Below are 55,613 nucleotides of genomic sequence, written 5' to 3'. Positions count from 1 at the left end.
CGATGGTCACGAGAACGGAAAGAGGCGTGATCGGCCTCTGCATCCGATAGCCATCGAAATTCAGAAGCTTCCGAAGCCGATCCCCAATAAGACGATCGCCGCACAGGCAACCAGCGGCACCAGGACTGCGACGACGAAGATGTCGCCGTAAGCCTGACGGTGGGTCATGCCACAGATCCCGAGCAGGGTGATGACGGCGCCGTTGTGCGGCAAGGTATCGAGCCCTCCCGTCGCAACAGCGATCACCCTGTGCAAGAGAGCGGGATCCACGTTCTGGCTTGCCGCCTGCGCAACGAGCGTCGGACCCAGCACATCCAGCGCAATCGACATTCCGCCAGAGGCCGAGCCCGTAATCCCGGAGAGAAGCCCCGAGGAGAGGGCTGCCGATATCACGACATTGCCGCCCGACAGGCCATCGATCGCCGACCGCAAGACTTCGAAGCCCGGGAGGATGGCAATCACGGCGCCGAAGCCGACGAGGCTTGCCGTATTGAACAGTGGAAGGAGCGAGCTTTCTGCGCCCGCCCCAGTCGTTTCGAGGATCTTCGGTGGTGGGCTGACGACAAGGGCGAGGACCAGGCCGAAGGTCAGGGCCGCGATGACGGACCAGAGCCCCTTGACCCTTGCCAGCTCCGTTGCGCCGTAAACCGGGTCTGCCAGATAGCTGGTATCGAGACCCGGCAGAATGAACTGATCCATCAGCAGCGTCATCGGCGCCACCGATGCAATCGGGAGGGCCGCCCGCCATAGGGGCAGCGCAACTGTCTCCGACGGGGCACCGTTTCGAACAGGTGGCGGCTCTCCGGCCAGACGTGCGGTTCTTGTCCGAAGCCAGAGTAGTCCAAGACCAAGCATGATGCCGCCCGCAATCAGGCCGAGACCCGGGGCAGCAAAAGGCGTCGTGGCGAAGGTCGTCATCGGAATGGCGTTCTGGATCGACGGCGTTCCGGGAAGTGCCGTCATGGTGAAGGTGAAGGCACCGAGCGCAATGGTCGCCGGGATCAGTCGGGCTGGAAGAGCGGTCTGAATGAAGAGGGCACGCGCCAGCGGCCAGGCAGTGAAGGCCACGACGAACAACGAGACGCCACCATAGGTCAAAACGGCGCAAGCAAGCACCACGGCAGGTATCGCGTTCTTGCGGCCCACCAGGTCGGCAATCGCCCTTGCCAGGGTGTCTGCGGCCCCGGACATCTCCATAACTCGCCCGAACATGGCTCCCAGCAGAAAGAGCGGGAAGAAGGAGATGACGAACCCTCCCGCTCCCTTCATGAAGACTTGGGTATAGCTGGCCAGCGCCGGATCTCCGGACAGTAAGGCGGCGACCACTGCAAGCAGCGGCGCAAGTGCCAGGACGGATGCGCCAGCCCAGGCCCCGGCAATGAGCAGCGTCAGGGCAAGCAGGATAATCAGGACAGACATGGGGGCCCCTCTTTATTGCGCCGCAACATATAGAGGAATCCGACCCGGTGAGCTACCGGCAACTGGCTCGCATTATCGACCATTCTTGCGAGGCAAGGATATGAGCATGAAGCAAATTTGCAACGTCGAGATCAGACCAGGAACAGACTTGCATGCATTGGTTCTTTATCAACTGCACCTAATCATTTTCATCGTAACTGATTGATCATCCGGTGTGACTCGCCCGACAGACGAAGTAAGTGAGGCAATCTCCGGTAAAGGAAATTCTGGCAGTTGATGATTCCAGAACCACATCTTGTCCATGGTCACCCAGATGCTGGAAAGCGCTGGTAATGAGACGCTGCAGGCGGAAGATGGCATCGAGGGCCTGGAAGTGCTGGAAGGCAGCGCGCCTGACCTTGTTATCACCGACATCAACATGCCAAGGCTTGACCGGTTCGGGCTCATCGAGCGCATTCGCAACAGCGATTGCTACAGAGCCATCCCCATCCTTGTGCTAACGACCGAAAACGATCCTCAGAAGCGCGAACGCGCCTGCAAAGCCGGCGCCGCGGCTGGATCGTCAAGCCATTCGAAGCGGCCAAACTTGTCGACGCTGTGGGACGGTTGAGCGACTGAGCTTCCGATGCCCCCTTGCAAACCTCATTTTGACGCAACCCTCATCACGGGACGGAAGCCGGCGCGCAGGGTGATATCACGCTGTCCTCGCCGGCCTGTCCGCCCAATGTCAGGCATCCACCCTCGTGGCAGAGCTCCCAACCACCCGGTGTTTCTCCAGAGGCGGCAAGGCGTATCTCTGAAAGTGGCGCCAGCGTCGGCGCCCAGCGCCACCAGCCGTCTTCAAGCACCGCCCCCTCGCCCGGCTCCATGCCGGCGCCGGATCCCTTGACGTTTGCCTGTGTCAGCTGAAGCCCGGAAGACGTCACCGCCCACTCTTCACGCCATTCCACCTTTTCGACCGAATGCTCCCAGGAGAGTGAAAAACTCGTGGTCGGGATGGTCAGAACGGTTGCGGCAAGCGCGACGCAAAGGCTCATGGCGCCCCTGTCTTGGGCGGTGCCGTGGCGATTGGCCCAGAGGCCTTGCCAGGGAACTTCCAGGCCATGAGGGCAAAGATCAGGACGAGCGCGCCACCGATCTCATCGGTGATCGGCAGGGCCGCGACGAGGAAGAAGGCGGCGGCGGCAGCGATCAGGCGGTGCAGGATCGGCAGCGGCCGGTTGAGATAGCCGATCACGGCAACACCCCAGAGGCCGACCGACAGGCCGGCCTTGATGACGATGTAGAGGACAGCAAGCGGATAGCCGATCGCCTCGGCGAGCGGGCCGCCATCCTGCAGCATCAGGGCCGGCGTGTAGACGGCCATGAAGGGAATGACAAAGCCGGCGGCCGCCACTTTCACCGCCTCGAAGGAGATGCGCAGGCCCGATTCCCGGGCGATAGGAGCTGCCGCGAAACAGGCAAGTGCGACGGGCGGGGTCAGGTCGGCGAGAATGCCGAAGTAGAAGACGAACATGTGGCTAACGATCAGCGGCACGCCGAGTTCGAGCAATGCGGGGCCGGCGATCGAGGAAGTGATGATGTAATTCGGGATGGTCGGAATGCCCATGCCGAGCAGGATGCAGGTGAGCATGGTGAGGATCAGGGACAGGAAGAGGCTGTGCTGGCCGACCGCAACGACGAACTGGCCGAAGGTGTTGGCGGCACCGGTGAGCGTCATGGTGCCGACGATGATGCCGACCACGGCACAGGCGACGCCAACGGGCAGCGCGGTCTTCGCACCATCCGCCAGGCTGTCGACGCTGAGCTTCAAAGCCGCACGACCGCCCTTCACCATGAAGTTCCAGGCGATCAGCACCAGGATGGCGATCAGGACCGCGCGGAAGCCATACTGGAAGAAGGAAGCACCGGCGAGGCCGATGCCGATCCAGAAGATGGTGCGGATCACCGTGTTGGACATGCCGATGGCGATCGAGCTGCCGAGGATGAGCAGCATGGTGAGCGCGAGGCCAGCGGTGCCGGCGAAGAGTGGCGTGTAGCCGGAGAAGAGGAGCCAGACGAGGGCTGCGAGCGGCAGCAGCAAATACCAGTGCTGGCGGATGGCGGCGGTCGCAGACGGCAGATCCTTGGGGTCGAGGCCGCTCAGTCCGCGCTTGCCGGCTTCGAGATGCACCATCCAGAAGACCGAGCAGAAATAGAGGATAGCCGGGATCAGGGCTGCCTTGACGATCTCGGCATATTCCACACCCAGCGTTTCGGCCATGATGAAGGCGACGGCGCCCATGACCGGCGGCATGATCTGGCCGCCCATCGACGAGGTCGCCTCGACGCCCCCGGCAAAGGCCGGGCGATAGCCGAAGCGCTTCATCAGGGGAATGGTGAACTGGCCTGTCGTCACGACATTGGCGACGCCGGAGCCTGAGATCGTGCCCATCAGGCCCGACGAGATGACCGAGACCTTGGCCGGGCCTCCGCGCTTGTGGCCGACCAGACCGAGGGACACATCGGTGAAGAGCTTGATCATGCCTGCCCGCTCCAGGAAGGAGCCGAACAGGATGAAGAGGAAGATATAGGACGACGACACATAGGTCGGCACGCCATAGATGCCCTCGGTGCCATAAGCCATATGGTCGATCACCTGGGAAAAATCGTAGCCGCGGTGATTGAGCGGCGATGGAAGATACTCACCGAAGAAACAATAGCCGAGGAAGAGGCCCGAGATAATCGGCAGGGCCGGCCCCATGATCACCCAGGCGCCGACGAAGACGGTGGCGATGGCGAGGACCCCGAAATAGAGATCCATGGTGACGAGATCACCGGCGCGCAGGATCAGCGGCTCGTATTCGACATACTGGTAGACGGCAACGGCGACGCCTGCAGTGGCTAGCGCCCAGGCGCCTGCGGTGTAGATCGCGCCTTTGCGCAGATTGGCGGCCACCAGCGGGAAGCCGAGCAGCAGAAGGAAGGCGACATGGGTGGAGCGGACGAGCTGGCTCGGCAGGTCGATCAGATGGGCCGCAGTCGCGATCTGAAAGAGCGAGAAGGCAACGGCGATGCCGTAGAGCAGCTTGCCCTCGGCCGTCGCCGGAAAAAGCTGCTCATGGGTGTTCGGTTCATGCGACAGGGTCTGGTCCGCAGTCGTGGCGCTCATGGGTATCCGTCCGAAGGGTAAGCCAAGGGGCAAAGGACCGGACGGCATGGTTGCCGCCCGGCCCTTCCGAGATTTTCAGAAGCCCGCAGGGCTCACAGCATTCCCTTTTCCTTGTAGTAGCGCTCAGCACCCGGATGCAGCGGGATCGGCATGCCCTTGGTTGCATCTTCCAGCTTGATGTCCTTGGCGGCGTTATGCGCGGCTTGGATCTCCGGCAGGTTCTCAAAGAGTTGCTTGGTCATCTCGTAGGCGAGATCGTCGGACACCTCGGAATGGGTCACGAGGAAGTTCACGACCGCGACCGTCGGCACGTCCTCCGTCTGGCCCTCATAGGTGCCAGCGGGAATGGTCGCCGCGATGTAGGGATCGCCGAGTGCGGTTGCCACTTCGGCCGGAACGGCAACCAAAGAGACCGGCAGCGAGGTGGACAAGTCTTTCAGCGAGGCAACCCCGAGGCCGGCGGACTGGAGGGTCGCGTCGAGCTGGCGGTTCTTGATCAGTTCGACGGACTCCGCAAAGGGCAGATATTCGGTCTTGCCGAGATCTTCATAGCTCATGCTCGCGGCTTCGAGGATGGCACGGGCATTGAGTTCCGTGCCCGACTTCGGGGCGCCAACGGACAGGCTCTTGCCCTTGAGATCGGCAAGCGAGGTCACGCCGGAATCCTTCGTCGCGACGATCTGGATGAAGTTGGGGTAGATGGCGGCGATGCCGCGCAGCTTGTCGAGCGGTGCCTTGAAGCCGGCATCGGCATCGCCTTCCGCCGCGAGCTTGACGCTATCGCCGAGCGAGAAGCCGATTTCGCCCTTGCCCTGCTGCAAGAGATTGAGGTTTTCGACCGAGGCCTTGGTCGCCTGCACCTGGGTGCGGACATCCGGGATCTTGTCCCCGTAGATCTTCGACAGGGCAACACCCAGCGGATAGTAGACGCCCGAGGTGCCACCAGTCAGCACGTTGACGAACTGCTCGGCGCGCACGCCGGATGCACCAAATGCGACAGATGCGGCCAGAGCGGCAGCAGCCAAAGTGCTAAGTCTCGAAAAATGCATGATTGTCCTCCCAAACAATGTAAGCAATTGCGACATCATGGGGAGGCGAGAGAGGGGCGTCAACCTCGTATTTGACGAAGTTCAGGGATATGCCGGCGCAGACTGAAATCTGCGCTCATTCCCCGACTGGAATATGCAGGCCGACCTTGACGTCGCGCAGCACGACATTGGTGTGCATGCGGCGAATCTGCGGGTTTTCCGCCATCAATTGCGCGCTGATATCATCGTAATGCTCGACGTCACGGGCGGTGATGATGGCGACGAGATCGACCTGGCCGGTGACGTAATAGACCTGCTGGACGTGCTCCTGCTTGTCGGCCCAGGCGCGGAAGCGGGCAAGCGCATCGTAATTGTCGCGTTCGATTTCCATGCCGGTGATAAAGGTCATCGGGAAGCTCGTCGCCTTGCGGTTCACCACGGCGATCTCGGCGGTGATGATGCCTTCGTCGCGGAGACGGCGAAGCCTGCGCTGCACGGCCGATGGCGACAGACCCACCTTGTCGGCGATGGCTTCCGCCTTCAGCTGGCAATCCCACTGCACCACTTCGAGAATGCTGCGGTCGAATTGATCGAGCTTGTCCGGCATGGTTCCCCCTCCTTGCGCGACCTCGTTTTCGCCCCCTTAGCCGATTTCAAGGGATTGCGCCATCTTTCCGCACCATCTGATGCTCTCACGCAGGATTTCCCCACATTGCCGCTGAAATGCGCTCGAAATCCGCAGCTTCGGCCTCCTATGGTCTCGCAATTGTCAAACTACCTGGGATCAAGATGACAGGAACCGCCCCGGCCGCGCTCGACGTGCACGACATCCACAAGAGTTTCGCCGGCATCGAGGTTCTGAAGGGCATCTCTGCCAAGGCCCAGCGCGGAGACGTGATCTCGATCATCGGCTCGTCCGGCTCCGGCAAGAGCACCTTCCTGCGCTGTATCAACCTGCTCGAAGCGCCCGACCGCGGCCGCATCGTCGTGGGCGGTGAAGAGCTCAAGTTACGCCCGTCCCGCAGGGGCAGCCTCGAAGCCGCCGACCGCAAGCAGCTGGAACGGCTGCGCACCGGGCTTGGTATGGTGTTCCAGAGCTTCAATCTCTGGGCCCATCGTACCGTGCTCGAAAACGTCATCGAGGCACCTGTTCACGTTCTCAAAATGCCGCGCCGCGAGGCGGTCGAGAAGGCCGAAGCGCTGCTTGCCAAGGTCGGCCTCTACGACAAGCGCGATGCCTATCCGGCCTTTCTCTCCGGCGGCCAGCAGCAGCGCGCGGCAATTGCCCGCGCGCTTTGCGTTGATCCGGCCGTCATGCTGTTCGACGAGCCGACCTCCGCGCTCGATCCGGAGCTTGTCGGGGAAGTGCTGAAGGTCATCCGCGATCTCGCCGAAGAGGGCCGCACCATGCTGCTCGTCACGCATGAGATGAGCTTTGCCCGCGAGGTCTCCAGCCATGTGATGTTCCTCGACAAGGGGCGCGTCGAGGAAGAGGGACCGCCGGAGCAGGTTTTCGGCGATCCGAAAAGCGCCCGTTGCCGTGAATTCACCCGCAGCCTTGGTGGGCGCGGGACTGCTTGAACACAGATCCAGAACCATCCAACCAACAGGGGAAAACGACGATGAAAATGATCTCCCTTCTGCTCGCCGGTGCAGCCTTTGCCGCAACCGCGGTCACCGCCCAGGCCGAAGTCCGCTTCGGCATCATGAACGAGGCCTATCCGCCCTTCTTCGCCAAGGATGCCTCCGGCACCTGGAAGGGTTGGGAAATCGATCTGATGAACGCCGTCTGCGCGGAAATGAAGGAGACCTGCTCGGTCGTCGACGTCTCCTGGGACGGCCTGATCCCGGCGCTGCAGACGAAGAAGTTCGACGTCATCTGGTCGTCGATGTCCATCACCGAGGAGCGCCTCAAGACCATCGACTTCACCGACAAATACTACAACACGCCGAGCAAGCTGATCGGACCGAAGGACGCGACCCCGGGTGCGACGCCTGAGGCGGTCGACGGCAAGACGATCGGCATCCAGGTCTCGACCGTGCAGTCGGCCTATTATGCGAAGCACTTCGCCGACAAGGCCGAGGAGCAGACCTACGCTACCCTCGACGAGGCTTTCCAGGATCTCTCGGCCGGCCGTATCGACTATGTGTTCGGCGACGCCATTCCGCTCGCCGACTTCCTCAAGACCGATTTCGGCAAGGATTGCTGCGCCGACATGGGCGACGTGGCGGCTGATCCGTCCGTTCTCGGCACCGGCATCGGCGGCGGGCTGCGCAAGGAAGACACCGAACTCAAGGCCAAGCTGAATGCGGCGATCGCCGCCGTCCGCGCCTCCGGCAAGTATGACGAGATCACGAAGGCCTATTTTACCTTCGACGTCTACGGCCAGTAATCGGCAGGGATCGCAGACGAGATGGCGACGGGATCGATGACGGCATGGCAATTGCTGGCGCTTCAGCCTCCGGGCTGGGGCGGCGCGCTGTTGACCGGTGCTGCCACCACTGTCGCCATCTCGGCTTGCGCCTATTCGATCGGCCTCGTCATCGGGCTGTTCGGGGCGCTCGGCAAGCTTTCCAACAACCGCCCGGTGGGACTGATCCTCAAGGGCTATACCGCTGTCATCAGGGCAGTGCCGGAACTGATCCTGATCGTCGGGCTCTATTATGCCGGGACTGATGGCCTCAACCGGCTGCTGATGGCCTTTGGCCTGCCGACCGTAGAGGTCAACGGTTTCATTGCCGCCGTCGCCGTGCTCGGCTTCGTGCAGGGCGCTTACATGACCGAGGTGCTGCGCGGCGCGATCCTCGCGATCCCCACCGGTCAGCTCGAGGCGGCGCGGGCCTTCGGCATGTCGCCGCTCCTGCGCTTTCGTCGGGTGACCCTGCCGGCACTGCTTCCTAACGCCCTGCCCGGCATGGCCAATCTCTGGATGTCGGTCACCAAGGACAGTGCTCTCGTCGCCGTCGTCGGCTATCAGGAACTGGCGCTGACGACGCGCCTCGCGGGTGCCAATACCAAGGAATATTTCCTATTCTTCCTGGCGGCGGCAGTTCTCTATCTGATCATTACGCTTCTCTCCAACCTCGTCTTCCATGGCATCGAGCGCCGCGTGCGCCGGGGCCAGAAGCCGGCGCATTGAGGGGGACGTGAGATGAACTTTGAATGGATCGCGAAATATTGGCCGCTTCTGATCGACGGCGCCGTGCAGACCGTGGCCCTGCTGGTGATTTCGGTGAGCATCGGCTTCGTGCTGGCCGTCGGGCTCGCTTTCGCGCGAGTCAGCGGCGGGCCTGTCATCCGCAATCTGGCGCTCGGCTATTCCACCGTGTTTCGCGGGACGCCACTGCTGATCCAGCTCTGGCTTCTCTACTACGGCGTGGGCTCGCTGCTGCCGATGGTGCCGGGCCTGAGGCAGAGCTTTCTCTGGCCGATCCTGCGTGAAGGCTTTTTCTTTGCCGCGGTCTCCTTCACGCTCAACTTCGCCGCCTATCAGTCGGAAGTGCTGCGTGGTGCGCTCCTGTCCGTGCCGAAGGGCGAACTCGAAGCCGGCCGCTCGCTCGGTATGAGCCCGTGGCAGCTCACACGACGCATCTGGTTACCCCGCGCGATCCGCACGGCGCTGCCGACGATTGCCGGCGAGATCGTGCTGCAGCTGAAGGCGACACCGCTCGCCTTCACCGTGACCGTGATGGATCTCTATGCGGTCGCCTTCAAGGTCCGGCAGGACACGCTCCTCGTCTACGAGCCACTGCTCGTCGTCACCCTCTTCTATGTCGCGCTCACTGCGCTCATCACCCGTGCCTTCGGCATTGTCGAGGCGCAGGTGCCGATCCGCCGCTGAGGCGGCCCGAAAGTAAAATGCCATGACGAAAGTCTTCGTGACCCATCCCCTGCCCGCGTCTGCCGGTCCTGAAACCCGGGCGCTCGATGCTGGGCTGTTCATCGATCCGGCGACCGGGGCGATTGCGCCGAATGTCTCGATGTCGGTCAACAACGCGCTGATGCCGGGCGACGGCGCCTTCTCCGCCGATGGCGTCGCGGATCTCGCCGATCTGCCCTATCTCTATGCCCGCTGGACGAACCCCACCGTGCGGCAGCTGGAACAGCGGCTGGCAGCCCTCGAAGGTGCCGAGGAGGCGCTGGCAACAGCCACCGGCATGGCGGCGATTGCCGGAACGCTCTTCACCTTTCTCCAGGCCGGCGACCATCTCGTCGTCTCGGATGTCTGCTACGCGGGCGCTGTCGAACTCACGCAGCGGGTGTTGCCGGATTTCGGCATTGAGGTGACACCGGTGAATATGGCGCGGCCAGACCTCGTCGAGGCAGCGATGCGGCCGAATACTCGGCTCGTGCATTGCGAGAGCCCCGTCAATCCGATCCTGCGCATCGTCGATCTCGAGGCGCTGGCGGCCATCGCCCATAAACATGGCGCGCTGATCTCGGTCGATTCCACCTTTGCCACACCGGTTGCCACACGGCCGCTGTCGCTCGGCGTCGATCTCGTCATCCATTCGCTGACCAAGTTCATCAACGGCCATGGCGACGTGCTGGGTGGGGCGGTGATCGGGCGGAAGGACCTGATTGCCCGTATCAGGGGCCGCGCCGGCGTCTATCTCGGAGCGTCGCTATCAGCCCAATCTGCTTGGTTGATCATGCGTGGCATCGACACGCTTTATCCGCGCCTGCGCATGGCATCCGAGAGCGCGCTTGCCGTCGCCACCTTCCTGGAGGGGCATCCAGAGGTCGAGCGTGTGATTTATCCGGGTCTGAGCTCCCACCCGCAGCATGATCTCGCCAAGCGCCAGATGGATGTCTTCGGCGGCATGATTGCGTTTCGCACGCGCGAGCCGAAGGCCGCCGCAGAGCGGCTGGCGACACGTCTGCGTGTCGCCCACTATGCCTTTTCCCTCGGCCACCAGCGCAGCTTGGTGGTGCTGCTCGATACCGAGGAAATGATGACCTCCACCTTCCGCCTCACCGGCGAAGCCCTTTCCGATTATCGCGCCTATGCCAGCGACGGGCTCTTCCGTCTGTCGATCGGCCTCGAGACCACAGGCGATATCATTGCCGATCTCGATCAAGCGCTTACCCCTTGACCGTATCTGACGGAGACCTTTCCATGGCTGACACACTGATCCTCGACGGCGGCATGAGCCGCGAACTCCTGCGTCTCGGCGCGGAGCTGAAGCAGCCGGAATGGTCGGCGCTGGCACTGATGAACAGCCCCGATATCGTCCGCCAGGTGCATGAGGAGTTCATTGCCGCCGGCGCCGATGTCGTCACCACCAATTCCTATGCGCTGGTGCCCTTCCATATCGGGGAGGAGCGGTTTCGTGCGGACGGCCCTGCCCTGATCGCGCTCTCCGGCCAGTTGGCGCGGGAGGCTGCCGATGCGGCAGGTCGCAAGGTTGTGGTCGCAGGGTCGCTTCCGCCGATCTTCGGCTCCTATGAGCCGGAGAATTTCGACCCGTCAACGGTGCAGGATTATCTGAAGGTGCTGGTCGAGAACCTTAGCCCCCATGTCGATGTCTGGCTCGGCGAAACGCTGAGCCTGATTGCCGAGGGCGAGGCCGTGCGCAAGGCGATCCAGGCGCAGCCGAAGCCCTTCTGGATCTCCTTTACGCTCGCCGACGATGCGGCCCAGGTGGCCGGTGGCGAGCCGAAGCTGCGCTCGGGCGAGACCGTGCGCGCGGCGGCCGAATGGGCGGCGGGCTCTGGGGCTCAGGCACTGCTCTTCAACTGCGCCAAGCCCGAAGTGATGAAAAAGGCGGTTGAGACGGCGGCAGCGGTGTTTGCCGAAAAGGGTGTCAGCCTGAAGATCGGCGTCTATGCCAACGCCTTCGAGACGGACACCGACGACAAGGCCGCGAATGAAGGGCTGCACGACACGCGCCAGGACCTCACCGGCGACACCTATTCCCGCTTCGCCTGCGACTGGGCAGAGGCAGGCGCCACGATGATCGGCGGCTGCTGCGGGATCGGGGCGGAGCATATCCATCGGGTTGCGGGGGCGCTCAGAGCGCGGGCATAAGCCACTGGTTTGACTGCTATGGCATCCAGTGCCATAGTTGGCCATGAAGGCAGATCTGGTCATCCGAGAACGCATCGTCTTCAATGACGGTGCAATTCTGGAGGTTCGGATCTGGTCAGTGCCCGATCCGGTGCCGCCTTCATCGCACCGGTATAAATACGCATTGTTCTACGGATATCCGGGCGAACGACTGATTTGCTACGACAATGAGCGTGGCAAGGGTGACCATCGGCATCATGGTGCGATCGAGACATCTTATGCGTTCGCCGGCATTGAGCAGCTTCTAAGAGATTTCCGTGCTGATGTCGAATGGCTGCGAGGAGAAACGATATGACGAGGGAACTGGACGTTCATGTCGGTGGCGGCTTCGATGCCTTGCAGGCACGGGTCGGTGACGCCTTGCGTAGGCACCGGGATGGAGAGGATGTCCACGAGGATCACCTGACCTTCGTGGGCTGGGACGCCTTTGCGCGCACCATGACGGCAAAGCGGCTGGAGTTGCTGCGCTATCTCCACCGCCATCCTCAGGACAGCGTCGCGGCGCTTGCCCGTAGCCTCAATCGTCACTACCGGCGTGTTCACGAGGATGTAGAGCTTTTGACGGCAGCCGGGTTGATCGCACGAGACGGTCTGGCACTGAGTACCGGCTATGACGAAATTCGGACTGTGATAGCCCTCTAGACCGACAACCGGGGCAAATGTCGAATTATGGCATTCCTGTGTTTTTATCTCGTCACGGGGCTTGAACTCCCCGTGTCAGGCCCCCATTTGCGCCTCTGCGGACCGGGCCCCTCTGACGACGGATTTTCCTCGTGATGTCGGACCGCATCGAGCACGCTCGATGCCATGCCCGGACCGGACCTCTCTTCAGCGAGACCGTGCGCGCGTTGCATCGAGCCGGGTCAATGCAACAGAGGTCATACAATTGGAACTCCTGCTCATTCTGTTTCTCGGCAAGCCACTGTGGATGTGGTTGCTGTTCATCCTGCTGGTCGCGGCACTTCTCGCCTTCGACCTTGGCGTCCTCAACAAGGACGACCATGAAATCGGCATCGCCGAAAGTTTGAAGCTTTCGGCCATGTACGTCACGCTTGGTCTCGCCTTTTCCGGCTTCATCTACTGGCAGATGGACACGACCGCGACGGCTCAGTATCTGACGGCTTTCGTGGTCGAAAAGACGCTGGCGATGGACAATATCTTCGTCATCGCACTGATCTTCGGCTTCTTCGCCATCCCGCGCGAATATCAGCATCGCGTGCTGTTCTGGGGTATTCTCGGGGTCATCGTGCTGCGCGGCATCATGATCGGCCTGGGTGCCACGATCGTCGATCAGTATCACTGGGTTCTCTACTTCTTCGCCGGCTTCCTGATCCTGACGGGCGTCAAGATGCTCTTCGTCGCCGACAAGGAGCACAAGATCGAGGATAATGCCCTGATCCGCTTCCTGAAACATCGGATGAACGTGACGGAAGAGATCCATGGCCACGCCTTCGTGGTCAAGAAGCCGGATCCGGTGACGGGCAAGATCCGCCGTTTCGCGACCCCGCTCCTGCTGGCGCTGGTGACGATCGAGATCGCCGACCTCGTCTTTGCGGTCGACTCGGTGCCAGCGGTGTTCACGATCACGACCGATCCGTACATCGTCTACACCTCGAACATCTTCGCGATCCTGGGTCTGCGCGCCCTCTATTTCGCGCTGGATGCCATCCTGCACCGCTTCGCTTATCTCAAGTACGCTCTGTCGGTGCTGCTGATGTTCATCGGCTCGAAGATCTTCATCGCCTGGGGCATGGGCTGGGAGAAGTTCCCGCCGGAGTGGTCGCTCGGCATCACCTTCCTGATCCTCGGCGTCGGCGTCGGTTATTCGCTGTGGAAGACCGGAAGCGGTGCGCAGCAGGCAGAGATCAAGGCTGTCGAAGCGCGGAACCCGGCCGAGTAAGCTCAACACTATCGAAGACGCAAACAACGAATGGCCCCGCGAGGGGCCATTCTACATTTTAATTCTAAGCATTGAAGACGGCGCGGCTATGCCGCTGGCGTGCTCAAGCGCCGTCTAGCGGCTCCGTGCCCGTCGGCTTGCCGGCGCGGTCGAGGCGGATCTTTTCGATGCGGTTTTCTGCGGCTGACAGGAGCTGCTCGCAATGCTTCTTCAGAAGCTCGCCGCGCTCGTAGATGGCGATGGATTCGTCGAGCGCCACGTCACCGCGTTCGAGGCGGGCAACGATACTTTCGAGCTCGGCCACGGCCTTTTCGAAGGAATAGCCGGAGAGATCGGCGGTTACGGCGTCGGACATACTCAACCCTTCATCAGTCTCAAGATGTGCAGGCCCGCCGATTCGGCGAGGCCTTCGAGATCATAGCCGCCTTCGAGCAGGCTGACGACCCGGTTCTGGGCGAAACGGTCGGCGACTTCCAGGAGGCGACCTGTCGCCCAGTCGAAATCCTCGCCGACCAGATTGATCTGCGCCAAGGGATCGCGGTGATGCGCGTCGAAACCGGCGGATATCAGGATGAAGTCGGGCGCAAAATCATGGAGTGCCGGCAGCACGCGGCTCTTGAAGGCCTCGCGGAAATGATCGGAGCCGACATTGGGGGAGAGCGGCGCATTGACGATGTTGCGGTGCTTGCCAGTCTCGTCCTTGGCGCCCGTCCCGGGATAAAGCGGCATCTGGTGGGTCGAGCAGAAGAGCACGGAAGGGTCGTCCCAGAAGATGTCCTGGGTGCCGTTGCCGTGGTGCACGTCCCAGTCGACGATCGCGACGCGCTCGACGCCATAAGTCTTCTGCACATGGCGGGCGGCGATCGCGACCGTGTTGAACAGGCAGAAGCCCATGGCCTTTGACTTTTCGGCATGGTGGCCCGGCGGGCGACCCGCGACGAAAGCATTGTCGGCCTTGCCGGTCATGACGTCGTCGACGGCCGCGATGGCGCCACCGATGGCGGTCAGCGCCACCTGCAGGCTCTTCTGCGAGGCGTAGGTGTCGGCCTCCAGCTGGTTGATGCGATCGTCCTCTTCCGGGATCTCGCGCATCACGGCGAAGAGATGCTCCTCGGGATGGGCAAGCGTGACGAGGTCCTCGTTGGCCTGGGTCGCCTCGATCCGCTCCAGCCGGGCGAAGTTCGGATGCTCCAGCGCAATGTTGAGCGAGCGCAGCCGGTCTGCCCTTTCGGGATGTCCTTCCGGCGTGTTGTGTTCGAGGAAGATCGGGTTTTCGTAGAGACGGGTGGCCATGGGCATCCTTCCGGGGTTGTGCAGAAGATAATGCGACCGCCCGTCATCTTCCACCACAGATCCGGGTTTTACCCAGCCCTTGCGGCGCGGCGCGGCGATGTCTGCCGCGCACGGCGCTTGTGAAGCCCGTCCCTATGCCGTTAGATGCCGCTAACACAGGAACGCATCGGGGGATCTGCATGGACGAGACGGAACGGGTGGAGGTGAGCGCACTGGCTGTCGCCTATCGCGACATCGGTCCGACCGGTGAAATGCGCGCGGCCGCCTATGTCATCCATGCCGAAGAGGCGGTGCGCCACTTCTGGCGCTATCGGCCACCACTCGAAGACGAGCCGCATTACAGCCCAACGAAGTTCGAGGTCCGCCTTCATCAGCCGCTCAGAGCGGAGGATCAGGTGCGCATGACCGTGCAGGTCGACAAGATCGGCGGCAAATCCGTCGGCTTCGAAGTTGCGATGGAAAAGGACGGCCAGACGGTGGCCGAGGTCGATATCACCTGGACGGCCAGGCAGCCGGAGACCGGCGAACCCGTCGCACTTCCCGAAGACATCCGCGACTGGCTGTATCGCTACGTGCCCTGAGCGCGGACCTTAGCACCTGAAACGACAAACGCCCCTGCCGGTTATTCCGGCAGGGGCGTCCGCATTTCAGACGAAGCGTGGTGCGATCAGAACTCGCTCCACTCTTCCTTGACGGCGAGATTGCCCTGGACCGCGGGTGCCCGGCGTACCGGTGCCTGCACGGCTGCGGGACGACGCTCCACCTGCGCCGGAGCCGTGGCCCTACCCGACAGATTGAACTGGCCGACGAGGGAGCGCAGGCGGGTGGATTCCTGGGCGAGTGCGGCAGAGGCTGCCGTCGACTGCTCGACCATCGCTGCGTTCTGCTGCGTGGTCTGGTCCATCTGGTTGACGGCAGTATTGACCTCAGCGAGGCCGGTCGACTGCTCGCGGGCAGACGTGGCAATCGCATCCATCAACTGGTTGATCTGCGAGACATAGTCGCCAATCGCCTTCAATGCCACGCCGGTGTCACGCACCAGCTTCACGCCATTGTCGACCTCGCTCGAGGAGTTCTGGATCAGCCCCTTGATTTCCTTGGCCGCACTGGCCGAGCGCTGGGCGAGCTCGCGCACTTCCTGGGCGACAACCGCAAAGCCCTTGCCGGCTTCACCGGCACGCGCTGCCTCGACGCCGGCATTCAGCGCCAAGAGGTTGGTCTGGAAGGCGATCTCGTCGATGACGCCGATGATGTTGGAGATCTGCTGCGAGCTCTCCTCGATACGGCGCATGGCTTCGACGGCGTTGGACACGACCTCAGCCGACTTTGCCGCATCCTGGTTTGCGAGAATCGCTACGGTGCGGGCTTCGTCCGTACGCTTGGATGAGGTCGAGACGTTGACCGTGATCTGGTCGAGAGCGGCGGCGGTCTCTTCGAGGGCGGCAGCTTGCTGCTCCGTGCGCTTGGAGAGATCGTTGGCGCCGGAGGAAATCTCGCGTGTGCCATTGTCGATGTTTTCGACAGAGGACATGACCGAGGACAGGGTCGTTCCGAGCTGCTTCAGAGAAGCATTGAAATCCTGGCGCAGTGACTCGTATTCTTGCGAGAAGGGTTCGTTGAGCTGGAAGGAAACGTCGCCGCCGGCCAGGCGCTTGAGGCCGTCGCCCAAAGTGGTGGTGGCAAAGCGCAGCTTTTCGGCTTCCTGCTCCATGCGCTTCTGGTTGGCAAGGCGGGTCGCCTCCGTCTCGCCACGGCTGACTTCCGCCTCCTGCTCGAGCTTCCGCGCCGTGATTGCGTTCTGGCGGAAGATTTCGACAGCTTCGGCCATCTGGCCCACTTCGTCATGGCGGCCGATACCGGGCACTGTGATCGAGGTATCACCACTGGCAAGCTTGCGCATGGCGCCTGCCATGCCGAGAAGTGGGGTGACAAGCGTCTTCTGCAAGAGGATCAGGATTGCAATGACAGCAACGACTGTCGCCGCGGCGCCCTCGATCAGGGTCAAACGTGCCTGATCGGCGGCTTCTGCGGCCTCGATCGCCCGCGTCTCGAGAAGACCGGCTTCATCAGCCGAAATTTCCGCTGCCTTGGCGCGGATGCCGTCCATCCACTTCTTGCCTGCACCGTCAATCTCCATGGCGCGGGCTTGCTCGACCGTCGCCGGGTCCTTCATCAGCGCGATTTCTTTCTCGGCAACCTCCGCGCCCCAACCCTTCACGAGAGCGTCGAGTTCGGCAAAACGCTTCTGTTGCGTCGCGTTGTCCGATGTCAGCTGGACCGCCTTGTCGAAGGCTTCCTTGTAGTTCTTCGAGCCTGCCTCATACGGTGCCAGAAATGCTTCATCGCCAGAGAGCAGATAACCGCGCACGCCAGTCTCGCGATCGACCATGGCGGCGACGATCGCATCGACCCGGTCCAATACCTCGTAGGTGTGAACGGTCCAGCCGTTGGCGGTCTGCTGGTAGGCCAGTGACGACCAGCTCATGATGTTGACGATGATGCTGATCGCAATGACCAGGGCGAACGCCGCGATCATCTTGGTCAAGGTCCCGAGGTTGTTCAGTAGTTTCATGGAAAATTCCACACGATGTTGTGCTTCAAGCCTGCACAGGTGCAGGCTGTCTGATCAATTGGCGAAGAGCTTGCGCTGGGTTTCGGAGAGTTTCGGCGACCTTCCGATCAGTAACTGTGCGCAGGTGGCCGACATCGCCACCCGACGGAGAAACCGCCGGAGCGCCTGCCACTTGCGCGTGCCATGATCTTCGTGTGCCTCAGCCCGGTTCAATCACGCGAACGTGTGATTAAAGTAGCCCGTGCACATTAACGAATGCCTAAATTATGCGAGTTTTTGCCATTGGCCGTGAACGATTGCTCAACACTTTTGACAATCGTCAATTTTGTTCGCGGGATCGCCCCCCCGTCGAAAGCCCCAAAACAAATGAAGCCCCCCGGGCCCGAAACCGGGGGGCTTCCATTCCTGCTGGCCAGAAGGAGGAGGAGGGCCTGCAGTCTCTTGTCGGAGCATGCTGCTTGGGAGGGAGGATCGCATCGCGCCGGCCACTGAACATTAGAATCAATTGCTTAAAGTATCGCTAATGAAACCTTGAATGGATCAGCATCCGAAATTCGCAACCCCTCTAGCCTTGTCGCTGGCGAGGCCGCAGCGAGTGCTGCGAAAAAGACTTGCGCGAAGGCGCATCTCCCCGCATTGACGGGGCATGAAGAAGCTCCCAGAACCCCAGCGCCTCGACCAGCTTCTGGTCGCCCTTGGCCTTTTTGCAAGCCGCTCCCGCTCCCGTGACGCCATCCAGCGTGGCACGGTGAAGGTGGACGGCAAGGTGGTATCCAAACCCAGCCTTGTCTTTGCCGCCACGCACCAGTTCGATATCGACGATCCGGCACAGGATTACGTCTCGCGTGCGGCGCTCAAACTCGAGGCCGCGCTCGACCATTTCAACCTCTCGCCCGAGGGCTGCCACTGTCTTGACGTCGGCGCATCCACCGGTGGGTTTACGGAAGTGCTGTTGAAGCGCGGTGCTGCCCATGTGACCGCAATCGATGTCGGGCATGACCAGTTGCATCCGCGGCTCGCCAGCGACCCGCGTGTCACCAATCTTGAGGGGTTGAATGCGCGCTATCTGGAGCCTGAAGACTACAATGACGAGCCCTTCGATTTTCTGGTCTCCGACGTCTCGTTCATTTCGCTAAAGCTGGCGCTGGCGCCAGCTCTCGAACAGGCAGAGCCGGGCGCGCATTGCCTGCTTCTGGTCAAGCCGCAATTCGAGGCGGGCCGCGAAGCCATCAGCAAGGCAGGGCTTTTGAAAGAACCGGAAACGGCACCACTGGTGGCCGCCGAACTGGAACGCTGGCTGGCGGAGGACATGGGCTGGACGAGCCTCGGCCTGATCCCCTCGCCGATATCAGGTGGCGATGGCAACGAGGAATTCCTGCTTGCCGGTGTTAAGCCGCTCGGCGCCGATCACGATGAGGATGGCGGCGACAGCGAGGACATGGACCTCGGGGACGACATCGAAGGAGACGAGGCATGAGCGCGCAAACCGTCACGATCTCGAGCCTCGGCGCCAAGGGCGATGGGGTCGCGCATGGCGCAGACGGTCCGGTGTTCGTGCCCTTCGCGCTGCCCGGCGAGACCGTCTCGATCGCAAAGGTGAAGAACGAGGGCACGATCATGTCGATCACCAGCCCCTCGCCCGATCGCGTTCAGCCGCCTTGCAAGCATTTCGGTCCCGATGGCGTCGGTGGTGTGTGCGGCGGCTGTTCGCTACAGCATATGGCAAAACCCGCCTACAACGCCTTCAAGCGCCAGATTCTGATCGACGCCTTGAAGTCGAAGGGGATCGAGGCTCCCGTTGGCGAGATCTTCGAGGCACATCCGCATCAGCGCCGCCGCCTCGTCTTCACCGCAAGGCGGCGTGAACAGGGCCTGGTCATGGGTTTCATGCAGGCGGAGACGCATCACGTCGTGCCGGTCGAGGAATGTCCCATCGCGTCGGATGGGCTGATCTCCCGGCTGGACGCCATCAAGATCATCGCCAATGCCTGTGGCGCCGAGCACTTCCGCGTCACCGTGACGGAGACGACAACCGGCCTCGACATCTCGCTCGACGGGCTGCGTGGCGGGCTCGGCGACCAGGAGCGGCGGGCGGTCACCAATGCCGTCCTCAGGCTCAAGAACATCGCCCGCGTCTCGGCCAATGGCGAGATCATCATCGAGCCGCACAAGCCGCTGCTCGATTTCGCCGGTGCTCGCGTTGTGCTGCCCCCGGGTGGTTTCACCCAGGCGACACATGAGGCGGAAGAGCATATGGCGGCGCTTGCGATCGCCCATATCGGGAAAGCGAAGAAAGTCGTCGATCTGTTTTCCGGCGTCGGCACCTTCGCATTGCGGCTTGCCCGCGCATCCGCCGTGCTCGCGGTGGAGTCCGATGAGAAGGCCGTAAAGTCGCTCGACTTTGCCGCGCGCAATACCCAAGGGCTGAAGCCGGTGACCGTCGAGCGGCGTGACCTCTTCCGCCGGCCACTGATGACGTCCGAATTCAAGGCGTTCGATGCCGTCGTCTTCGATCCGCCGCGCGCGGGTGCCGAGGCCCAGTGTGCGGAACTGGCGAAAAGCCAGGTGAAGAAGGTGGTCGCGATCAGCTGCAACCCGCTGACGCTCGCACGCGACCTCTCGATCCTGATCGCTGGCGGCTACCGGGTCGACGAGGTGACGCCGATCGATCAGTTCCTCTGGTCACCGCATGTCGAGGCGGTTGCAACGCTGAGCAAGAATAAGACTTAAACACATCCCTTGGTTGCATGTGATTTGTTGCGCCACTCCCGATAATCATCTCTGATCACGTCATCCAGAAAATGACGTGATCAGAGGGGGAATGACGATGTCTGAAGTCGCAGCCCACGGACATGGCGTCCGGGGCATGAGCCGTGAATCCCTGCAGGCCCTGGCCGGCAATGCCGATCCCGGGAAGTTCGGCAAAATGTTTGCGCGGCTTCCACCGCTGCATGCCGACGACGATGCGCTTTTCGATCTTGCGAAGGCCATGCGCGACGAGAAGGGGCCGGAGGGTGATCATCCGAAACTGCCGGCCGGCTATACCTATCTCGGCCAGTTCGTCGACCACGACATCACGCTTGATACGACGCCGCTCGACAAGCAGCGCGCCGATCCGCTGGCGACACAGAACTTCCGCACGCCGGCACTGGACCTCGATTCCCTCTATGGCGATGGGCCGGGCCTGCACCCATATCTCTATGCCAAGGAGGGTGTCCGGAAACTGCCGGGCCCCAAATTCCTGATCGGCAAGGCGCAGGTTTCCGACGCACTTCCCCGACCGGAAGAGGAACCGCCCCGGAAGATCCCAGAGCTCGATAACGACCTGCCACGCAATGCCCATGGGCGCGCCCTGATCTTCGACGAGCGCAATGACGAGAACCTGCTGGTGGCGCAGTTCCACCTGCTGATGCTGAAGTTCCACAATGCCGTGGTGGATCATCTTAAGACGACGACGACCGGTTTGAAAGATCCGGAGCTATTCGCGGAGGCACGACGGATCGTCACCTGGCACTATCAGTGGATCGTGCTTTTCGATTTCGTCGAACGCCTGACGGAGCCCGGCCTGATCCGCAAGATCAAGCACGATGGGCGGCGTTTTTATCGTTTCCGCAGCCGGCCCTATATGCCGGCCGAATTTGCGGCCGCCGCCTATCGGCTGGGGCATTCCATGGTCCGGGAGACCTACAGTCACAACGCCGTCTTTCGTCCCGGCGGCCTTGCCGACGGCACTCTCGAACTCATGTTCAACTTCACGGGCAAATCCGGTCTGATCGTGGGGGACCTTGCGCCTGAGCCCCCTCCACCCTCACCGCTTGGACCGCATCGCACGCTGCCATCCAACTGGGTGATCGATTGGCGCAGGTTCTTCGATCTGGAGACACCTCCCGAAGACCACTTCACGCTCAATCATGCCCGCCGGATTGATCCCCTGATCGTGCCGGCCCTGCATACACTTCCCGATCATCCCGAGGACATGACCACAGTGGCCGCGCGGGAATTCGTCCTGCCGTTTCGCAACCTCAGGCGCGGTTCGCAGATCGGCCTGCCATCGGGCCAGGATGTCGCCCGCGCCATGGGCTTCGAGCCGCTCAGCGACACGCAGCTTTCCCGGGGTAGAGACGGCGACGCTGCGGCGCGCAACGGTTTCCACAAGGCGACACCACTCTGGTACTACATCCTCAAGGAAGCCGAGCAATTGCATGACGGGCTGAGGCTCGGGCCAGTCGGGTCGACGATCGTCGCCGAGACCTTCCTCGGCCTTGTGCACGGAGACCAGAATTCCTTCCTCTGGCAGAGAACCAACTGGACGCCGCACCTACCGGGAAAGACTCCAGGGCATTTCACCATGGCGGACCTGATCACCTTCGTCGGCGACATCAATCCGGTCGGCGACGGCGTTGGGATAGTGCCGAAGGAGAAGTCCGCTCAGTAGGTCAGGAGCGTGCCCGAATCGGTCACGTTGGCGCAACGGCAGCGGCCGCCTACACGGCCAGGGTTCGCGGGGCAGGACACCTGCCCACCACCGCCGATGCTGCCAGACTGGTCGATGACACAGATATAGCGCTGCGGGCGGACCGGCCGGTTCTGACGCGGGGTATTCTGGCTCTCACTGATCGCGCCGCTGGTATCAGTGACCAGGACAAAGGGGAGCGAGGGGATCGATGCCGTTTCGGCCGAGGCCGGCACAACGATGAAAAGCAGGCTGAGTGCGACACAGAACAAACGCAACATGAGAACCTCGGCAAGACAGGTAACAGCTGGATTTCGCAGATGACGACGACCTTCGGGCCGTCGCGGACAAGATCCGAACGGTCGAGGGCCAACATGGTTGCAGAGATTAGAGCCAAAGACTGAACACAGGCTGAACCCTCACAACCAGAAACGAGAAACGGCGCCGCAGGGGCGCCGTTTCATTCTGTAGATTATCGGTCGCCCGATCAGGCAGCGCGACGCTGGCCGGACGATGTGCTTGCCGAGCGTTCGTCGATGCGGAACTGGTTGAGCAGAGCCGTCAGCGCTGCCGCTTCCTGGGCCAGACCATGGCTTGCCGCCGTCTGTTCCTCGACCATGGCGGCGTTCTGCTGGGTGCCCTGGTCCATGGTGTTGACGGCGGTGTTGATCTCCTGCAGGCCGGTCGACTGTTCGCGCGAGGCGGTCACGATGGCGTTGACGTGGCCATTGATCTCCTGGACTTCGCGGACGATGACGTCGAGCGCCTTGCCGGTCTCGTTGACGAGTTCGACACCCGTCTTGACCTGGTTGCCAGACGCACTGATCAGCGTCTTGATCTCCTTGGCGGCATTCGCGGAGCGCTGGGCGAGTTCACGAACTTCCTGAGCAACGACCGCGAAGCCCTTGCCGGCTTCACCGGCGCGCGCGGCTTCAACACCGGCATTCAGCGCCAGCAGGTTTGTCTGGAAAGCGATCTCATCGATCACGCCAATGATGTTGGAGATCTCGCCGGAGGACTTCTCGATGCCCTGCATGGCGCCGACAGCCTTTTCGACGATCTCGCCGGACTTTTCGGCACCGGCACGGGCGCGTGTTACCAGCTGGCCGACTTCTTCGGCGCGGCGGGCGCTGTCCTTGACGGTCGTGGTAATCTCCTCAAGTGCTGCCGCCGTCTCTTCGACAGAGGCTGCCTGCTGCTCTGTGCGGCGGGCGAGATTATCGGCAGAGGAGCGGATTTCGGCTGCACCGCCGTCAATGGCACGGGCATTGCGGCCGACAGTGGCGAGCGCGTCGTGCAGCTTCTCGACGGAAGCATTGAAGTCGACGCGCAGGCGATCGAGGTCACCGGCGAACGGGGTCTCTATGCGCGAGACCAGGTCGCCATTGGCGAGGCGGCCGAGACCGTCGGCCAAAGAATGGACCGCAAAGGAAACCTGTTCGGCTTCGCGCGCCTTGGCGGCTTCGCGCTCGCGGCGTTCCTGTTCGGTCATGGTGCGGGTTTCATCGGCTTCGCGGGCGAGGCGTCCGCGCTCGATGATGTTGTCGCGGAAGACGGCGACGGCTGCGGCCATCTGGCCGATTTCGTCGGTGCGGGCCGTGCCCGGAATTTCAGCCGATACGTCACCGCCGGCAAGCTTGCCCATGACGCCGGTCATATCGACCACGGGACGGACGACAAGGCGCGACAGGAGCATAGCCAGGATACCGATCATGGCGACGACGCCGACCAGGGTTGCAACGGCAGCGGCCGTGCGGAATTCACCGATCGCGGCAAAGGCAAGATCGCGGTCGATCTGGACGCCGAGATACCAGTCATCACGCGGCAGCCCCTTGATGGGCAGGAAGGATACCAGCACGTTTGCATCGGCAAAGGCTGTTTCGGTGATGCCGGAGCCGATGGCCGGCGTGTTTGCCGGGAAGGCGTCCTTCAGCGTCTTGGTGACGAGGTTGCCATCCCGGTGGACGAGGATGGTGCCGTCCTGCTTGACGAGGAAGGCCGAACCCTTGCCGCCCATGTCGACCGAGTTGACCATGTCGACAAGCGAAGTCAGTGAGAAGTCGGAAGCCGCCACGCCATAGAGCTTGCCGTCCTTCTTGACCGGAATGGCGGCGCTGATGATCAGATTGCCGGTCGAAGCGTCGGCGTAAGGGTCTGTCAGCACCATCTTGTCGGCCTTGACGGCGTCCTGGTACCACGGGCGCTTGCGCGGATCGTAGCCCTCCGGCAGCGGCTGGTTGGGAACGCTGGTAAAGACGCCTTGTTCATCGCCGACATAGGTCGACATGAATTCGCGGATCAGCACGGGGTTGTCGAAGGCTGCGGTGATGGCAGCGGCATCAGGCGCCTTGGCTGCGGCATTGCCCGCGAGTTCGGTCAGCATGACGCGCGCGCCGAGCCAGTTGGCAATGCTCTGAGACGCCTGGAGACCGGAGCTATCGATCTCGCTCTTGACGGCTGCACTCGTCGCATTGCGCTGAAGGCTGTCGATGTAGAAAGAGAAACCGGACAAAGCAGCCACGACCACGAGGGAGGCGACTACCAGGATCTTGGTCATCAGGTTGGAACTGGTCTTCACGATACGGTCCTGCAGAAACACTTCGCGCAGTCGATTGCGCGGGGACGTCACGGGGCATTGTGCGATCCGGACACCATCATGGTGAGGAAGCGGCAGATTTGCCGCTAAACCAGGATTAGCCTGCAGGATTTAATGGGTACTTAAGAAAAGTCCCAAAAGTAAGTAAGCCTCACATACGACGCATCGTTTTATGCGCGTTTCTTCATGAATGTCTCAAATGCGGCACGCGCCTCGGCGCTTTTGAGCTGGGCGACGAAGTGGGCGAGTTCTTCCTGCATACGGGTGCGGACCTCGTCAGCGCTGCCCTTGACCAGAGCACGGGCGATCTTCATCGCGGCCGGCGGCTTGGACGCGAGCGAGGACGCGATCTTCAGGGTCTCCGTCTCGACCTGATCCGGTGAGACCACCTTCCAGATGAGACCAGCCTCGCGAGCCTGTTCGGCGGAGAAGCCTTCGCTGGCCGCCAGCATTGCAAAGGCGCGCTGGTGACCCATGACGCGCGGGGCGATCAGGCTTGAGGCGGCTTCCGGGACGAGCGCCAGATCGACGAAGGGGGTCTTGAACAGGCTACGATCGGAGGCAACGGTCAGGTCGCAATGCATGTGCAGCGTCGTGCCGATGCCGATTGCCAGACCATCGACGCCGGAGACCAGAGGCTTGGTGACTTCGGTGAGGGCCTTGAGAAGGCCAAAGGCTGCGGGTTCACCAACGGCGCCGGCCATGGCGAAACCGAGAAAGTCGGCCATATCATTGCCGGCGGAGAAGCAGCCTTCGGTGCCGAGGAAGACGATGGCGCGGATGCTGTCGTCATTCTCGCCTTCGAGAAGGCCTGCGGTGAGCTTCTGGTACATGGCCTGCGTGATGGCATTCTTCTTGTCCGGGCGGTTGAAGCGCAGGACGAGGACGCCGGGATGGGCTTCCGGGCGGGTGATCTCAATGTGGTCGGTCATCTCGGCTTCCTCGGGTGGTCCCCACCCTCCCCTTGAGGGGGAGGGTCGGAGCGCAGCTCCGGGGTGGGGTGATCAACGACATATGCTGGACTTGGCGGAGTCACCCCCACCCGCCGCCTTGCGGCGACCTCCCCCCTCAAGGGGGAGGTGTGAGATCAGGCAAACAGCGCGCGTGCCGCTTCCAGGCTCGCCGCACCATTGACGACGCGGTCCTTGAGAGCCGCCGTCTCGGCGATCAGGTTCTCGGCGGCGAAGCGGCAGAGCGCCAGGCGGTTGTCGCGGCCGTGGTCCTCGTCCGCGAGCGCGCCCTTGGCGAGATACACGCCGGTCAGGACGAGGCCAAAAAGGCGCTGGTAAGGTGTGGCACCCGCAAGCGCTGCGGAGGCATTGCCGGCGGCCATCTGCGAAAGCAGCCATTCGGTGGCGTCTTCGAGGTCGACCAGGCTTGCGTCGAGGCGATCAGCGGTCTCGCCGAAGCCGTCGAGATTGGAGCCGCGCACCGCATTCACGATCTGCTTCAGCTCGGTGATGTAGCCCCTGATATGATTGCCGTTGGAGAGCGGCAGCTTGCGGGTAACGAGGTCGGCGGCCTGGATGCCGTTGGTGCCTTCGTAGATCGGGGCAATGCGGCTGTCGCGCCAGAAGCGGGCAGCACCGGTTTCCTCAATGAAGCCCATGCCGCCATGGGTCTGGATGCCAAGCGAGGCGACGTCAACGCCGGCATCGGTTGCAAAGGATTTGGCAATCGGGGTCAGCAGAGCTGCGCGCTCGGCCCAATGGCGGGCTTCGTCACCATCCGCGTGATGGCTCATGTCGGTGGCGTGGGCGCAGACATAGCAGATGGCGCGCGAGCCTTGCGTCAGCGCCTTCATGGTCACCAGCATGCGCGCGACATCGGGATGTTCGATGATCGGCGACATGCCCTGGCCGGTCCAGCCTGGCGCCTTCCCTTGCGTGCGGTCCTTGGCGTATTGCACGGCTTTCTGGGTTGCGGCTTCACAGATGGCGACGCCCTGCATGCCGACGGCGAGGCGGGCATTGTTCATCATGGTGAACATGCAGGCGAGGCCCTTGTTCTCCTCGCCGATCAGGTAGCCGATCGCGCCGGCTTCATCGCCATACTTTCCGTCGCCATAGATCATGGTGCAGGTCGGCGAGCCATGGATGCCCACCTTGTGCTCCAGCGAATGACAATGCAGGTCGTTGCGGGCGCCGATCGAGCCGTCGTCGTTCACAAGGTATTTCGGCACGAGGAAGAGCGAGATGCCGCGCGTGCCGGCGGGGGCATCGGGAAGACGCGCGAGAACCAGATGGATGATGTTCTCGGTGATCTCGTGTTCGCCCCAGGTGATGTAGATCTTCTGGCCGAAGATGCGGTAGGTGCCGTCATCGCGGCGCTCGGCGCGGGATTTCATGACGCCGAGGTCAGAGCCGGCATGCGGCTCGGTCAGGTTCATGGTGCCGGTCCATTCGCCGGAGACCATCTTGGGCAGGTATTTAGCCTTCAGGTCCTCAGAGCCGTGGGCGGTGACGGCGTCGACCGCACCCATGGTCAGCGTCGGCCCGAGCGCGAAGCCCATGGAGCCGGAGTTCCACATTTCCAAGGCCGCGACGTTGAGCATATGGGGAAGCCCCTGCCCGCCGAAATCTTCCGCCGCGGTCAGGGAGTTCCAGCCGCCTTCGGCCCAGGCGCGGTAGAGATTGTCCCAGCCATCGGGCACCACGACCTTGCCGTCGACCATGCGGGCGCCCTGCCTGTCGCCGATTTCGGCGAGCGGTGCGACTTCGTCACTGGCGAAACGGCCGGCTTCGGAGAGGATGGCATCAACGAGGTCGTCGCTCAGCTCGCCCAGCTTGCCGTCTTCGATAGCCTTGGTGAGGCCAGCGACGTGCTTCAGGGTGAACGCGATCTCTTCTACGGGCGCCTTGTACATGACGTGCTCCTCCATCTGGCGTATGCTTTATGCCACGCCCAGACTCCCACCCAGGAGGCGCGGCTTATTCTCACTTCTGGCTAATTGATTTTTACGTAAACGTCAAATCTTTTGCATGCGACAGGAAGCCTGGTTCCCGGTGCCATGGAGGTGAAAGTCGAGGTGACGATTGCCGCCGCAATAAAGATGCGTGAGCGGCCCGATGCCTCGCTCCTGGAGAGAACGGCAGTCTCCGAAGCAAAGCCAAGATGCGCCAATGACTTAAAACGGTGACCGGCAATGGCTCCGCGGGAATGCCTAATTCAGCGTTCTCACAACTATCGGCCTGCCCCGCTTTCGTCACATCACTGTTACCCGCGCTGACTAGTCGGAGGGTGGACTTCAACCACAAGGAGGCTCTGCCATGACCGACACCAACACCAATCATCTTTCCTGGGACGAGTGGGACGAGCTGCACAATCCGCCGCCGGCCGTGACCGACTTCGACCGCGTCGTCGAACGCGCCATCTCTCGCCGCGGTTTTCTTAGCGTGCTGGCCATGGGTTCGGCTGCCGTTGCCATGGGCTCCGTCGGCAACCTGATGAGCTCAACCTCGGCCAAGGCGCAGGAAGCCGCCTCGCGCTTCGCCTTCAAGCCGATCGACATTGCGACCGACAACACCATCCATGTGCCGGAAGGCTACAACTGGAAGCCGCTTGCCCGTTGGGGTGAGCCCCTGTTCTCCACGGCTTCCGACATCGATCCGATGAAGGGTGTGTCGCTTGAGAATTCCGACAAGGTTTTCGGTGAGAACACCGACGGCATGGAACTCTTCGTCATCGGCGGCGCCCAGGTGATTGCCGTCAACCACGAATACGTCAACAACGAAACCAACCTGCCGCACGCGCCGGAAGGCATGCCGCAGTCGCTCGAAGACGTGAAGATCCTGCAGAACATGCAGGGTGTGACCGTCATGGAAGTGGCGGAAGGCGAAAACGGCTGGGCAATCGTCGTCGACAGCCCGTTCAATCGTCGTATCCACCACAACACGCCGATGAAGCTTTCGGGTCCGGCTGCCGGCTCCGAGCTCGTCAAGACGGCTGCCGATCCCAATGGTGTTGACTGTCTCGGGACCTTCAACAACTGCGGTGCTGGCAAGACGCCGTGGGGCACCTACCTGACCTGCGAAGAAAACTTCAACGGCTACTTCGGCTCCACCAATGCCGAGTTCGAAATGCCTGAGGACTACAAGCGCTACGGCATCGTCGCCGAGACCCGCTATGGCTACGAGAAGTTCGACGAACGCTTCGACGTTTCGAAGAACCCGAACGAACCGCGCCGCGCCGGTTACGTGGTCGAGATCGATCCGTCGGACGCCTCCTCGACCCCGATCAAGCGCACAGCACTCGGCCGCTTCAAGCATGAGAACGCCGCCGTGGTCATCGCCCGCGACGGTCGCGTGGTCGTCTATATGGGCGACGACGAGCGTGGCGAGTTCCTCTACAAGTTCGTCTCCAACGGGATCTATGTCCCGGGTGGCGACACCTCCAAGCTGCTCGACGAAGGCACGCTCTACGTCACCAAGTTCTCCGACGAAGGTACCGGCGAGTGGCTTGCTCTCACCGAAGAAACCACCGGCATGAAGGCGGACGAGATCGCCGTGTTCACCCGTCAGGCGGCCTCCAAGGTTGGTGCCACCACCATGGACCGCCCGGAATGGGTTGCGGTCAATCCGGTTGCGGTCGAAGCCTATTGCTGCCTGACCAACAACAGCCGTCGCGGCGAAGTCAAGGACGGCAAGCTCCGCACCAATGCCGGCGGCGACGAGATGGCGGTCAACGCCGTCAACCCGCGTGAGAAGAACGAATACGGCCAGATCGTTCGCTGGTATCCGGCCAATGACGACCACACCGATTCGACCTTCAGCTGGGACCTGTTCGCCATGGCCGGCAATCCGGCCGTGCACAAGGACGGCGCTTATGCCGGCTCGTCGAACATCAACGAAGGCAACATGTTCAACTCGCCCGATGGCATGATGTTCGATTCGACCGGTCTCGTCTGGATTCAGACCGACGGCGAAGACTCGAACGAAGGCGAGTTCGCGGGTCAGGGCAACAACCAGATGCTCGCCGGCGACCCGGTTACTGGCCGCATTGAGCGTTTCATGACCGGCCCGAAGGGCTCGGAAGTTACCGGCCTCACCTGGTCTGCCGACAAGCGCACCATGTTTGCCGGCATCCAGCATCCCGACGCGCCCTTCCCGGACGGAGAAGGCAAGCTGCCGCGTTCGACGATCGTGGCGATCAAGCGCGACGACAACGCTCTGGTGGGCTGACGGTTCGGTCGGCAGGGCGGATGTGATCTGCCCTGCCCTCACTCCAAACGAAGAAGGCCGCCGACCGGGATTCCGGCGGCGGCCTTTCTCATTCGTGATGACCTGTTCGATCAGGCGGCGAGGCGCTGGGCGTTGCGCGGGATCTCGACATCGATCTCGAGGATCGAGACGTCTTCGTCGCGGTCCATCTTGATCTGCACCTTATCGCGGTCGAATTCGACATGCTTGGCGATCACGGCGAGGATCTCCTCGCGCAGGATGGCGACCAGGTCGCTTTCCAGCGACGCCCGTTCATGGGCGAGCAGAACCTGCAGTCGCTCGCGCGCCATCGGGGCGGAACGCTGCTTGCGGAACAGGGAGAAAATACTCATGCGGCCCTCCGCGCGAAGATCTTGTTGAGGAAGCCACGCTTCTCGCCAGGAATGGTGATTGGAACGTTCTCGCCGGCCAGACGACGGGCGGCATCGAAATAGGCCATGGCAGGCGCGCTGCGGGCGTCGGCAAGCGTGACCGGGGCGCCGATGTTCGAAGCGCGCAGGACGTCCATGCTTTCCGGAATGATGCCGAGCAGCGGGATCGACAGGATCTCGAGCACGTCATCGACCTTCAGCATGTCGCCACGCTGGGCGCGATTGGCGTCGTAGCGCGTCAGCAGAAGATGCTTCTCCATGCGCTCGCCGCGCTCGGCCTTCAGCGTCTTGGAATCGAGCAGACCGATGATGCGGTCCGAGTCGCGTACCGAGGAGACTTCCGGATTGGTGACGACGACGGCCATGTCGGCATGGCGCATGGCAAGCGTTGCACCGCGTTCGATGCCGGCGGGGCTGTCGCAGATGATCCAGTCGAAATACTTCTTCAGCTCGTTGATGACCTGCTCGACGCCTTCGGCGGTCAGGTTATCCTTGTCGCGGGTCTGCGAGGCCGGCAGCAGGAACAAGGTTTCCAGCCGCTTGTCGCGGATCAGCGCCTGGGGCAGCTTGGCGTCGCCCTGGATGACATTGACGAGATCGTAGACGACACGGCGCTCGGCGCCCATCACCAGATCGAGATTGCGAAGGCCTACGTCAAAATCCACGACGACGACTTTTTCATTGCGCTGTGCCAGCGCTGCACCGAGAGCGGCCGTCGAGGTCGTCTTGCCGACCCCGCCCTTGCCGGATGTCACGACTATCACCTTGCCCATGTGGTTCTCCTGTCTATCCCCGCTCAAGTTCACGTCATTCTCTCTGTCATGATTGCATCCCCCTCCAGCCAAAGCTGAACAGGATGCCCCTTCAATTCTGGATCCATATCGTCGGTCATCGCGTAGACACCGTCGATCGCAACCAGCTCGGATTCGAACTTACGACAGAAGATCCTTGCGTCGGCATTGCCAACGCATCCGGCGAGCGCTCTGCCGCGCAGCGCACCGTAGATATGGACGGAGCCTCCGGCGATTACTTCCGCGCCCGACTGGACCGAACCGATGACCGTGACATCGCCCTGGGTATAGATGACCGACTGACCGGAGCGGATGGTTTCGCGCACGATCATGGAGGGCGCCGAGACGGGGCTCTGCTGCACGACGACCTGAGGGGCTGCCTGATCGACAGACTTTTTCTCTGCCTTGCCCTTGGGTTTCGTCTCTGCAGATTCGGTCGTCTCTTCGCGCGGCACCTCGTAGTCTGCGGCAGGCTTTCCGCCCTTCAGCTGCGGCGGCATGCCTGGCTCGACCAGCGAGGGTCGGCCACCTTCGATGCCCATGATCGAGACATTGCGCGCCGCGAGTTCGGCAATCAGCGCCTTCAATTGCGGACGGTCGATCTCGATGTCTGACACGTCGAGCACGACGGGACGACCGAGGAAGAACCCGGCCGAACGGGCCGCGAGATCATCGAGCCGGACGAGCCAGTCGTCGAATGGCGGATCCGGCGTCAGGACGACGGCCAGGAAGGATCTACCCTTGATGCGGATGGAGCGAGGTTCGGTTAGCACTTTGGTCATCTATGTAAACAAATCGTTGACGAAAGAAGTACGGCCGATTTGGTTAACAAATGGTTAACGCGGCGAATTTTCCGTTAGGAAACAGACGGATCGGAATGTAAAAAAGCCGCCCGCGGCGAGCTCCGGGGCGGCTTGATGTTAACCCTTTCCGGCTCCTTGTGGGAGCCGGAGCAGTGGGCCCTGTCGATCAATAATAGGGCGACAGGCACTGCTGGCGAGGGCCGTTATACGGCTGGAAGGTGTTGGTGCGGCTATCGTAGGAGCGGTAGCGGGCATTGCACCAGTCATAGTGGCGCGGATTGAGGCCCGCTGCGCGGGGTGCTACCGGAGCCGGACGCGGCTGGGCAATCGCACCGCCGATGATCGCACCGGCCGCAAAAGCTGCGAGCGGATACCAGTAACCGTTGTGGTAACGATAGCCGGCGCGGCGCTCACGATAGCCACGATGGCCATTGTAGTAGCGAGCGCGCTCGTAGCGATCGATGCGACGGTCGACACGGCGGTCATAACGACGATCATAGCGATCTCGGTACTGAACATTGGTGGCATCTGTCGTGGATGCGATCGGTGCGACCGGGCGGATGACCTGCGCCTGGGCCGGGATCATACCGGTAATGGCCATGATGGACGCGAGCGCGGCGACGGCAGTCGTCTTCAATGCAGTCTTCATGATGCTTCTCCCTGCATGTTTATCAGGGTCGACCGAAACGGACTGTTATGCCCGGTCCTCGACCTTGAGACGTAAGTTAGCGAAGCTAGCCTGAACTCAGGATTAACGTCCCGTTCATGCTTCGCGTTCCGCGCGTATCGCTCCAGCGACCGTTCTCGCGCGCAAGTGCCCGTCAACGGAGGGAGAGGCCAATTGTTCCCGAACGGCTCAGTAATAGGGTGACAGGCAGGTCCGGCGCGGCCCGTGATACGGCTGGAAGCTGTTGCTGCGCCAGTGATAGGAGCGGTAGCGTTCGGCGCACCAACTGTAGTGCTTCGGATTGAGGCCAGAACCATAATGCACGACGTGACGGCGCGGGATCGGCCTGTCGACGATCACACCCGCCCGCATGGAGCGCGGCGAGATCCAGAGCCCGTTGCGATAGACATAGCCCGGCCGATGCAGCCGGTGTCCATGACCACGATAGACGTGATGCCGCGAGTAGACTGTCACGCGATCATAGTGACGGTAGCTGGTATGGCGCTCGTAGATACGGACTTCGATGCCGCCGGCGCGGGTTTCGGCCGCTGATCCCATGACCCCGGCCAAAGCCGGGCACGCGAAGGCAAAAGCAGAGACAAGCTTCATGCGTGATCCCCCTTGACCCGGAGACACCCTTCGACCGGCCGGCCCTGATGGCCGAGGCCAAGTTCGATCACATGCGGCGATCGCGAGCCTCCATCAGCAGATGCTAACCCGTTGGGGGATGCGCTGCAAGGGATTGAGGGGCAGCAAGATCGCGCAAAAAAGCGGAAGGGCGAGCACCATCCGGTTCCGCCCCATCTTCCAGGTCAATTGGTGGCGTGGCCGTTTGCTAGGCCTCGATCTCGATATCGCCCTTCGGCCGCGAACAGCAGGCAAGGATGTAGCCTTCGTCGATTTCGTCATCGAGGATGCCGCCATTGTGGTCCATCTCGACTTCGCCCGAGAGCTTCATGACCTTGCAGGTGCCGCAAAGACCGGATTCGCAGGCCGCCCCGATACGGACACCGGCGGCACGCGCTGCCTGGAGGACCGTGTGGCCTGGCGCGCAGAGGCCGTCCTTGCCGGACATGGCAAAGGTGACCCTGGTCGCCTGCTCGCCGTCGCCATGATCGGCGACCACCACCAGGGGCTCCGCCTTCACCGGCTGGAAGGCTTCCTCCAGATAGTTGCGCATGTCGAAACCGGCACCTTCCAGCGCCTCGCGCACGGTCGCCATGAAGGGCGCCGGGCCACAGCAGAAGACGGTGCGCTCCAGGAAGTCAGGCGCCAGAAGCGCAATCTTGGCCTTGTCGATACGGCCCTTCAGCCCCGACCAGAGCTGGCCGCGGCCCAGTTGCTCGATGATGAAGCCGAGCTGGAAGTTCGGCATGTCACGGGCTTTTGCTTCCAGCTCCCAGCGGAAGATGATGTCGTCGGGCGACCGGGCACAATGCAGGAAGGTGATGTCGCTGTCCGGGGTACGGTCGCTGAGGTCCCGGGTCATCGACATCATCGGCGTGATGCCGGAGCCGGCGGAGATGAAGAGATACTTGTCGCCAGGATGCTTCGCATAGGAGAAATCGCCGAGCGGCCCGAAAGCCTTCAGCGCCATGCCGGGCTTCAGGTTGTCGAACATCCAGCGAGTGCCAATCGAGTCCTTCTGCGCCTTGACCGTCACGGCGACCGTATAGGGCCGCGAGGGACTGGAAGAGAGCGTATAGGTGCGCATGACCGGCTCTGGCCCGACCGGAATTTCCAGCGTGACGAACTGGCCCGGCAGATAACGGAACCACAGGCCCGGCTTGTTGGGCTTGAAGGTAAACGTCATCACGTCGGCGGCTTCAGGCGTGACGGCGACGCATTCGAGCAGATGCTCCCGGTCCGACCAGGGGCGCATCTCGTCGACATGGCGATACTGGGTGACGGCGATGTTCATGATCAAGCCACCGCCGAGAGGCGGGCCTTGTCGCCCTGCAGGCGGCCCGTCATGAAGTTGGAATACCATTCGACGAACTGCATGACGCCACCTTCGTGATCAACGGAATAGGGACCGGGCTCATAGGCCGGCGAGCGGATACCAAAAGCGTTTTCCTCAACGATCGAGCGGTCCTGGTCGTTGGTCATGTTCCAGACATGGGTCAGTTCTTCCAAATCGTAATCGACGCCTTCGACCGCATCCTTGTTGACCAGCCAGGTGGTGGTGACCGCGGTCTCTTCGGCCGACAGCGGCAAGACGCGGAAGGAGATCGCATGGTCACCGAGGATGTGGTTCCAGGTCGTCGGATAGTGGAAGAGCAGCATGGTGCCGATATGGCTGATCGGCACATCGGCGGAGAGCGGCTTCTTGACGGCGCGCTTGCCGGACATGGTGTAGCTCTCGGCATCCTCTATCAGCGGCATGCGGGCGGTGCGGAATTGACCCGACGGGTCCATGTTGAAGGCGGACGGCAGGCCGGCGGCTTCGCAGCGTGACCAGTGCTCCGAGATGAACGGGTCATCGCCGGCACCCTGCACGCCGGTTGCGGTCGGGGCTTCCGGATACGTGCGGCAGAGCTCAGGGTGATTGCCGGCGCAATGGTAGCATTCGCGGTTGTTTTCCCAGACGAGCTTCCAGTTGCCCTTTTCGATGATCGTGTTCTTGTGGGCGACCTTGGCTTCCCACAGGCGATGCGGGCGGAGATATGGCTCGATGGACGCGCGCATCGGGCCGAAATCAGGGGCTTCGTTGGCGAGACAGACGAAGATGTAACCGCCGACGCTTTCGCAATGCACGGTCTTCAGGCCGAATTCGGCCTTGTCGAACGTCTCGCCCATCTGGCGGGCGAAGACGAGCGAGCCGTCGAGGTCATAGGTCCAGTTGTGATAGGGGCAGACGAGCTTGGCCGCAGCGCCCTTGTCCTTTGTGCAGACGCGGTGGCCGCGGTGGCGACAGGTGTTGTGGAAGGCCCGGATGACCTGATCCTTGCCGCGCACGATGACGACGGGATAGTCGCCGATCTGGGCGGTGAAATAGTTGCCGGCGCGCGGGATCTCGCAGTCATGGCCGATGAACAGCCAGTCGCGATACCAGATCATCTCCATGTCGAGCTTGAAATAGTCCTGGTCGATGTAGAATGGTTGCTCAAGGGAGAAACCCTCGCGGCGGTTCTTCAGCTGGCGCAGCACGTTGGCCTGCAGGTCCATGTCGTCCTCGTGTTTCAAAAATTCGGGGGAGAAGAGAGCACAGCCTGCCGTCGCCTTAAGAAGGCGGTGTGCATGGCTATCTCCGGTCGCCCTCCGCAACCTCAAATGTCCGTCTGCCGAGGCTGGTTTCCGGGCTCAGGAGTGGTCCATTTGCGGACCGCGTCGGCGCCTTCCCAGGGTTGCCCCCAGTGGCCTTGTGCCAAAACGCATTCTCCACCACCGTTGCGGGGGCAGCGCCGGATTTTGACCGGCTTCCCGATTTCCCACCCTCCCTAGCAGGGCAGCACCTCGAGCTTGCCTGCATCTAATCACAGGGCGCGGGGCTGCGCTGCATTGCGGAACGACACGGCCCAAATCGTTTGCGACATCGCACAGATGGCGATCTAGGGGAGAGATTTCGGGAATTTCCCATTGTTTTCGGGGAGGTGCGGCGGCAGCGTTTCTCTGGCGGCTGAAATCATGGCGCAAACGGGCGATTCGAGGCAACTACCAAGGAACTGCACTGCGGCAAGCCTCGCGAAACCTCGCTGATATAGAATACCATCAAATCATGATTAACCATGCTGCGTTAAGCTCAAGCAATCAGTCCGGGTACCGTCAGAGCGTCAAGATGCAGAAACTCAGATACTACGCGACCCCCAAAGCGGAAACGAAAACGCCGCCATCCTCGAAGGCCATCCATACCGAGTTTCTCAGAACCGGTCGGATCTCGCGCAGCCGCGAGGACTGGCTGCCGGACGAGCGCCGGTATCTTTCCTATGAGGAAGTTGCGGCGCGGACCGGGCGGCGGCTGGAGCGGGTGGCCGAGACGACCCATGAGCGGATCAACGGCTTCCATCGCTCGATCAAGTTTCCCAAAGTCATTTTCCATCGGACGCTGAACAACAGCCCGCATCTGGGCTACTGTCACGTGACGGCGGCGCGCACGAACTTCGCGCAGTATGCCGATGTCAAATGGGCCTTCTACATCGCCAACTTCTTTGCCGAACTCGGTGGGGAAGAGGTGTTCTTCGAGCAGATCAAGCAGAATTACGGACGAATGTATTTCGCCGTGGCGATCAAGCCGGAAGCAGAGGCCAAGTCGATGACCATCGACCGTTCAGTCCGCGACAACGGGCTGCTGTTCCAGACCGTGGATCCGAAAGAGGCGCTGCGAAACGTGCTGATGCTCGGCGCACGAGACGCCGAGCTCAGGAAGATCATCGCAAAGCTTTGAAAGTGGATATCGGCGCTTGGTATCAGGCGCCGAAACCGCCCACCGGCTTCTTCTTGTAGAGCAACCAGTCCTTCGAGACATAGTCGCTTGCTCCATAGATCGTTACGGTGTCGCCACCGGCTGCCTTGGAGGTGGCAAGCGCCTTTTCGGCGAAGTTGGTGAAGTCGAAGGCGTTCGGGGCCTGTTCGGAATAGCAGATGCCGAAGGACATGGTCAGCTGGCCGACACGCGGGCCGCTGGACGAGCCGACGAAATTGGTGGCCTTCAGCTTGGCGCGGACGAGATCGACGACGCGGCTGATTTCTTCCTGGTCCGACGTGTAGAGCAGCAGGCCGAAGCGGCCGGCATCGAAGCGGCAGGCGAGATCGCCACCACCGGAGACGGCTTCAAGAACCTTGGCGACCTGCATCAGGAACCGCTCGGCAACGGCCGGGCCCATCTGCTCCTGGATGCGGACATAGTCGTCGATCTCGCCGATCGCGACGCCGCAGAGCACCGGCATTTCCGGATTCACATAGATCTTGGCCACAGCCTTGTTGAAGGCGCGGCGGGAGGCAAGGCGGGTAACCGGATCGACGAACTTCGCGGCTTCGGCCTCTTCGGCCTCGCGCTGGAGGTCGGCGAGCGATGCCGTCTTGTCGACCACCGCGCGCACGACATTGCTGTTCTGGTGGGCGCGCTTTTCGGTCGCGGCCTTCAGCATCTTGATCGACTGGCCGAGCGGCGTGCCTTCGAGATCGGCTTCAGTCAGGATGGTCTTGGAGGCATGGCCGATGACGCGGCCGTAATCGGTGAGCGAAATCTTCTCTTCGTTCAGCAGGCTGATGAAATTGCTCATCTCGGCGCGAACCTGGCCATTCTGGCGGCTCAGAAGCCCGTCTTCATGGTGATGCGGCAGATATTTACGGCCGAGTTCGTCGAGGGCTTCCTGGGTCTTCACCTTGCCGAGCGCGATGAACTCGCGCACCAGTTCGGGATTGCTGCCGGAGTAGGCCTCGTAGACCAGCTCGTAATTGCGCGGCAGACCGTCGATGCCCATCTGATGCATGGCGGTCGCGACACGAAGCGCAATGCTGGCGGCCGGATTCTTGACTTGCTGCATCTGTCCATTTCCCCGAGTGAGGCTTTTCCGTCTCTTATCTGGACCATAGGCGAACAATTCTTTCTTTCGGTTACGTCGGTAGTTAAAATTCGAACGATTTCGCCTCCCCCTTTAAAAATTAGGGTGGAAACTGCCACTGGCTGCGCTGAAAAAGAGGTTTGCCGCCTCGTTCCGCACGCGATAAGGACGATCGCAGGCAGACTGGAAGGCTCTCGAAAATGGCGCGGATCATCCCGATCGCTCACGACACGGACAAGGCGGAGGCCATTGCGGCGGCGACCGAGGTGCTGCTGCGGCATCTTCCGGTGGCGATCCCCACCGAGACGGTCTACGGGCTTGCAGCCGACGCAACCCATCCGACTGCCATTACGTCCATCTACGAGACCAAGGGGCGCCCGCGCTTCAATCCGCTGATCTGCCACATGGCGGATCGCGCCATGGCGGAACGCTATGCCGTGTTCGACCCGATCTCAAGCAAGTTGGCCGAGGCCTTCTGGCCAGGGCCTCTGACTCTCGTTCTGCCGCTCAAGGAAAATTCCGGCATTCATCCGCTTGCGACCGCCGGGCTCGACACGGTCGGCATACGCGTCCCGGTCGGATTTACGGCAGAGCTCATCCGCAGTCTCGGCCGACCGCTTGCAGCACCGAGCGCCAATTCCTCCGGGCGGATCAGCCCGACGACAGCGCAGCATGTGGACGCCGATCTCGGCCAGAAGATCGAGGTGATCGTCGATGGCGGCCCCTGCCCTGTCGGCGTGGAATCGACGATCGTGAAGGTGGAGGACAGCGAGATCCGGTTGCTCCGACCGGGCGGCATTGCGGTCGAGGCGATTGAGGCCGTCACGGGCAAGTCGGTCATGCGTCCAAAGACGTCTGGAACGGCAGCGATCGAGGCGCCGGGCATGCTCGCTTCACATTATGCGCCCAATGCTGCCGTGCGGCTGAATGCGACAGAGGTGTCCACTCGGGAAGCCTTGATCGCCTTTGGTCCCGGCGACATATCCGGCGCGGCGGCCGCGCATGCGGTTTTCAACCTGAGCCCGACGGCAGACCTTACCGAGGCGGCCAGCAATCTCTTCGACTATCTGAAGCGCGCGGACGCGAGCGGGGCTGCGGGTATTGCCGTCATGCAAATCCCCGACGAGGGTTTGGGCGAGGCGATCAATGACCGGCTGATGCGGGCGGCAGCACCGCGTGGCACGGAGGGATGACAAGCATGAATGTGACCATGAGCCTTGCGGACCGGCTGCGCGCCTTCGTCGATATCGTCGGCGAGGCCAATGCGTTGACCGCGACTGCTGATATCAAACCCTATCTGACGGAGAACCGGGGCCTCTATCACGGCGCCTCGCCGCTGGTGCTGAAGCCGGGCTCGACCCAGGAGGTTTCAGCCATCCTCAAGCTCGCCTCCGAGACGGGCACATCGATCGTGCCGGTCAGCGGCCGCACGGGCCTCGTCGGCGGACAGGTGCCGCGCGAAGACGGTCAGGACGTTCTCCTCTCCCTCGAGCGGATGAACAGGATCCGGGAAGTCGATCCGGTTGCCGACGTGATCGTGGCCGATGGCGGAGCGATCCTCGCCGACGTTCAGAAGGCGGCCGAGGCGCATGACCGGCTGTTTCCTCTGTCGCTCGGCTCGGAAGGCTCCTGCCGGATCGGCGGCAATCTCGCGACCAATGCCGGCGGCACGGCCGTACTTGCCTATGGCAATATGCGCCAGCTATGCCTGGGGCTCGAAGTCGTGCTTCCGACCGGCGAGATCTGGGACGGATTGCGCCGGCTGAAGAAGGACAATAGCGGATACGACCTGCGCGACCTCTTCATCGGTGCGGAGGGCACGCTTGGCGTCATAACCGGCGCAGTGCTGAAGATGCTGCCGCGTCCGCGCGGGCGACAGGTGGCCTATGTCGGGCTCACCTCGCCGGAAGCCGCCCTCAAGCTGTTGGAAAAGGCGTCGCAGCGCTGCGGCTCGGCACTGACAGGCTTCGAGCTGATGCCGAGGATCGGCATCGAATTCACGACGAAGCATATTGCCGGTGTCCGCGACCCGCTCACCTCGGTTCATCCCTGGTATGCGCTTGTCGACATCTCGACATCGGATTCGGCCGAGACGGCTGAAACGATGATGCAGGAGCTGCTGGCCGAGGCCTTCGAGGCAGGTCTCGTGTCGGATGCGGCGATCGCTGCATCTCTCGCCCAACAGGATGCCTTCTGGCATCTGCGCGAAAGCATGTCCGAAGCGCAGAAGCCCGAGGGCGGGTCGATCAAACATGACGTATCCGTGCCCGTCTCGCGCATTCCGGCCTTCCTCGCGGAAGCGGATGCCGCCGTGCATGCGCTGATGCCGGATGCACGGATCTGCGCCTTCGGGCATCTCGGCGATGGCAATATCCATTACAACATCAGCCAGCCTGTGGGTGCCGACAAAGCAGAGTTCATTGGCCGCTGGCGCGAGGTCAATGCCGTCGTGCATGCGGTCGTGCACAAGCATACGGGCTCGATTTCGGCGGAGCATGGCGTGGGTCAGCTGAAGCGCGACGAATTGGCTGCGAGCCGACCGGCGATCGAGACCGAGCTGATGCGGCGCATCAAGCAGGCCTTCGACCCCGCCGGCATCATGAACCCGGGCAAGGTGATCGGCTGAGCCCATGACCGGCTCCCCTCGCCTTTCGCTGCGGATTGATCTTTCCAATGGTGCGCGGCTGGGGCCGGGCAAGGCCCAGTTGCTTTCGCTGATCGAAGAACACGGATCGATCCGCGCTGCAGGAGCCGCCATGGGCATGTCCTATCGGCGGGCCTGGCTGCTAGCCGACGAGATCAACCGGATGTTCAAGGAGCCGTCGATCTTCACCCGGCATGGCGGCAGAAGCGGCGGTGGAGCCGGACTGACACCGTTCGGCGAGACTTTGCTCGGTGCATGCCGGCGCATGGATGCGGAAAGCCGGAAAGCACTCCAGACCGATCTCGCATGGCTTGAGAGCATGCAGTCAGTGGAGTTCGCCGGCGGTCGAAAGGGCGATGACGAAGGCTGAGGCCTCAGCGTGGAGCCTGGCGAAACAGACCTTCCGAAGCGATCGAGACCGTCTTGAACAGCAGATGCACCCGCATTCCATGCGCGAGGGCGAGTTGGCGGCACGAGCGCCGGGTGACCTCGGCGATTAGGGGCTGGCCGTGGCAATCGACGGTCAGTGTCACACTGCCGCCGTCGCGCTCGGCAAGCTCGACGATATGACCCGAGAGCCGGTTGAGTGCCGAAAGCCCCTCGCCTGCCTCGGTCGCGACGACGATATCGGAGACGGGAACGAAAACGCGGACGCGGGTGCCAACCGGTAGCGGGGTTTGCCGCAGAAGGATCGGGCCGGCAGCCGACAGCGCTTCCGTGAGGTCGTCGTCCTCGTAATGCCCCGTGATCTCGGCTTCGATGAAATTGCCGGCCGGAAGGTCGCCCGAAGCCTGAGCCACCGTCGCCAGCGCCTCATCGGGGCGCCCGACGGCATTCGCCCTGCCGGCGTCCAAGGTGACGACGGCCGTCGCCAATCGTGCCACCTCTTCGACGGAGTGGCTGACATAGAGGATCGGTACGCCGAATTCGTCGCGGATGCGCTCGATATAGGGCAGGATCTGCGCCTTCAGGGCATTGTCGAGGGCGGAAAGCGGCTCGTCCATCAGGAGAAGTTTCGGACTTGCCATCAGCGCGCGGCCGAGGGCCACGCGCTGCTTCTCACCACCGGAGAGATGGGAGGGCCGGCGGTCGAGCAGATCGGTGATGCCGAGGAGCGACGCGATGCGGTCGAGGTCTTCTCGGCGTTCGGTGCGCGGAAGCAGGCGTTCTCCGTAGCGCAGGTTCTGCAGAACGGTCTGGTGCGGAAAGAGGCGTCCCTCCTGGAAGACATAACCGATGCGTCGGCGATGTGGCTGCACGAAGGTCGAGGCATCGCTCCAGGTCTCGCCGTTGAAGCTGATGCGACCCTCCTGAGGTCGGATCAGGCCGGCGACGATGTTGATCAGCGTCGTCTTGCCGGAGCCGGAAGCGCCGAACAGCGCCGTCAGGCCCTCGCCCAACACGAGATCGGCCTCGAGCGTGAAATCACCCTGACGATGGCGGATCGACAGCTCCAGCATCAGGCGGCTCCCACGCGGGCGGCGATGCGGCGTGACAGAAACTCGGAAGCGATGAGGGCACCGAGCGACAGCACGATTGAGATCACGGTGAGGCGCATGGCGGCGAGGTCACCGCCGGGCACCTGGGTATAGGTGTAGATTGCCGAGGCGAGTGTCTGGGTCTCACCGGGGATGTTGGAGACGAAGGTGATCGTGGCTCCGAATTCGCCCATCGCCTTGGCGAAGGCGAGGATGACGCCGGCGGCAACTCCAGGCAGGATGAGCGGCAGGGTCACCGTGAAGAAGACGTAAGCTGGTGGTGCGCCGAGCGTGGCGGCGGCGGCCTCCAGGCGGCGATCGACAGCATCGAGTGACAGACGGATGGAGCGGACGAGCAGCGGAAAGCCCATCACGGCCGCAGCGAGTGCTGCCCCGGTCCAGCGGAAGGAGAAGACAAGGCCGAAGCTCTGCTCCAGAAAGGCGCCGACCGTGCCCCGTCTGCCGAAGGTGATGAGAAGAAGGTAGCCGGTGACGACAGGCGGCAGGATCAGCGGCAGATGCACGAGGCCGTTGAGAAGCGACTTGCCCCAGAACTCCTTGCGCGACAGGAGCCAGGCAACGACCAGCCCCAGCGGCAGCGAGAAGGTGACGGCAACCGCCGCGACCTTCAGGCTCAAGAGCATCGCGGTCCATTCTTCGGCCGTCAGGGTCAAATGTGGTATCCCGGATGCTTGGTCATGGCGGTTCTGGCTTCAGTTGGTCTTGGCGAGCACGGTGAAGCCGGCAGCGGTGAAGATGGCATGGGCGTCTGCGCCCTGCAAGTAAGCGAGAAAGTCGGCAGCGCGCGGGTTTTCGCTCTCGGTCGTGAGCGCCGCCGGATAGACAATGGTGGGATGGCTCTCCTCGGGGAAGCGGTCGAGGATCTTCACACTGGGGTCGACCCAGGCATCCGTCTCGTAGACGATGCCGAGTGGTACCTCGCCGCGGGAAACGAGCAGCAGGGCAGCGCGGACATTCTCCGCCTGGGCGACCTTGTCCTTGACGCTCTCCCATACGCCGAGGCTTTCCAGCGCCGCTTTGCCATAGGAGCCGGCGGGCACGGCATCGACATTGGCCATGGCCAGACGCTCACTGCCGAGAAGGGTTGCGAGCGGGAAGCCAGGGGCGATGGTCGTGGTCACGGCCGAGTCCTTCGGCGCGACAAGTACGATCCGGTTGCCGAGAAGGTTGGTCCGGGTATCCGCCTTGATCTGGCCCGCCTTTTCCAGGTGGTCCATCCATTTGAGGTCGGCAGAGATGAAGAGGTCTGCAGGCGCGCCCTGCTCGATCTGCCTCGCCAGGGCCGAACTGCCGGCCAGGGAGAGCCGCACGTCCGTTCCGCCCGCTTGCTTCCAGGCGGCGGCAATCTGTTCGATGCTCTCTTTCAGACTGGCGGCTGCGAAGACAGTAACGGGCTCCTCGGCGCGGGCCGCCGTCAAGGGCAGGCTTGCTGCGGCCACGGCGATCAGCGCGGTGACCGCGACCACTGCCGTTTTCAGAACCCGGACCACGGGGAACTCCATTTCGATATATCTCTCGGGATATATCGATAGTCAAAAACAAACCCGCCGACAAGAGGCCGGCGGGTCGCCTTGAAACCGCGTGATCAGGCCTTCAGCTGCGCCAGACTGAACAGCAGATCGGCCGAGATGGTGCCGCCTCCGCCCGCCAGAATGGTGGCCGCAGAAGAGGCTCCGACATTGTTTTGCGTGTCGTACATGGCCGTGTAACGCTGCAGGAACCGCTCCAGCTTGGTCGGGTCCTGGAGATCGGCGAGCTTGAGGTTTTCGTTGATGATCCGTGCCTGCTGGTCGACATCCATGTTGGAGAATTCGTCCGAGAAGCCGAAGGTCGTCCGGAAGACCGCCATGAGCGCGTCGTCGGCGATGAGGCCATAGGCATCGGTGATGTTGGGCGCGGCGCGCTGGAAGTAGAGCGCCAGGCGCACCGCCTCGTTGCTCTCCCCTTCGGCCTCTTCCAGCGTCTGCCGGAGATATTTGTTGACCGTTTCCATGGTCTCGCCGCGCTGCTGGATCGTGCCCATCGTCTCGCGGGTGAGATTGCCATTGGCATCAAAGTTGAAGGAAGCGACGAGTTCGGCCCAGCGGCTGTCCGGCTGCTGATTGACGAAGCTCTTGCGGTCGGAGAGGTCCGAACCGAAAGCCTGCTTGAGGAAGTCGTCGGTGACGTCCTTGGGATCGAGCCCATAGGCGCCGATGACGACATCGAGGACTTCGCGATCGGCCAGCAGTTCCTTGACTGTGCCGATCGACTGGATGCGCTCCTGGTAGACCTCGGCCTTCTTGGTCGCAGCTTCCCGTGCGGCCGTCTTCTCGTTTGCATCAAGGAAGCGGACCTCATTGATGACGAACTGCTTGGCGATCATTGTCGCCGTCAGCGTGTTGTGCGGCGCAAGCGGCACGCCGGCATTGCCTTCACTATCGAAGTTGAAGAGCTTCGACATTTCGATCAGGCGCGTGTCCTTGGACTTGTTGGCAAAGCTGTTCGGATCGGTGAAATCGCTGGTAAGCGCGCGCTTCAGGTCGCGGGTCGAGAACTCGTTGGCCTCGAAGCCGAAGGTGCGCTGCAGGACGAGACGCATGGTCGTGTCGGCCAGAAGCTTGTCGACGTTTTCGACCTTGGCCAGATTGGTCTTGAAGAGATCGATGAGCGCTTCCTTACGCTCTTCGTCCGCGTCGTCATAGAAGGTTGCAAAGCCGGAATGGGTCGATGCGAGCTGGGTCGAGCCCTGGGCAGTCATGCCTGATTCCACCGTGCCATCGCTGGCGAAGTTGAACTTGCCGGCAATCGCGACCCAGGCGTCACCACCATTCGTGGCGGCATAGCTGTTTGGATCGGAGGTGTCGCTCGTGACAATCTGCTTGAAGGTCGAGGCTGTCATCGAGCCCAGTTCGAAGGCCGTGCGGACATAGTTGAACAGGCGTGTATCGGCGGTCAGCTCATCGACCGAGGTCAAGGTCGAGATCTTCGATTCGTAATAGGCGCGCTCACGCTGACGATAGTAGTCGGTGACATAGATCTGCTCTTCGTTGACATAGAGCGAGACAGTCGCCTCCTTCTGGGCGGCAGTCTGGGCGGTGGCGCCCGACAGCGAACCGTCGGCATTGAAGCTGAAAGCCTGGGCGAGCTTGAGGAATTTCGACGCATTGGCCGCACCATTCGCGACCATCTGATTGACGTAGCTGTCCGGATCGGAGGTGTCGCTGGTGAGCACCTTGGTCAGATGATCCTTGGTGTAATAGGTGCCGTCGATGCCGTAGGCGTCAAGTGCGAAGGTCATCAGGCGGCTGTTGTTGACCAGACCGCTGACGCTGATGATGTTGTCGATCACTGCCTCGTAGTAGAAGGCTTCGGCCTCCAGCGTGTCGCTCTGGGCGGCAAGCGAGGCTTCGTATTTCTCCAGCAGTCTTGCCTGTTGGGAATCCGTCTGCAGATCGGTCTTTTCCGCCGAGAACTGGAAAGAGGCGGCGAAGTTGCGGTAGCGCTCGTCCGTCAGCTGGTTGGCAAAGCTCTTTTCATCCGACAGATCGCTTTCCAGCACCTTCTTCATGAAAGCCTTGGCATAGGTCATCTCTTCGAGACCATGGGCCTTCATCGCATAGGAATAGAGCTGGTAGTCGTCGAGGAAGCCCTCAAGCGTCGTGACCTTGCCGATGTTCTCTTTAAAGTACTCGGTCTGGCGCGCGACGAGCGGATCGGAAGCGGTGCGGTTGATGCTCCCCTTGATGTCACGATTGACGAGATTGTAGCTCAGATAGGTCGAGACCATCAGAATTCCTTAGAGAACACAGCGCGCGCGAATCACAGTATGGCGCAAATTCCTTGCCTCAAGCTTTATGAATTCATGAAGAAGCCTCAGGTTGTTTCTGCGCTCTAATGTCGATGCGCAGCCCAGTCGGGCAGGATCCGTTTCGTGTCGGAACAGATCGATACGGACTTTCACCTTTTCGAAACCGTGACCGGTACGACAAAACTAACCATTTGACCGCGCAAGGTTTTCTTTACCGCGTCTTTTAAGCTGTCTCCAACAGCGGCTGGCTATCTTGCCCCTACAGAGGACGAAAAGTCCCGAACAGACGAGCACATGACGCGCTCTCGGGTAAAACAAGGGTAGCATGAAGATGACGAACACGGTTTTGAAGCCAGCATGGGCCGGCGCCACTCTGCGTCTGGATCCCTCGCGGTTCCCCCAGCAGGTGACTTACGCTTTGCGGGGCGCTCTGGGCGACGTCACAATCACCATAGACGAGCGCGGTGCCGTTCTGCGCAAGGTCCTTCCGGGTAGCGGCCTGCCGCTTTCCTTCGCTCTTCCAACGCGCGCCTTCAAGGGCGTTGCCGCTCGGGCCATCGACCATGGCGACGGCGAAGTCACCGTGACGCTCGAACTGCATCACGAGGACCCGGATCTGTGCATTCCGCTCCTGGTCGCGCATGATCTCTGCGATATCGCCGCTGACTGGCGCGGCTGGGCAGATGCCTTCCGCATCCCGATGCTGATGGTCGAGGCCGACGGCGTTGCCCGCCCGCTCGAAGAGCACCTCGGCGATGTGCGCACCAAGGAGACGCAGCCGCGTCGCCGCCACTCCTATTTCGCCGAGCGTCGTCCGCGCTTCCTGGTGCGCCGCACGACCGGCAAGCTGGGTGTAACCATGAAGATTTCCGGAAAGGAAATCATCGCACGCAACTGATTGCGTCCCAAGACTGAACAGCCAGAGGCCCGGAAGGCAACTTCCGGGCCTCTGGCTTTTGAGGGATATCGGCTTGCCGCGTCTCGAAATGAAACGAGATCGGCGCTTTGATTTGCGTCACCTGAACACAGCTCAGGCGAAGGGAATGGCCGCGACGAGGCCCAAGAAAATAATGAGGCCGACGCGGTTGTTGGACTTGAACAGCGCCAGGCACTGGGCGCCGTCATCGATGTCGAGCACCTTGATCTGCCAGGCGAAGAGTGCGCCGGCCATCAACAGACCGATAACGGCGGGGAAGGCCGCACCGGCAGCGATGAAGGCACAGAGCAGCAGGACGAGCGTCAGGCCGTAGAGGCCTGCCAGCCAGATCTTGGTGTCGCGATCGAAGAGACGCGCCGTCGAGCGCACGCCGACCAGCGCATCATCCTCGCGGTCCTGATGGGCGTAGATCGTGTCGTAGCCGATCGTCCAGGCGACCGCGCCGACATAAACGAGGATCGCCGCCAGCGAGAGATTGCCGTGCAGGCCGGCCCAGCCCATGAGGCCGCCCCAGGAGAAAGCCAGTCCGAGGAAGAATTGCGGCCAGTCGGTGAAGCGTTTGGCGAAGGGATAGATCGCAACAATGGCGAGCGAGAGTATGCCGAGCATGATCGAAAAGCTGTTGAAGCAGAGCAGGACGGCAAGCCCAACCAAGGACTGCACGATCATGAAGATCTTCGCATTGCGGCGCGAGATGCGCCCCGACGGCAGCGGACGCGAGCGGGTCCGGGCAACTAGGTTGTCGATATCGTGGTCGACGAGGTCGTTATAAGTGCAGCCGGCACCGCGCATGGCGACAGAACCGACGAAGAACAGGAAGAGGTGGAAGACGAAAAGCGCAAGGTTCAGGCGCCCCTCGGCCGCAAGCGCATTGGCGGCAAGCGCCGAGGACCAGAAGCAGGGCCACATCAGGAGCTGCCATCCGATCGGCCGATCCCAGCGGGCGAGCTGGGCATGCGGCCAGAGCCATCGCGGCAGAATGCGATAGACGAAGTTGTCGGAGGGCGCGTCGATGACGCGATCGATGTTCGGCTCGGTGGTGCTCATGCCCAACTGATAGAGCATGGGCGGGTTCAAGAAAACCGCCCGCTCCCATCGCTGCTGCAAAATCGGCTGCGGCTTTTTCGTCAGTCGAAGCTGACGCCGAATTTGTAGCTGGCGGAAACGCCGAACATCAGCTGGTTCTTGGAGCCACGCTCCTGCACCAGACTCGAATCGGCAGCCGGGCCGGCGAGCCGCTTGTATTCGGTAAAGGCGCTCATGGCGATCTTGTCGGTGGCATTCCAAGTGATCGCACCGCCTGCGCCATAAGAGGTGACGCCACCGTCCGGATTGTACTGGCCAAGCCCCGAAGCTGCGGATTCGGCAGCGTCCACGCCGTAATAAGCGCTGGTGTAACCGCTGGTGGCGAAGGTCATGCGCGGTCCGGCCGAAACCCTGAGATCGGGCGCGATATCAGTGAAGGCATCGACCGCGACGTCGGCAACCAGCCCATCATGGGCTCGGATGCCTTGGCGGACTTCGGCGCGCGCACGCATCCAGTCGGTGACATAGACATCGGCGAAACCGCCGAGCTCACCGCCCCACTTGACCTCGGAGAGGCCCCGCAGCGCATCATCCGTACCAGCGTCGCGCGAGGGCACGAATTTGCCGACAAGCCCGGCGCGCAGAACGTCGGTGTTGTAGATCGCGAAAGACGGGTTGTCGTTGCGCGAAGAGAAGCGCGGCGCACCGCCACGGCCGACCGAAATGATCGGCTGGAAGAAGAGCTTGCGGTTCTTGGAGCCTTCGAAGGTCGGTGCGGAGATGCCAGCGCCGCCCAGCGTGACATACCAGTTTCCGGAGAAGAGACCGTCAGCAAAGGCCGGCGAAGACGAGACCGCAACCGATGCGGAAAGCAGGGCGAGAAAACGCAGCCTGTTCATGAAGACCCCCAAGAAAACGCAGTACACAAGACCGAAGATGCGATCTCAACTTCGTTCAATATTTCAGGGATGCGTTACAGGATCTTTAACCACGTCGGCGTGCACGGACCGCTTGCCTGTCACGACCATCAGGCGCACTGATCGATCCATCACCCAAGCTTCTGGATTCATGTGGAAATCCTCCTCGACAGGCGGTTTCGACCCGGATCTTTGCCAAATCGTGTCCTGAGGGCGTGTTTCACCTTGACCTTGGGGCCTGAGGCGACTTTGCTGCGGAGCAACGAGAACAGGAGACCCGTCATGGCCGTCGATACATCCGCCCGTACCCCCACCTTCACCTATGTCGACGGAGAATGGTTTACCGGCAATCCACCGCTGATCGGGCCGGTCTCGCATGCGATGTGGCTGGGTTCGACGGTGTTCGATGGTGCGCGCTGGTTCGACGGCATTGCCCCGGATCTCGACCTGCATTGCCAGCGCGTCAATCGCTCGGCCGCCAATATGGGCATGAAGGCGACCATGGAGGCCGCGGAGATCGAGCGCCTCGCCTTGGAAGGCGTCGAGAAGTTCGACGGCAAGACCGCGATCTACATCAAGCCGATGTATTGGGCCGAACACGGCCAGATGGGCTCGGTGGTCGCAGCCGATCCGGAATCGACGCGCTTTGCGCTCTGCCTTTTCGAAGCGCCGATGCACACGGCAAAGCCCTCCTCGCTGACGGTTTCCCCCTTCCGGCGTCCGACGCCGGAATGCGCGATGACCGATGCCAAGACCGGCAGCCTCTACCCGAATTCCGGCCGCATGATCATCGATGCCCGCAATCGAGGCTTCGACAATGCGCTGGTGCGCGACATGAACGGCAATGTGGTCGAGACGGCCTCCTCCAACGTCTTCATGGTGAAAGATGGCGTGGTCTTCACCCCTGCCGCCAATCGCACCTTCCTTGCCGGCATTACCCGCGCCCGCGTCATGGGCCTGCTGCGCCAGGCAGGCTTCGAAGTGCGCGAGGTGACGCTCTCGGTCGAGGACTTCATGAATGCCGACGAAATCTTCCAGACCGGGAATTATTCCAAGGTCGTTCCGGTGACACGTCTCGACGATGCGCAGTTCCAGGAAGGGCCGGTGACGCGCAAGGCCCTGGAACTCTACATGGACTGGGCAAAATCGACGGCCGGCACGGACGGCTGATCGGCGCGCCCCGACCTTCCCCTCTGGGCCGCTTGATCGCGGCCCCTCGCCTCTCTATCTCTCGCTGAACTGACTGTTTCCATTTTCGGAAGGATCTCCCTTGTCCGTCTTCAAGAACCTGCCCTCCCCGCCCGTCGTCGCAAAGAAGCCCGTTTCCGATACCCGTCATGGCATCACACGCACGGACGATTACGCCTGGCTGCGCGCCGACAACTGGCAGGCAATGTTCAAGGATACCTCGATCCTCGATCCGGATATCCGCTCTTATCTGGAGGCCGAAAACGCCTACATGGAAGCGGCGATGGCGGACACCAAAGAGCTGCAGAAGACGCTGTTTGCCGAGATGAAGGGTCGCATCAAGGAAGACGATTCCTCCATCCCGATGAAGGACGGCGCGTTTGCCTATGGCTCGGCCTTTGTTACCGGCGGCGAGCAGCCACGCTATTTCCGCATTCCGCGGGACGGCAATCCGAAGGACGAGACGATCCGCGAGCTGCTGCTCGACGGCGACAAGGAGGCAACGGGTAAGGACTATTTCCGCCTGTCCGGCATCGACCACACGACTGACCACGCCTTCGGCATCTGGGGTTACGACGACAAGGGCTCGGAATACTACACGCTGCGCATCCGCGATCTCTCCACCAAGCAGGATCTCGACGACATCTTGGAAAACACCGCCGGCGGCGGCGTCTGGGCGCCCGACGGCAAGAGCTTCTTCTATACGCTGCAGGACGAGAACCACCGTCCGTCCAAGGTCTTCCACCATATCGTGGGTCAGCCGCAGTCGTCCGACCGGCTCGTCTACGAGGAGAAGGACCCCGGCTTCTTCATGGGCGTCGGCGGTTCGCTGCTCGATGACTTCATCTTCATCGACATTCATGACCACGAGACATCCGAATACCGCCTGCTTTCGACCAAGGACCTGATGGCCGAGCCGGTGCTGGTCGCAGAACGCGAGGAAGGCGTCGAATATTCGATGACGGAAGGCGGAGACGTTTTCTACATCCTGACCAATGCCGATGATGCCAAGGACTTCAAGATCGTCGAGGCGCCGGTGACTGCTCCCGGCAAGGAGAACTGGAAAGAGGTGGTGCCGCATGAGCCGGGCCGTCTGATCCTCAACCACATGGCCTTTGCCCGCCACCTCGTCTGGCTGGAACGTCGCGAGGGTCTGCCGGTCATCATGATCCGCGACCGCAAGTCGGGCGAAGAGCATTCGATCGCCTTTGCGGAAGAAGCCTATTCGCTCGGGCTTCAGGGGGCAGCCGAATACGAGACGGATGTCATCCGCTTTTCCTATTCGTCGATGACGACGCCCTCCCAGCTCTTCGACTACAACATGGCAACGCGCGAGCGCACGCTTCTGAAGACCCAGGAAGTGCCCTCGGGTCACAAGCCGGAGTACTACGTCACCCGCCGGGTGTTCGCCGAAGCGCATGACGGCGAGAAGGTGCCGGTCACCTTGCTCTACCGCCGCGACACCAAGCTCGACGGCTCCGCACCCTGCCTGCTCTATGGCTACGGCGCCTATGGCATCACCATTCCGGCCGGTTTCAACACCAATTGCCTGTCGCTCGCCGATCGCGGCTTCGTCTATGCCATCGCCCATATCCGCGGCGGCAAGGACAAGGGTTTCTCCTGGTATGAAGACGGCAAGATGGAAAAGAAGGTCAATACCTTCAAGGACTTCATCTCGGCTGCCGACCACCTGGTGAAAGAGGGCTTTACCGCCTACGACCGGATCATCGCCGAAGGCGGATCTGCCGGCGGCATGCTGATGGGGGCCGTCGCCAACATGGCGCCGGAGAAGTTCGCCGGCATTATCGCCGCCGTGCCCTTCGTCGACGTGCTCAACACCATGCTCGACGACACCCTGCCGCTCACCCCGCCGGAATGGCCGGAATGGGGCAACCCGATCGAGTCGGAAGAGGAATATCGCTGGATCGCGGCCTATAGCCCTTACGACAATGTCGAGAAGAAGCCTTACCCGCCGATCATCGCATTGTCAGGCCTCACCGACCCGCGCGTGACCTATTGGGAGCCGACCAAGTGGATCGCCAAGCTGCGCGAGACGGCGCCTGAGGCTGGACCGTTCCTGCTGAAGACCAACATGGCCGCAGGCCATGGCGGCAAGTCCGGGCGCTTCCAGCGATTGGAAGAGATCGCCTTTGAATATGCCTATGCGATCAAGGTGGCGGGGAAGGTCTAAAGCGGCAGCGCGGTCGCAGGCTCCAAGCAATAACGGGTGCGTTTTTGGCATTGCTTCGGCAATGCCTTAAACAGCCACGCCTCAAGGTCTTGATTCGCGGCCCGTACTTTCAGTCGCGACATTGCGCAAGGGGCAATTCTTATAGCGACATCGCCAGCGCAAGCTTCGCGCAAGGTTGAAAGGTTAACAAAAGGTTAATTCTTCAACTGAGGTGTCCGCCATGAGGATCGATAGCGGCCTGAGCGGCTACTCCTACCAAAGCCGGTACGTGCCAAATACGACCGGCTCGGAGGATGCTGCCCCCGAAACGTCCAACACCAGCGCGCCCCGCGCGAGCGGCGCCAGCACGTTTTCGAGCACGCTTCTGTCGAACCAGCTGGCTTCGGCGCTGTGGACCGTCGAAGGATCGCGCAAGGCGATCGTCGACATCGGCAATGGCCCGAACCGGGATCGCCAGCCCGCCGATTCCCGGGTGCAGATGGTGGAAGCCGCCTACCGGGAATACGAGATAGCCCCTTCGCCCTATCAGGAATTCTGATGAGACGATGCGGTCAAGAAGGCCGGCCGGCATGATGCCTGGCCGGCCTTCTTGCGTCTGGGCATTCCCTTAGGGGTGTTGATGCGCATGATCTGCGCCGTGCCCATGGTGAGCGTGATCATGACCATGCGCCTCCTCGCAGGACGCCTTCCCCGTCCCACAGCAGGACGATGACAGGGTGATTGTTTCTCCTGCTCGCCACTCCCGGTAGCTCTGACTGAGGATCTGGACAGAAGAATTGAGGAAGAGGCCCGCCATGATACCGGCGACGATCAGGTCGGGCCAGGCAGTCGCGGTGCCCCAGACGCCAAGGGCTGCGATCATGACGATGACATTGCCGATCGCATCGTTGCGCGAGCAGAGCCAGACGGAGCGGACATTGGCGTCTCCATCCTTGTAGGACATCAGGAGAAGCACGCTGGCGACGTTGGCGGCGAGCGCCAGAAAGCCGATGAGACCCATGACCGGCGCCTCAGGCACACCACCCTGGAAGACACGCCAGATGGTGGAGCCGAAGACCCAGAGGCCCATGAGGAAGAGGCTGATACCCTTGGCGGCGGCGGCCATGCTGCGGGTTTTCAGCGAGGCGCCGATGACGGCGAGCGAGATACCGTAGGTTACAGCATCGGCGAAGAAATCCAGCGCATCGGCCTGCAGCGCCTGGGAACGGGCAAGTTGGCCGGCGGTCATCTCGACGGCGAACATTCCGGCATTGATGGCGATCACCAGCCAGAGCCGGCGCTTGTAGGTGTCGGACATGCCGTCGAAAGGGGCATGGTCATGGCCGCAAGCAGCACTCATTTCTGATATCCTTCTGGTCTTGATGAGATCATGCACTAAGCTTAGGATCTCTAGCGACTAGAGGTTCAAGAGGTTTTTTCCATGTTTTCGATCGGGGATCTGTCGCGGCGCGCCGGGGTCAAAGTGCCAACCATCCGTTACTACGAGCAGATGGGGCTGATCTCGGCGCCCGACCGCACGGAAGGCAATCAGAGGCGCTACGAGAAAAGCGACCTGGAGCGACTGACCTTCATCCGCCATGCCCGCGATCTCGGCTTCCCGATCGAGGCGATCCGGGAGTTGCTGACGCTCAGCGGCCACCCGGAAGAGCCCTGCGAACGGGCAGACCACATCGCCCGGGAACAGCTCGACGACGTCAGGGAGAAGATTACGCGGCTGAAGAAGCTGGAGGCGGAACTGGCGCGGATCGTATCGCATGACGGGTGCCATACGGTGGGCGATTGCTATGTGATCAGGGCGCTGTCCGACCACGGCTTGTGCGATCACGAGCATTGAGGAAGCTCTTTCAGCTCCCGTCGCTCACACCGTGATCGGCTCGATCACGCAGCCGACTCGATTTCGAACTCGAAGTGGACCCGATCATAGGGGAAAACGACGCCTTCATCTGACCTGTCGATAACACCGCTGTTCAAGAGGGTCTCAAGATCGGCATGAACGGCCTTGAAGTCGCGACCGACACGTCGAGCGACTTCGCGCTTGGTCAGCGGACCCTGCCCTGTCATGACCTTCATGATCTCAAGCCTTTTGGGTGTCAAAACCCGATGCATTGCTTCCCAAGAGGGGAAACTGAAGCTGCACTCGCTGCGTGGTGCCGACTGCCCCGTAGCAGCCTTCATGGCATCGGCGAGCACTTCCATTGTCTCATCGAGACTTTCGATCTTAACCTTGAGCGTTGTCATCCAACCACCCTTCCACGTCTGCCAGAAAATCCGCAGTCAATTGGTCTATGCCACTAAACGCGTAAGGAGTTTCAATCGCTCCAATATGCCGGTGATCACCCTTCCCAGCCTCATTGTCATAACGCAACACGCATACACCTTCGGAAACCAGGGCGAGGCTGTATTTGAACTCATGAAGGCTACCCCGGACGACAACCGGGACATGCCAAATCAAGACCTCGACGAAAACCCCGTCGCGCGCAAAGCTGCGCATCCTACGGATCAACGTCGCATTCGCCATCCCTCACCTCACGGTCATTGATGGACTCTACTCCATCACCGGCCGTCCGAAAAGATCGCCGTTGACAATCGATTTAAACTGACGCATCACAGCCGCCATGATCGACATTCGCGCAAACATCACCTGCACGTATTTTTGGGCCTACCGGTAACCGGCGGCCTGACAAGATCACATTGTCAACAGGCCGCCGTCAGGCGGCCTTGTTGTTTTCCGGACGACTTTCCCCCTGACGGCACGAAATGAGACCAAGGGAAAGCAACATGACCGAAGATACTGATCTCACCCTCCCCCGCCCGCCGATCGTGGCCATTCGCCATGCCAAGCCGCGCGACCTGCCGGAACTCAACGCCATGATCCTGGCGCTCGCGCAGCATCACGGCGATGCTTCGGCGATGACGCCCGATGTCCTTGAGCGCGATCTGTTCGGACCGATGCCCTGGATCCAAGCGCTGGTCGCCGACAGCGGCGAAGAAGGCCTGATTGGCTACGCGATCCTGGTGCCGCTCTACAAGGCGCAGGAAGGCAAACGCGGCATGGAGCTGCATCATCTCTTCGTCCGCGACGGCCAGCGCGGCAATGGCATCGGCCAGCATCTCGTCGACCGGGCCCGCCAGATCGCCCGCGCTTCCGGCTGCGACTTCCTTTCGGTGTCGGCCGCCACCGGTAATTTCGCCGCGCATCGCTTCTACGAGAACATGGATTTCATTCCGCGGCCGGTGACCGGCATGCGTTACCTGCAGGCCTTGAGCTGAGCCTCACCGACAGACGCAAGGAGGAACCTCATGCCCCGCATCGTGATTGCCCTGCAGAACGACTATGCCGACTGGGAGCCCGCGCTCTTGATGGCGGCCACGCGATATTGGCTGAGCTGCGAAGTCGTGACGGCGAGCCCGGATGGCAAACCCGTCATCTCCATGGGCGGGCTGAAGGTCACACCCGACATCGGCTTTGACGCCATCGATGCCGAGCAGTTCGATGCCATGATCATTCCCGGCGGCTATGCCTGGGAAAAGGGTTTGGCGTTCGACTTTACAGCGCTCGCCACAGCGTTTCGCGACAAGGGCA

Annotated in this window: 54 protein-coding genes, 1 pseudogene and 1 riboswitch (1 of these 56 cut by a window edge); of the genes and pseudogenes, 26 read left to right on the top strand and 29 right to left on the bottom strand. The window is 61.9% G+C overall.

What is annotated here, in order from left to right:
- Positions 1-60: 60 nt before the first annotated feature.
- On the bottom strand, positions 61-1,419 hold the full coding sequence (locus ACQKP1_RS04870) for a GntP family permease (RefSeq protein ID WP_427274410.1): 1,359 nt from the start codon (positions 1,417-1,419) through the stop codon (positions 61-63).
- A gap of 239 nt (positions 1,420-1,658) precedes the next feature.
- Here ACQKP1_RS04870 and ACQKP1_RS04865 point away from each other — a divergent pair.
- Positions 1,659-2,037, top strand: a pseudogene (locus ACQKP1_RS04865) (response regulator).
- A 44-nt stretch (positions 2,038-2,081) separates the two neighbouring features.
- Here ACQKP1_RS04865 and ACQKP1_RS04860 read toward each other — a convergent pair.
- The 4 genes from ACQKP1_RS04860 to ACQKP1_RS04845 form a co-directional block, all read right to left on the bottom strand.
- Positions 2,082-2,456, bottom strand: coding sequence for a DUF1850 domain-containing protein (locus tag ACQKP1_RS04860; RefSeq protein ID WP_427274409.1), 375 nt, complete (start codon positions 2,454-2,456; stop codon positions 2,082-2,084).
- Entirely contained in the window at positions 2,453-4,570 is a 2,118-nt protein-coding gene (locus tag ACQKP1_RS04855; RefSeq protein ID WP_427274408.1) for a TRAP transporter permease, read from the bottom strand. The genes ACQKP1_RS04860 and ACQKP1_RS04855 overlap by 4 nt, the downstream gene beginning before the upstream one ends.
- A gap of 92 nt (positions 4,571-4,662) precedes the next feature.
- Entirely contained in the window at positions 4,663-5,619 is a 957-nt protein-coding gene (locus ACQKP1_RS04850; RefSeq protein WP_427274407.1) for a TAXI family TRAP transporter solute-binding subunit, read from the bottom strand.
- A 115-nt stretch (positions 5,620-5,734) separates the two neighbouring features.
- The gene (locus tag ACQKP1_RS04845) at positions 5,735-6,205 is read right to left on the bottom strand and encodes an Lrp/AsnC family transcriptional regulator (protein WP_427274406.1); all 471 of its coding nucleotides are present in this window, start codon (positions 6,203-6,205) and stop codon (positions 5,735-5,737) included.
- Positions 6,206-6,387: 182 nt separating this feature from the next.
- On the opposite strand from ACQKP1_RS04845, the gene ACQKP1_RS04840 reads away from it, so the two are divergent.
- The 9 genes from ACQKP1_RS04840 (at position 6,388) to ACQKP1_RS04800 (ending at position 13,569) form a co-directional block, all read left to right on the top strand.
- A complete protein-coding gene (locus ACQKP1_RS04840; RefSeq protein WP_427274405.1) occupies positions 6,388-7,179 on the top strand; it encodes an ABC transporter ATP-binding protein in 792 nt (263 codons plus the stop codon).
- A 41-nt stretch (positions 7,180-7,220) separates the two neighbouring features.
- On the top strand, positions 7,221-7,991 hold the full coding sequence (locus ACQKP1_RS04835) for a transporter substrate-binding domain-containing protein (protein WP_427274404.1): 771 nt from the start codon (positions 7,221-7,223) through the stop codon (positions 7,989-7,991).
- A 21-nt stretch (positions 7,992-8,012) separates the two neighbouring features.
- Positions 8,013-8,738, top strand: a complete 726-nt coding sequence (locus tag ACQKP1_RS04830; RefSeq protein WP_427274403.1) for an ABC transporter permease — start codon at positions 8,013-8,015, stop codon at positions 8,736-8,738.
- Positions 8,739-8,750: 12 nt separating this feature from the next.
- A complete protein-coding gene (locus ACQKP1_RS04825) occupies positions 8,751-9,440 on the top strand; it encodes an ABC transporter permease (protein ID WP_203013399.1) in 690 nt (229 codons plus the stop codon).
- A gap of 22 nt (positions 9,441-9,462) precedes the next feature.
- Positions 9,463-10,695 carry a trans-sulfuration enzyme family protein gene (locus ACQKP1_RS04820; RefSeq protein ID WP_427274402.1) on the top strand — a complete coding sequence of 411 codons (1,233 nt, stop codon included), beginning with the start codon at positions 9,463-9,465 and terminating at the stop codon, positions 10,693-10,695.
- Between the two features lie 23 nt (positions 10,696-10,718).
- The gene (locus tag ACQKP1_RS04815; RefSeq protein ID WP_427274401.1) at positions 10,719-11,630 is read left to right on the top strand and encodes a homocysteine S-methyltransferase family protein; all 912 of its coding nucleotides are present in this window, start codon (positions 10,719-10,721) and stop codon (positions 11,628-11,630) included.
- A 43-nt stretch (positions 11,631-11,673) separates the two neighbouring features.
- Positions 11,674-11,964 carry a toxin-antitoxin system TumE family protein gene (locus ACQKP1_RS04810; RefSeq protein WP_427274400.1) on the top strand — a complete coding sequence of 97 codons (291 nt, stop codon included), beginning with the start codon at positions 11,674-11,676 and terminating at the stop codon, positions 11,962-11,964.
- Positions 11,961-12,311 carry a hypothetical protein gene (locus ACQKP1_RS04805; protein ID WP_427274399.1) on the top strand — a complete coding sequence of 117 codons (351 nt, stop codon included), beginning with the start codon at positions 11,961-11,963 and terminating at the stop codon, positions 12,309-12,311. Before ACQKP1_RS04810 ends, ACQKP1_RS04805 begins: the two co-directional genes overlap by 4 nt.
- Positions 12,312-12,555: 244 nt before the next feature.
- Positions 12,556-13,569: a TerC family protein gene (locus tag ACQKP1_RS04800; RefSeq protein WP_427274398.1), complete on the top strand. Its 1,014-nt coding sequence runs from the start codon at positions 12,556-12,558 to the stop codon at positions 13,567-13,569.
- 103 nt (positions 13,570-13,672) lie between these two features.
- Here the strand turns inward: ACQKP1_RS04800 and ACQKP1_RS04795 are convergent, their stop codons facing one another.
- Complete coding sequence (locus ACQKP1_RS04795; protein ID WP_427274397.1) at positions 13,673-13,924, bottom strand: exodeoxyribonuclease VII small subunit; 252 nt, start codon at positions 13,922-13,924, stop codon at positions 13,673-13,675.
- Between the two features lie 2 nt (positions 13,925-13,926).
- On the bottom strand, positions 13,927-14,862 hold the full coding sequence (locus ACQKP1_RS04790) for a histone deacetylase family protein (protein WP_427274396.1): 936 nt from the start codon (positions 14,860-14,862) through the stop codon (positions 13,927-13,929).
- 179 nt (positions 14,863-15,041) lie between these two features.
- Here ACQKP1_RS04790 and ACQKP1_RS04785 point away from each other — a divergent pair, with 179 nt between their 5' ends.
- A complete protein-coding gene (locus tag ACQKP1_RS04785) occupies positions 15,042-15,443 on the top strand; it encodes an acyl-CoA thioesterase (protein ID WP_427274395.1) in 402 nt (133 codons plus the stop codon).
- An 86-nt stretch (positions 15,444-15,529) separates the two neighbouring features.
- Here the strand turns inward: ACQKP1_RS04785 and ACQKP1_RS04780 are convergent, their stop codons facing one another.
- Entirely contained in the window at positions 15,530-17,434 is a 1,905-nt protein-coding gene (locus ACQKP1_RS04780) for a methyl-accepting chemotaxis protein (RefSeq protein ID WP_427274394.1), read from the bottom strand.
- Positions 17,435-18,080: 646 nt separating this feature from the next.
- Here ACQKP1_RS04780 and ACQKP1_RS04775 point away from each other — a divergent pair.
- The 3 genes from ACQKP1_RS04775 (at position 18,081) to ACQKP1_RS04765 (ending at position 21,869) form a co-directional block, all read left to right on the top strand.
- Positions 18,081-18,911 carry a TlyA family RNA methyltransferase gene (locus ACQKP1_RS04775; RefSeq protein WP_427274393.1) on the top strand — a complete coding sequence of 277 codons (831 nt, stop codon included), beginning with the start codon at positions 18,081-18,083 and terminating at the stop codon, positions 18,909-18,911.
- Entirely contained in the window at positions 18,908-20,164 is a 1,257-nt protein-coding gene (locus tag ACQKP1_RS04770; protein WP_427274392.1) for a class I SAM-dependent RNA methyltransferase, read from the top strand. Before ACQKP1_RS04775 ends, ACQKP1_RS04770 begins: the two co-directional genes overlap by 4 nt.
- 97 nt (positions 20,165-20,261) lie before the next feature.
- A complete protein-coding gene (locus ACQKP1_RS04765; RefSeq protein ID WP_427274391.1) occupies positions 20,262-21,869 on the top strand; it encodes a peroxidase family protein in 1,608 nt (535 codons plus the stop codon).
- Here the strand turns inward: ACQKP1_RS04765 and ACQKP1_RS04760 are convergent.
- The 4 genes from ACQKP1_RS04760 to ACQKP1_RS04745 all read right to left on the bottom strand — a co-directional run bounded on the left by ACQKP1_RS04760 (position 21,863) and on the right by ACQKP1_RS04745 (position 27,349).
- Positions 21,863-22,168: a hypothetical protein gene (locus tag ACQKP1_RS04760; RefSeq protein WP_427274390.1), complete on the bottom strand. Its 306-nt coding sequence runs from the start codon at positions 22,166-22,168 to the stop codon at positions 21,863-21,865. The two genes, ACQKP1_RS04765 and ACQKP1_RS04760, sit on opposite strands and share 7 nt — an antisense overlap.
- A gap of 206 nt (positions 22,169-22,374) precedes the next feature.
- Complete coding sequence (locus ACQKP1_RS04755) at positions 22,375-24,465, bottom strand: methyl-accepting chemotaxis protein (protein WP_427274389.1); 2,091 nt, start codon at positions 24,463-24,465, stop codon at positions 22,375-22,377.
- A 188-nt stretch (positions 24,466-24,653) separates the two neighbouring features.
- The gene (locus ACQKP1_RS04750) at positions 24,654-25,415 is read right to left on the bottom strand and encodes a crotonase/enoyl-CoA hydratase family protein (RefSeq protein WP_427274388.1); all 762 of its coding nucleotides are present in this window, start codon (positions 25,413-25,415) and stop codon (positions 24,654-24,656) included.
- A gap of 155 nt (positions 25,416-25,570) precedes the next feature.
- Entirely contained in the window at positions 25,571-27,349 is a 1,779-nt protein-coding gene (locus ACQKP1_RS04745; RefSeq protein WP_427274387.1) for an acyl-CoA dehydrogenase, read from the bottom strand.
- Positions 27,350-27,752: 403 nt separating this feature from the next.
- Here ACQKP1_RS04745 and ACQKP1_RS04740 point away from each other — a divergent pair, with 403 nt between their 5' ends.
- Entirely contained in the window at positions 27,753-29,663 is a 1,911-nt protein-coding gene (locus tag ACQKP1_RS04740; protein WP_427274386.1) for a PhoX family protein, read from the top strand.
- Between the two features lie 110 nt (positions 29,664-29,773).
- Here the strand turns inward: ACQKP1_RS04740 and minE are convergent, their stop codons facing one another.
- From minE to ACQKP1_RS04705, 7 genes are all read right to left on the bottom strand, one after another.
- On the bottom strand, positions 29,774-30,034 hold the full coding sequence (gene minE, locus ACQKP1_RS04735; protein WP_006726700.1) for a cell division topological specificity factor MinE: 261 nt from the start codon (positions 30,032-30,034) through the stop codon (positions 29,774-29,776).
- Entirely contained in the window at positions 30,031-30,846 is an 816-nt protein-coding gene (minD, locus tag ACQKP1_RS04730; protein ID WP_427274385.1) for a septum site-determining protein MinD, read from the bottom strand. Before minD ends, minE begins: the two co-directional genes overlap by 4 nt.
- A 29-nt stretch (positions 30,847-30,875) precedes the next feature.
- Positions 30,876-31,646 (bottom strand): septum site-determining protein MinC, encoded by a 771-nt coding sequence (gene minC, locus ACQKP1_RS04725; RefSeq protein ID WP_427274384.1) that lies wholly within the window; start codon positions 31,644-31,646, stop codon positions 30,876-30,878.
- A 187-nt stretch (positions 31,647-31,833) separates the two neighbouring features.
- Positions 31,834-32,316, bottom strand: a complete 483-nt coding sequence (locus ACQKP1_RS04720) for a BA14K family protein (protein ID WP_427274383.1) — start codon at positions 32,314-32,316, stop codon at positions 31,834-31,836.
- Positions 32,317-32,523: 207 nt separating this feature from the next.
- Positions 32,524-32,943, bottom strand: a complete 420-nt coding sequence (locus ACQKP1_RS04715) for a BA14K family protein (RefSeq protein ID WP_427274382.1) — start codon at positions 32,941-32,943, stop codon at positions 32,524-32,526.
- A 226-nt stretch (positions 32,944-33,169) separates the two neighbouring features.
- A complete protein-coding gene (locus ACQKP1_RS04710) occupies positions 33,170-34,255 on the bottom strand; it encodes a 2Fe-2S iron-sulfur cluster-binding protein (protein ID WP_427274381.1) in 1,086 nt (361 codons plus the stop codon).
- Between the two features lie 2 nt (positions 34,256-34,257).
- On the bottom strand, positions 34,258-35,502 hold the full coding sequence (locus ACQKP1_RS04705; RefSeq protein WP_427274380.1) for an aromatic ring-hydroxylating oxygenase subunit alpha: 1,245 nt from the start codon (positions 35,500-35,502) through the stop codon (positions 34,258-34,260).
- Between the two features lie 103 nt (positions 35,503-35,605).
- A riboswitch (cobalamin riboswitch) is annotated at positions 35,606-35,808 on the bottom strand.
- 304 nt (positions 35,809-36,112) lie between these two features.
- On the opposite strand from ACQKP1_RS04705, the gene ACQKP1_RS04700 reads away from it, so the two are divergent.
- On the top strand, positions 36,113-36,718 hold the full coding sequence (locus ACQKP1_RS04700) for a DUF6656 family protein (protein ID WP_427274379.1): 606 nt from the start codon (positions 36,113-36,115) through the stop codon (positions 36,716-36,718).
- A gap of 22 nt (positions 36,719-36,740) precedes the next feature.
- Here the strand turns inward: ACQKP1_RS04700 and ACQKP1_RS04695 are convergent, their stop codons facing one another.
- Positions 36,741-37,820: a GGDEF domain-containing protein gene (locus tag ACQKP1_RS04695; RefSeq protein ID WP_006726692.1), complete on the bottom strand. Its 1,080-nt coding sequence runs from the start codon at positions 37,818-37,820 to the stop codon at positions 36,741-36,743.
- Positions 37,821-38,038: 218 nt separating this feature from the next.
- Here ACQKP1_RS04695 and ACQKP1_RS04690 point away from each other — a divergent pair, with 218 nt between their 5' ends.
- Genes ACQKP1_RS04690 through ACQKP1_RS04680 form a run of 3 tightly spaced genes read left to right on the top strand, consistent with a single transcriptional unit; the run spans position 38,039 to position 40,852 of the window.
- Positions 38,039-39,031 (top strand): L-threonylcarbamoyladenylate synthase, encoded by a 993-nt coding sequence (locus ACQKP1_RS04690; RefSeq protein WP_427274378.1) that lies wholly within the window; start codon positions 38,039-38,041, stop codon positions 39,029-39,031.
- Complete coding sequence (locus ACQKP1_RS04685; protein ID WP_427274377.1) at positions 39,028-40,464, top strand: FAD-binding oxidoreductase; 1,437 nt, start codon at positions 39,028-39,030, stop codon at positions 40,462-40,464. The genes ACQKP1_RS04690 and ACQKP1_RS04685 overlap by 4 nt, the downstream gene beginning before the upstream one ends.
- A gap of 4 nt (positions 40,465-40,468) precedes the next feature.
- Positions 40,469-40,852 carry a winged helix-turn-helix domain-containing protein gene (locus ACQKP1_RS04680; protein WP_427274376.1) on the top strand — a complete coding sequence of 128 codons (384 nt, stop codon included), beginning with the start codon at positions 40,469-40,471 and terminating at the stop codon, positions 40,850-40,852.
- 4 nt (positions 40,853-40,856) lie between these two features.
- Here the strand turns inward: ACQKP1_RS04680 and modC are convergent, their stop codons facing one another.
- The 4 genes from modC to ACQKP1_RS04660 all read right to left on the bottom strand — a co-directional run bounded on the left by modC (position 40,857) and on the right by ACQKP1_RS04660 (position 45,750).
- A complete protein-coding gene (modC, locus tag ACQKP1_RS04675) occupies positions 40,857-41,942 on the bottom strand; it encodes a molybdenum ABC transporter ATP-binding protein (RefSeq protein ID WP_427274375.1) in 1,086 nt (361 codons plus the stop codon).
- Positions 41,942-42,634, bottom strand: a complete 693-nt coding sequence (gene modB, locus ACQKP1_RS04670) for a molybdate ABC transporter permease subunit (protein ID WP_427274374.1) — start codon at positions 42,632-42,634, stop codon at positions 41,942-41,944. Before modB ends, modC begins: the two co-directional genes overlap by 1 nt.
- A gap of 39 nt (positions 42,635-42,673) precedes the next feature.
- Complete coding sequence (modA, locus tag ACQKP1_RS04665; RefSeq protein WP_427274373.1) at positions 42,674-43,471, bottom strand: molybdate ABC transporter substrate-binding protein; 798 nt, start codon at positions 43,469-43,471, stop codon at positions 42,674-42,676.
- Between the two features lie 95 nt (positions 43,472-43,566).
- Complete coding sequence (locus tag ACQKP1_RS04660; protein ID WP_427274372.1) at positions 43,567-45,750, bottom strand: DUF1217 domain-containing protein; 2,184 nt, start codon at positions 45,748-45,750, stop codon at positions 43,567-43,569.
- A 352-nt stretch (positions 45,751-46,102) separates the two neighbouring features.
- On the opposite strand from ACQKP1_RS04660, the gene ACQKP1_RS04655 reads away from it, so the two are divergent.
- A complete protein-coding gene (locus ACQKP1_RS04655) occupies positions 46,103-46,669 on the top strand; it encodes a DUF6101 family protein (RefSeq protein WP_427276400.1) in 567 nt (188 codons plus the stop codon).
- 132 nt (positions 46,670-46,801) lie between these two features.
- Here ACQKP1_RS04655 and ubiA read toward each other — a convergent pair whose 3' ends face one another.
- The gene (gene ubiA, locus ACQKP1_RS04650) at positions 46,802-47,755 is read right to left on the bottom strand and encodes a 4-hydroxybenzoate octaprenyltransferase (protein WP_427276399.1); all 954 of its coding nucleotides are present in this window, start codon (positions 47,753-47,755) and stop codon (positions 46,802-46,804) included.
- 80 nt (positions 47,756-47,835) lie between these two features.
- Positions 47,836-48,633, bottom strand: a complete 798-nt coding sequence (locus tag ACQKP1_RS04645) for a MipA/OmpV family protein (protein WP_427274371.1) — start codon at positions 48,631-48,633, stop codon at positions 47,836-47,838.
- Positions 48,634-48,933: 300 nt separating this feature from the next.
- Between ACQKP1_RS04645 and ACQKP1_RS04640 the strand changes: the two genes are divergently transcribed.
- The 3 genes from ACQKP1_RS04640 to ACQKP1_RS04630 all read left to right on the top strand — a co-directional run bounded on the left by ACQKP1_RS04640 (position 48,934) and on the right by ACQKP1_RS04630 (position 52,568).
- Positions 48,934-49,821 carry a branched-chain amino acid aminotransferase gene (locus ACQKP1_RS04640; protein ID WP_427274370.1) on the top strand — a complete coding sequence of 296 codons (888 nt, stop codon included), beginning with the start codon at positions 48,934-48,936 and terminating at the stop codon, positions 49,819-49,821.
- Positions 49,822-49,921: 100 nt separating this feature from the next.
- Positions 49,922-52,030, top strand: coding sequence for a S9 family peptidase (locus ACQKP1_RS04635; RefSeq protein WP_427274369.1), 2,109 nt, complete (start codon positions 49,922-49,924; stop codon positions 52,028-52,030).
- A gap of 220 nt (positions 52,031-52,250) precedes the next feature.
- On the top strand, positions 52,251-52,568 hold the full coding sequence (locus tag ACQKP1_RS04630; protein WP_427274368.1) for a hypothetical protein: 318 nt from the start codon (positions 52,251-52,253) through the stop codon (positions 52,566-52,568).
- A 69-nt stretch (positions 52,569-52,637) separates the two neighbouring features.
- Here the strand turns inward: ACQKP1_RS04630 and ACQKP1_RS04625 are convergent, their stop codons facing one another.
- Positions 52,638-53,369: a cation transporter gene (locus tag ACQKP1_RS04625; RefSeq protein WP_427274367.1), complete on the bottom strand. Its 732-nt coding sequence runs from the start codon at positions 53,367-53,369 to the stop codon at positions 52,638-52,640.
- Between the two features lie 81 nt (positions 53,370-53,450).
- Between ACQKP1_RS04625 and ACQKP1_RS04620 the strand changes: the two genes are divergently transcribed.
- A complete protein-coding gene (locus tag ACQKP1_RS04620; RefSeq protein ID WP_427274366.1) occupies positions 53,451-53,864 on the top strand; it encodes a MerR family transcriptional regulator in 414 nt (137 codons plus the stop codon).
- Positions 53,865-53,908: 44 nt separating this feature from the next.
- Here the strand turns inward: ACQKP1_RS04620 and ACQKP1_RS04615 are convergent, their stop codons facing one another.
- Together ACQKP1_RS04615 and ACQKP1_RS04610 are read right to left on the bottom strand one after the other, a co-directional pair.
- A complete protein-coding gene (locus tag ACQKP1_RS04615; protein ID WP_203013329.1) occupies positions 53,909-54,268 on the bottom strand; it encodes a transcriptional regulator in 360 nt (119 codons plus the stop codon).
- Positions 54,249-54,548, bottom strand: a complete 300-nt coding sequence (locus ACQKP1_RS04610) for a toxin-antitoxin system TumE family protein (protein ID WP_427274365.1) — start codon at positions 54,546-54,548, stop codon at positions 54,249-54,251. Before ACQKP1_RS04610 ends, ACQKP1_RS04615 begins: the two co-directional genes overlap by 20 nt.
- A 260-nt stretch (positions 54,549-54,808) precedes the next feature.
- On the opposite strand from ACQKP1_RS04610, the gene ACQKP1_RS04605 reads away from it, so the two are divergent.
- A complete protein-coding gene (locus tag ACQKP1_RS04605; RefSeq protein ID WP_148165837.1) occupies positions 54,809-55,300 on the top strand; it encodes a GNAT family N-acetyltransferase in 492 nt (163 codons plus the stop codon).
- 30 nt (positions 55,301-55,330) lie between these two features.
- On the top strand, positions 55,331-55,613 hold the 5' portion of the coding sequence (locus ACQKP1_RS04600; protein WP_427274364.1) for a DJ-1/PfpI family protein. Its footprint extends 287 nt past the window's final position; only the first 283 of its 570 coding nucleotides appear in the window; its start codon is at positions 55,331-55,333; the stop codon falls past the right edge of the window.

Origin of the sequence: Allorhizobium sp. NPDC080224 (genome assembly GCF_050281005.1) — a bacterium.
In the GTDB taxonomy this organism is placed as follows: domain Bacteria; phylum Pseudomonadota; class Alphaproteobacteria; order Rhizobiales; family Rhizobiaceae; genus Allorhizobium.
Note: the sequence above shows the minus strand (reverse complement) of the source record. Positions and strands in the feature narration are given on the sequence as shown.

Excerpts from the sequence above, each read along its gene's own strand:
- ACQKP1_RS04870 (WP_427274410.1), bottom strand. The coding sequence starts at position 1,419 with ATGTCTGTCCTGATTATCCTGCTTGCCCTGACGCTGCTCATTGCCGGG.
- ACQKP1_RS04860 (WP_427274409.1), bottom strand. The coding sequence starts at position 2,456 with ATGAGCCTTTGCGTCGCGCTTGCCGCAACCGTTCTGACCATCCCGACC.
- ACQKP1_RS04855 (WP_427274408.1), bottom strand. The coding sequence starts at position 4,570 with ATGAGCGCCACGACTGCGGACCAGACCCTGTCGCATGAACCGAACACC.
- ACQKP1_RS04850 (WP_427274407.1), bottom strand. The coding sequence starts at position 5,619 with ATGCATTTTTCGAGACTTAGCACTTTGGCTGCTGCCGCTCTGGCCGCA.
- ACQKP1_RS04845 (WP_427274406.1), bottom strand. The coding sequence starts at position 6,205 with ATGCCGGACAAGCTCGATCAATTCGACCGCAGCATTCTCGAAGTGGTG.
- ACQKP1_RS04840 (WP_427274405.1), top strand. The coding sequence starts at position 6,388 with ATGACAGGAACCGCCCCGGCCGCGCTCGACGTGCACGACATCCACAAG.
- ACQKP1_RS04835 (WP_427274404.1), top strand. The coding sequence starts at position 7,221 with ATGAAAATGATCTCCCTTCTGCTCGCCGGTGCAGCCTTTGCCGCAACC.
- ACQKP1_RS04830 (WP_427274403.1), top strand. The coding sequence starts at position 8,013 with ATGGCGACGGGATCGATGACGGCATGGCAATTGCTGGCGCTTCAGCCT.
- ACQKP1_RS04825 (WP_203013399.1), top strand. The coding sequence starts at position 8,751 with ATGAACTTTGAATGGATCGCGAAATATTGGCCGCTTCTGATCGACGGC.
- ACQKP1_RS04820 (WP_427274402.1), top strand. The coding sequence starts at position 9,463 with ATGACGAAAGTCTTCGTGACCCATCCCCTGCCCGCGTCTGCCGGTCCT.
- ACQKP1_RS04815 (WP_427274401.1), top strand. The coding sequence starts at position 10,719 with ATGGCTGACACACTGATCCTCGACGGCGGCATGAGCCGCGAACTCCTG.
- ACQKP1_RS04810 (WP_427274400.1), top strand. The coding sequence starts at position 11,674 with ATGAAGGCAGATCTGGTCATCCGAGAACGCATCGTCTTCAATGACGGT.
- ACQKP1_RS04805 (WP_427274399.1), top strand. The coding sequence starts at position 11,961 with ATGACGAGGGAACTGGACGTTCATGTCGGTGGCGGCTTCGATGCCTTG.
- ACQKP1_RS04795 (WP_427274397.1), bottom strand. The coding sequence starts at position 13,924 with ATGTCCGACGCCGTAACCGCCGATCTCTCCGGCTATTCCTTCGAAAAG.
- ACQKP1_RS04790 (WP_427274396.1), bottom strand. The coding sequence starts at position 14,862 with ATGGCCACCCGTCTCTACGAAAACCCGATCTTCCTCGAACACAACACG.
- ACQKP1_RS04785 (WP_427274395.1), top strand. The coding sequence starts at position 15,042 with ATGGACGAGACGGAACGGGTGGAGGTGAGCGCACTGGCTGTCGCCTAT.
- ACQKP1_RS04780 (WP_427274394.1), bottom strand. The coding sequence starts at position 17,434 with ATGAAACTACTGAACAACCTCGGGACCTTGACCAAGATGATCGCGGCG.
- ACQKP1_RS04775 (WP_427274393.1), top strand. The coding sequence starts at position 18,081 with ATGAAGAAGCTCCCAGAACCCCAGCGCCTCGACCAGCTTCTGGTCGCC.
- ACQKP1_RS04770 (WP_427274392.1), top strand. The coding sequence starts at position 18,908 with ATGAGCGCGCAAACCGTCACGATCTCGAGCCTCGGCGCCAAGGGCGAT.
- ACQKP1_RS04765 (WP_427274391.1), top strand. The coding sequence starts at position 20,262 with ATGTCTGAAGTCGCAGCCCACGGACATGGCGTCCGGGGCATGAGCCGT.
- ACQKP1_RS04760 (WP_427274390.1), bottom strand. The coding sequence starts at position 22,168 with ATGTTGCGTTTGTTCTGTGTCGCACTCAGCCTGCTTTTCATCGTTGTG.
- ACQKP1_RS04750 (WP_427274388.1), bottom strand. The coding sequence starts at position 25,415 with ATGACCGACCACATTGAGATCACCCGCCCGGAAGCCCATCCCGGCGTC.
- ACQKP1_RS04745 (WP_427274387.1), bottom strand. The coding sequence starts at position 27,349 with ATGTACAAGGCGCCCGTAGAAGAGATCGCGTTCACCCTGAAGCACGTC.
- ACQKP1_RS04740 (WP_427274386.1), top strand. The coding sequence starts at position 27,753 with ATGACCGACACCAACACCAATCATCTTTCCTGGGACGAGTGGGACGAG.
- minE (WP_006726700.1), bottom strand. The coding sequence starts at position 30,034 with ATGAGTATTTTCTCCCTGTTCCGCAAGCAGCGTTCCGCCCCGATGGCG.
- minD (WP_427274385.1), bottom strand. The coding sequence starts at position 30,846 with ATGGGCAAGGTGATAGTCGTGACATCCGGCAAGGGCGGGGTCGGCAAG.
- minC (WP_427274384.1), bottom strand. The coding sequence starts at position 31,646 with ATGACCAAAGTGCTAACCGAACCTCGCTCCATCCGCATCAAGGGTAGA.
- ACQKP1_RS04720 (WP_427274383.1), bottom strand. The coding sequence starts at position 32,316 with ATGAAGACTGCATTGAAGACGACTGCCGTCGCCGCGCTCGCGTCCATC.
- ACQKP1_RS04715 (WP_427274382.1), bottom strand. The coding sequence starts at position 32,943 with ATGAAGCTTGTCTCTGCTTTTGCCTTCGCGTGCCCGGCTTTGGCCGGG.
- ACQKP1_RS04710 (WP_427274381.1), bottom strand. The coding sequence starts at position 34,255 with ATGAACATCGCCGTCACCCAGTATCGCCATGTCGACGAGATGCGCCCC.
- ACQKP1_RS04705 (WP_427274380.1), bottom strand. The coding sequence starts at position 35,502 with ATGGACCTGCAGGCCAACGTGCTGCGCCAGCTGAAGAACCGCCGCGAG.
- ACQKP1_RS04700 (WP_427274379.1), top strand. The coding sequence starts at position 36,113 with ATGCAGAAACTCAGATACTACGCGACCCCCAAAGCGGAAACGAAAACG.
- ACQKP1_RS04695 (WP_006726692.1), bottom strand. The coding sequence starts at position 37,820 with ATGCAGCAAGTCAAGAATCCGGCCGCCAGCATTGCGCTTCGTGTCGCG.
- ACQKP1_RS04690 (WP_427274378.1), top strand. The coding sequence starts at position 38,039 with ATGGCGCGGATCATCCCGATCGCTCACGACACGGACAAGGCGGAGGCC.
- ACQKP1_RS04685 (WP_427274377.1), top strand. The coding sequence starts at position 39,028 with ATGACAAGCATGAATGTGACCATGAGCCTTGCGGACCGGCTGCGCGCC.
- ACQKP1_RS04680 (WP_427274376.1), top strand. The coding sequence starts at position 40,469 with ATGACCGGCTCCCCTCGCCTTTCGCTGCGGATTGATCTTTCCAATGGT.
- modC (WP_427274375.1), bottom strand. The coding sequence starts at position 41,942 with ATGCTGGAGCTGTCGATCCGCCATCGTCAGGGTGATTTCACGCTCGAG.
- ACQKP1_RS04660 (WP_427274372.1), bottom strand. The coding sequence starts at position 45,750 with ATGGTCTCGACCTATCTGAGCTACAATCTCGTCAATCGTGACATCAAG.
- ACQKP1_RS04655 (WP_427276400.1), top strand. The coding sequence starts at position 46,103 with ATGACGAACACGGTTTTGAAGCCAGCATGGGCCGGCGCCACTCTGCGT.
- ubiA (WP_427276399.1), bottom strand. The coding sequence starts at position 47,755 with ATGAGCACCACCGAGCCGAACATCGATCGCGTCATCGACGCGCCCTCC.
- ACQKP1_RS04645 (WP_427274371.1), bottom strand. The coding sequence starts at position 48,633 with ATGAACAGGCTGCGTTTTCTCGCCCTGCTTTCCGCATCGGTTGCGGTC.
- ACQKP1_RS04640 (WP_427274370.1), top strand. The coding sequence starts at position 48,934 with ATGGCCGTCGATACATCCGCCCGTACCCCCACCTTCACCTATGTCGAC.
- ACQKP1_RS04630 (WP_427274368.1), top strand. The coding sequence starts at position 52,251 with ATGAGGATCGATAGCGGCCTGAGCGGCTACTCCTACCAAAGCCGGTAC.
- ACQKP1_RS04625 (WP_427274367.1), bottom strand. The coding sequence starts at position 53,369 with ATGAGTGCTGCTTGCGGCCATGACCATGCCCCTTTCGACGGCATGTCC.
- ACQKP1_RS04620 (WP_427274366.1), top strand. The coding sequence starts at position 53,451 with ATGTTTTCGATCGGGGATCTGTCGCGGCGCGCCGGGGTCAAAGTGCCA.
- ACQKP1_RS04615 (WP_203013329.1), bottom strand. The coding sequence starts at position 54,268 with ATGACAACGCTCAAGGTTAAGATCGAAAGTCTCGATGAGACAATGGAA.
- ACQKP1_RS04610 (WP_427274365.1), bottom strand. The coding sequence starts at position 54,548 with ATGGCGAATGCGACGTTGATCCGTAGGATGCGCAGCTTTGCGCGCGAC.
- ACQKP1_RS04605 (WP_148165837.1), top strand. The coding sequence starts at position 54,809 with ATGACCGAAGATACTGATCTCACCCTCCCCCGCCCGCCGATCGTGGCC.